The 45,718-nt window shown below is 66.7% G+C and carries 43 protein-coding genes; 20 read left to right on the plus strand and 23 right to left on the minus strand.

The features are described 5' to 3' along the window. Positions 1 to 1,358, minus strand: a 1,358-nt coding sequence (locus tag PI86_RS06255; protein WP_039319944.1) for an aldehyde dehydrogenase family protein, incomplete at its 3' end; no start/stop codon positions are given. Between the two features lie 28 nt (positions 1,359 to 1,386). After that, on the minus strand, positions 1,387 to 3,027 hold the full coding sequence (locus PI86_RS06260; RefSeq protein WP_039319947.1) for an acetolactate synthase large subunit: 1,641 nt from the start codon (positions 3,025 to 3,027) through the stop codon (positions 1,387 to 1,389). 376 nt (positions 3,028 to 3,403) lie between these two features. Between PI86_RS06260 and PI86_RS06265 the strand changes: the two genes are divergently transcribed. After that, the gene (locus PI86_RS06265) at positions 3,404 to 3,721 is read left to right on the plus strand and encodes a type II toxin-antitoxin system RelE/ParE family toxin (RefSeq protein WP_162835533.1); all 318 of its coding nucleotides are present in this window, start codon (positions 3,404 to 3,406) and stop codon (positions 3,719 to 3,721) included. Positions 3,722 to 3,724: 3 nt separating this feature from the next. Continuing rightward, the gene (locus PI86_RS06270) at positions 3,725 to 4,024 is read left to right on the plus strand and encodes an addiction module antidote protein (protein WP_006750245.1); all 300 of its coding nucleotides are present in this window, start codon (positions 3,725 to 3,727) and stop codon (positions 4,022 to 4,024) included. Positions 4,025 to 4,072: 48 nt separating this feature from the next. On the opposite strand, the gene PI86_RS06275 is transcribed toward PI86_RS06270, so the two are convergent. The 5 genes from PI86_RS06275 to andAc all read right to left on the minus strand — a co-directional run bounded on the left by PI86_RS06275 (position 4,073) and on the right by andAc (position 8,837). Further along, positions 4,073 to 5,359: a DUF445 domain-containing protein gene (locus tag PI86_RS06275; RefSeq protein WP_039319955.1), complete on the minus strand. Its 1,287-nt coding sequence runs from the start codon at positions 5,357 to 5,359 to the stop codon at positions 4,073 to 4,075. Between the two features lie 162 nt (positions 5,360 to 5,521). After that, complete coding sequence (andAa, locus tag PI86_RS06280; protein WP_039319958.1) at positions 5,522 to 6,742, minus strand: anthranilate 1,2-dioxygenase system ferredoxin--NAD(+) reductase; 1,221 nt, start codon at positions 6,740 to 6,742, stop codon at positions 5,522 to 5,524. Beyond that, entirely contained in the window at positions 6,732 to 7,058 is a 327-nt protein-coding gene (gene andAb, locus PI86_RS06285; protein WP_039319960.1) for an anthranilate 1,2-dioxygenase ferredoxin subunit AndAb, read from the minus strand. The genes andAa and andAb overlap by 11 nt, the downstream gene beginning before the upstream one ends. Positions 7,059 to 7,074: 16 nt before the next feature. Next, positions 7,075 to 7,551, minus strand: a complete 477-nt coding sequence (gene andAd / locus PI86_RS06290) for an anthranilate 1,2-dioxygenase small subunit AndAd (protein WP_014900133.1) — start codon at positions 7,549 to 7,551, stop codon at positions 7,075 to 7,077. Between the two features lie 14 nt (positions 7,552 to 7,565). After that, positions 7,566 to 8,837: an anthranilate 1,2-dioxygenase large subunit AndAc gene (andAc, locus tag PI86_RS06295; RefSeq protein ID WP_039319964.1), complete on the minus strand. Its 1,272-nt coding sequence runs from the start codon at positions 8,835 to 8,837 to the stop codon at positions 7,566 to 7,568. A 213-nt stretch (positions 8,838 to 9,050) separates the two neighbouring features. Here andAc and andR point away from each other — a divergent pair, with 213 nt between their 5' ends. Beyond that, a complete protein-coding gene (andR, locus tag PI86_RS06305) occupies positions 9,051 to 10,010 on the plus strand; it encodes an anthranilate 1,2-dioxygenase regulatory protein AndR (RefSeq protein WP_039319968.1) in 960 nt (319 codons plus the stop codon). A gap of 132 nt (positions 10,011 to 10,142) precedes the next feature. Here the strand turns inward: andR and PI86_RS06310 are convergent, their stop codons facing one another. Continuing rightward, positions 10,143 to 11,039 (minus strand): LysR family transcriptional regulator, encoded by an 897-nt coding sequence (locus PI86_RS06310; RefSeq protein WP_039319972.1) that lies wholly within the window; start codon positions 11,037 to 11,039, stop codon positions 10,143 to 10,145. Between the two features lie 91 nt (positions 11,040 to 11,130). Here PI86_RS06310 and PI86_RS06315 point away from each other — a divergent pair, with 91 nt between their 5' ends. From PI86_RS06315 to catC, 3 genes are read left to right on the plus strand one after another with little or no spacing between them, the layout of a single operon-like run. After that, positions 11,131 to 12,264 carry a muconate/chloromuconate family cycloisomerase gene (locus PI86_RS06315; RefSeq protein WP_039319974.1) on the plus strand — a complete coding sequence of 378 codons (1,134 nt, stop codon included), beginning with the start codon at positions 11,131 to 11,133 and terminating at the stop codon, positions 12,262 to 12,264. A gap of 31 nt (positions 12,265 to 12,295) precedes the next feature. Then, on the plus strand, positions 12,296 to 13,198 hold the full coding sequence (gene catA, locus PI86_RS06320) for a catechol 1,2-dioxygenase (RefSeq protein WP_039319977.1): 903 nt from the start codon (positions 12,296 to 12,298) through the stop codon (positions 13,196 to 13,198). A gap of 43 nt (positions 13,199 to 13,241) precedes the next feature. Then, the gene (gene catC, locus PI86_RS06325) at positions 13,242 to 13,532 is read left to right on the plus strand and encodes a muconolactone Delta-isomerase (RefSeq protein ID WP_021157297.1); all 291 of its coding nucleotides are present in this window, start codon (positions 13,242 to 13,244) and stop codon (positions 13,530 to 13,532) included. A gap of 139 nt (positions 13,533 to 13,671) precedes the next feature. On the opposite strand, the gene PI86_RS06330 is transcribed toward catC, so the two are convergent. Then, the gene (locus tag PI86_RS06330; RefSeq protein ID WP_014900140.1) at positions 13,672 to 14,457 is read right to left on the minus strand and encodes an NAD(P)H-dependent oxidoreductase; all 786 of its coding nucleotides are present in this window, start codon (positions 14,455 to 14,457) and stop codon (positions 13,672 to 13,674) included. 86 nt (positions 14,458 to 14,543) lie between these two features. Here PI86_RS06330 and PI86_RS06335 point away from each other — a divergent pair, with 86 nt between their 5' ends. Together PI86_RS06335 and PI86_RS06340 are read left to right on the plus strand one after the other, a co-directional pair. After that, the gene (locus PI86_RS06335) at positions 14,544 to 15,437 is read left to right on the plus strand and encodes a LysR family transcriptional regulator (protein WP_039319983.1); all 894 of its coding nucleotides are present in this window, start codon (positions 14,544 to 14,546) and stop codon (positions 15,435 to 15,437) included. 187 nt (positions 15,438 to 15,624) lie between these two features. Beyond that, positions 15,625 to 16,029, plus strand: a complete 405-nt coding sequence (locus PI86_RS06340; protein WP_039319986.1) for a DUF2471 family protein — start codon at positions 15,625 to 15,627, stop codon at positions 16,027 to 16,029. A gap of 192 nt (positions 16,030 to 16,221) precedes the next feature. Here PI86_RS06340 and PI86_RS06345 read toward each other — a convergent pair whose 3' ends face one another. Beyond that, a complete protein-coding gene (locus PI86_RS06345) occupies positions 16,222 to 18,255 on the minus strand; it encodes an NADPH-dependent 2,4-dienoyl-CoA reductase (protein WP_039319988.1) in 2,034 nt (677 codons plus the stop codon). A 76-nt stretch (positions 18,256 to 18,331) separates the two neighbouring features. Between PI86_RS06345 and PI86_RS06350 the strand changes: the two genes are divergently transcribed. The 3 genes from PI86_RS06350 (at position 18,332) to PI86_RS17530 (ending at position 20,669) form a co-directional block, all read left to right on the plus strand. Then, positions 18,332 to 19,414, plus strand: a complete 1,083-nt coding sequence (locus tag PI86_RS06350; protein ID WP_039319991.1) for an AraC family transcriptional regulator — start codon at positions 18,332 to 18,334, stop codon at positions 19,412 to 19,414. A gap of 110 nt (positions 19,415 to 19,524) precedes the next feature. Continuing rightward, the gene (locus tag PI86_RS06355) at positions 19,525 to 20,070 is read left to right on the plus strand and encodes a hypothetical protein (RefSeq protein WP_052319387.1); all 546 of its coding nucleotides are present in this window, start codon (positions 19,525 to 19,527) and stop codon (positions 20,068 to 20,070) included. Continuing rightward, complete coding sequence (locus PI86_RS17530) at positions 20,067 to 20,669, plus strand: hypothetical protein (RefSeq protein WP_200885185.1); 603 nt, start codon at positions 20,067 to 20,069, stop codon at positions 20,667 to 20,669. The genes PI86_RS06355 and PI86_RS17530 overlap by 4 nt, the downstream gene beginning before the upstream one ends. 20 nt (positions 20,670 to 20,689) lie before the next feature. Here PI86_RS17530 and PI86_RS06365 read toward each other — a convergent pair whose 3' ends face one another. From PI86_RS06365 to PI86_RS06375, 3 genes are all read right to left on the minus strand, one after another. Then, the gene (locus PI86_RS06365; protein WP_039319996.1) at positions 20,690 to 21,139 is read right to left on the minus strand and encodes an aconitase X swivel domain-containing protein; all 450 of its coding nucleotides are present in this window, start codon (positions 21,137 to 21,139) and stop codon (positions 20,690 to 20,692) included. Beyond that, positions 21,132 to 22,379, minus strand: coding sequence for an aconitase X (locus PI86_RS06370; RefSeq protein WP_014900148.1), 1,248 nt, complete (start codon positions 22,377 to 22,379; stop codon positions 21,132 to 21,134). The genes PI86_RS06365 and PI86_RS06370 overlap by 8 nt, the downstream gene beginning before the upstream one ends. 67 nt (positions 22,380 to 22,446) lie before the next feature. Next, complete coding sequence (locus PI86_RS06375) at positions 22,447 to 22,875, minus strand: MarR family winged helix-turn-helix transcriptional regulator (protein WP_014900149.1); 429 nt, start codon at positions 22,873 to 22,875, stop codon at positions 22,447 to 22,449. A 111-nt stretch (positions 22,876 to 22,986) separates the two neighbouring features. Between PI86_RS06375 and PI86_RS06380 the strand changes: the two genes are divergently transcribed. From PI86_RS06380 to PI86_RS06400, 5 genes are all read left to right on the plus strand, one after another. Then, a complete protein-coding gene (locus PI86_RS06380) occupies positions 22,987 to 23,907 on the plus strand; it encodes a LysR family transcriptional regulator (protein WP_039319998.1) in 921 nt (306 codons plus the stop codon). 107 nt (positions 23,908 to 24,014) lie between these two features. Beyond that, positions 24,015 to 24,446: a MarR family winged helix-turn-helix transcriptional regulator gene (locus PI86_RS06385; protein WP_039320000.1), complete on the plus strand. Its 432-nt coding sequence runs from the start codon at positions 24,015 to 24,017 to the stop codon at positions 24,444 to 24,446. Positions 24,447 to 24,514: 68 nt separating this feature from the next. Continuing rightward, on the plus strand, positions 24,515 to 25,606 hold the full coding sequence (locus PI86_RS06390) for an HlyD family secretion protein (protein ID WP_039320003.1): 1,092 nt from the start codon (positions 24,515 to 24,517) through the stop codon (positions 25,604 to 25,606). Positions 25,607 to 25,619: 13 nt separating this feature from the next. After that, positions 25,620 to 27,194, plus strand: a complete 1,575-nt coding sequence (locus tag PI86_RS06395; RefSeq protein ID WP_039320005.1) for a DHA2 family efflux MFS transporter permease subunit — start codon at positions 25,620 to 25,622, stop codon at positions 27,192 to 27,194. 16 nt (positions 27,195 to 27,210) lie between these two features. Then, positions 27,211 to 28,665, plus strand: a complete 1,455-nt coding sequence (locus PI86_RS06400; RefSeq protein WP_039320007.1) for an efflux transporter outer membrane subunit — start codon at positions 27,211 to 27,213, stop codon at positions 28,663 to 28,665. Between the two features lie 108 nt (positions 28,666 to 28,773). Here PI86_RS06400 and yfcF read toward each other — a convergent pair whose 3' ends face one another. Both yfcF and PI86_RS06410 read right to left on the minus strand, forming a co-directional pair. Beyond that, entirely contained in the window at positions 28,774 to 29,406 is a 633-nt protein-coding gene (gene yfcF, locus PI86_RS06405; protein WP_039320009.1) for a glutathione transferase, read from the minus strand. Positions 29,407 to 29,519: 113 nt separating this feature from the next. Beyond that, positions 29,520 to 29,930, minus strand: a complete 411-nt coding sequence (locus PI86_RS06410; protein WP_039320032.1) for a TIGR02594 family protein — start codon at positions 29,928 to 29,930, stop codon at positions 29,520 to 29,522. A 202-nt stretch (positions 29,931 to 30,132) separates the two neighbouring features. Here PI86_RS06410 and PI86_RS06415 point away from each other — a divergent pair, with 202 nt between their 5' ends. From PI86_RS06415 to PI86_RS06425, 3 genes are all read left to right on the plus strand, one after another. Continuing rightward, the gene (locus PI86_RS06415) at positions 30,133 to 31,044 is read left to right on the plus strand and encodes a LysR substrate-binding domain-containing protein (protein ID WP_039320035.1); all 912 of its coding nucleotides are present in this window, start codon (positions 30,133 to 30,135) and stop codon (positions 31,042 to 31,044) included. Between the two features lie 123 nt (positions 31,045 to 31,167). Further along, the gene (locus tag PI86_RS06420) at positions 31,168 to 32,484 is read left to right on the plus strand and encodes an MFS transporter (RefSeq protein WP_039320012.1); all 1,317 of its coding nucleotides are present in this window, start codon (positions 31,168 to 31,170) and stop codon (positions 32,482 to 32,484) included. A 13-nt stretch (positions 32,485 to 32,497) separates the two neighbouring features. Next, positions 32,498 to 33,739 carry a metal-dependent hydrolase family protein gene (locus PI86_RS06425; RefSeq protein WP_039320016.1) on the plus strand — a complete coding sequence of 414 codons (1,242 nt, stop codon included), beginning with the start codon at positions 32,498 to 32,500 and terminating at the stop codon, positions 33,737 to 33,739. 64 nt (positions 33,740 to 33,803) lie between these two features. On the opposite strand, the gene glmS is transcribed toward PI86_RS06425, so the two are convergent. From glmS to PI86_RS17315, 3 genes are read right to left on the minus strand one after another with little or no spacing between them, the layout of a single operon-like run. Then, a complete protein-coding gene (gene glmS, locus PI86_RS06430; RefSeq protein ID WP_039320018.1) occupies positions 33,804 to 35,621 on the minus strand; it encodes a glutamine--fructose-6-phosphate transaminase (isomerizing) in 1,818 nt (605 codons plus the stop codon). A 47-nt stretch (positions 35,622 to 35,668) separates the two neighbouring features. Next, positions 35,669 to 36,757 carry a hypothetical protein gene (locus tag PI86_RS06435; RefSeq protein ID WP_039320037.1) on the minus strand — a complete coding sequence of 363 codons (1,089 nt, stop codon included), beginning with the start codon at positions 36,755 to 36,757 and terminating at the stop codon, positions 35,669 to 35,671. Next, complete coding sequence (locus PI86_RS17315; RefSeq protein ID WP_161792357.1) at positions 36,757 to 36,930, minus strand: hypothetical protein; 174 nt, start codon at positions 36,928 to 36,930, stop codon at positions 36,757 to 36,759. Before PI86_RS17315 ends, PI86_RS06435 begins: the two co-directional genes overlap by 1 nt. Positions 36,931 to 38,204: 1,274 nt before the next feature. Here PI86_RS17315 and wecB point away from each other — a divergent pair. After that, positions 38,205 to 39,422, plus strand: coding sequence for a non-hydrolyzing UDP-N-acetylglucosamine 2-epimerase (wecB, locus tag PI86_RS06440; protein WP_039320021.1), 1,218 nt, complete (start codon positions 38,205 to 38,207; stop codon positions 39,420 to 39,422). 121 nt (positions 39,423 to 39,543) lie between these two features. Here the strand turns inward: wecB and PI86_RS06445 are convergent, their stop codons facing one another. The 5 genes from PI86_RS06445 to PI86_RS06465 all read right to left on the minus strand — a co-directional run bounded on the left by PI86_RS06445 (position 39,544) and on the right by PI86_RS06465 (position 45,172). Next, the gene (locus PI86_RS06445; protein ID WP_039320023.1) at positions 39,544 to 40,332 is read right to left on the minus strand and encodes a hypothetical protein; all 789 of its coding nucleotides are present in this window, start codon (positions 40,330 to 40,332) and stop codon (positions 39,544 to 39,546) included. 102 nt (positions 40,333 to 40,434) lie between these two features. After that, on the minus strand, positions 40,435 to 42,297 hold the full coding sequence (locus PI86_RS06450; protein ID WP_039320025.1) for a methyl-accepting chemotaxis protein: 1,863 nt from the start codon (positions 42,295 to 42,297) through the stop codon (positions 40,435 to 40,437). 149 nt (positions 42,298 to 42,446) lie between these two features. After that, positions 42,447 to 43,127, minus strand: coding sequence for an OmpA/MotB family protein (locus PI86_RS06455; RefSeq protein WP_039320028.1), 681 nt, complete (start codon positions 43,125 to 43,127; stop codon positions 42,447 to 42,449). Between the two features lie 18 nt (positions 43,128 to 43,145). After that, complete coding sequence (locus PI86_RS06460) at positions 43,146 to 43,910, minus strand: flagellar motor protein (protein ID WP_014900167.1); 765 nt, start codon at positions 43,908 to 43,910, stop codon at positions 43,146 to 43,148. A gap of 23 nt (positions 43,911 to 43,933) precedes the next feature. Continuing rightward, positions 43,934 to 45,172, minus strand: a complete 1,239-nt coding sequence (locus PI86_RS06465) for a Crp/Fnr family transcriptional regulator (protein WP_039320040.1) — start codon at positions 45,170 to 45,172, stop codon at positions 43,934 to 43,936. Positions 45,173 to 45,718 lie beyond the last annotated feature (546 nt).

The following is a 45,718-nucleotide window of genomic DNA, read 5'->3' on the forward strand; positions in this document are numbered from 1 at the left end:
CCCGAATCCTTCACGCCGCCATACGGCATGTTGTCGACACGGAACGACGGCACGTCGTTGATCACGACGCCGCCCACCTCCAGTTCGTCCCACGCGCGCTGCGCATGCGCGAGCGAATCGGTGAACACGCCGGCCTGCAGCCCGAAGTCGCTGTCGTTCACGCGCGCGAGCGCATCGTCGAAGCGGTCGAATTTCTCGAGGATCGCGACCGGGCCGAACGCCTCCTTGCGGTACAAGTCCTGTTCACGGCCGACGTTCTCCAGCAGCGTCGCCTCGAACATCGCGCCGTCGACCTTGCCGCCCGCGACGATCTTCGCGCCCGCCGCGACGGCCGCGTCCATCCAGCCCGACAGCCGGCGCGATTCGGATTCGGAGATCATCGGGCCGACGAACGTCGACGGATCCTTCGGATCGCCCATCTTCAGCGAACGCGTCTTCGCGACCAGCTTGTCGCGCAGCACGTCGTACAGGTCCGCATGCACGAGGATCCGCTGCACGCCGATACAGCTCTGCCCCGACTGGTAGTACGCGCCGAACGCGAGACGGTCGACCACGTAGTCGAGCTGCGCGCGCTGGTCCGCGTCGACGATCGCCGCCGCGTTGCCGCCGAGTTCCAGCACGACCTTCTTCTTGCCGGCCTTCTCCTTCAGCGCCCAGCCCACGGCCGGCGAGCCCGTGAACGACAGCAGCTTGAAACGCTCGTCGGTCGTGAACAGGTCCGCACCGTCGCGATGCGCGGGCAGCACCGAGAACGCCCCCTTCGGCAGATCGGTTTCCGCAAGCACCTCGCCGATGATCAGCGCGCCGATCGGCGTGCGGCTCGCGGGCTTCAGCACGAACGGACAGCCGGCGGCCAGCGCGGGCGCGACCTTGTGCGCGGCGAGGTTCAGCGGGAAGTTGAACGGCGAGATGAACGAGCACGGGCCGATCGGCACGCGCTTCGTGTAGCCCGTATAGCCTTGCGCACGCGCGGAGATCTCGAGGTTGATGATCTCGCCGTCGATGCGCACCGATTCGTCGGACGCGACGCGGAACGTATCGATCAGCCGCGTCACTTCGCCCTTCGAATCGTTGATCGGCTTGCCGGCCTCGATGCACAGCGCCTCGGCCAGCTCGTCGAAACGCTCGCGAAAGCGCGCGACGCAATGGTCGAGCACGGCCTGCCGCTTGTAGGCCGGCATCTCGCGCATCGGCTTCGCGGCGTCGACCGCCGCGGCAATCGCCGCGTCGATCGCCTTCGCGTCGGCCAGCGCGACGCGCGTCGCGACCTTGCCGCTGAACTTGTCCGTCACGTCCAGATCGGTATTCGCGTAGACGGCTTCGTTGGCGAGGTAGTACGGATAGGTATCCTTCAGCATGGGGTGCTCCTTCCGGTGAACGGCGGATTCAGAGTTGCGCCGACAGGCGCTTGATTTCGCGATTGAGCACGCGCTCGTTGTCCGAATAGTCGATCGGCACGTCGATCACATGCACGCCCGGCGTGGCGAAGCAGTCGCGCAGCAGCGGCTCGAGATCGTCGGCCGCTTCGACGCGATGCCCGTGCGCGCCGTAGCTCTGCGCATACGACACGAAATCGGGGTTCTTCAGCGTCATCGCGAAATCGGGGAAGTTCATGTTTTCCTGCTTCCAGCGGATCATCCCGAAAGCATCATCGCGCAGGATCATCACGACGATGTCGAGCTTCAGCCGCACGGCCGTTTCGAGTTCCTGCGAATTCATCATGAAACCGCCGTCGCCGCACACGGCGATCACCTTGCGCTGCGGATGCACGATCTTCGTCGCGATCGCCGACGGCAGGCCCGCGCCCATCGACGCGAGCGCGTTGTCGAGCAGCAGCGAGTTCGGCTCGTGCGCACGCCAGTAGCGCGCGAACCAGATCTTGTACATCCCGTTGTCGAGGCAGACGATCCCGTCGAGCGGCAGCGCGGTGTACAGGTCGTTGACGATCCGCACCGGATACATCGGGAAGCGCGGGTCGTGCTGGCCCTTCTGCAGGTGCGCGTCGAAATGCTCCTTGATCATCGCGAAGCGCGCGAAATCCCAGTGCGTCTGCGGCGTCACCGCTTCCTTCATCTGCCACACCGCGTTCGCGATGTCGCCGACCACCTCGATCTGCGGGAAGTAGACGGGATCGACCTGCGCGCCGAGGAAGTTCACGTGGATGACGGTCTTGTCGTCCGCGCGCATGAAGAACGGCGGCTTCTCGATCACGTCGTGCCCGACGTTGATGATGCAGTCCGCATGCTCGATCGCGCGGTGCACGAAGTCGCCGTCGGACAGCGTCGCGTTGCCGAGCCACAGCGGATGCGTCTCGTCGATCACGCCCTTGCCCATCTGCGTCGTGAAGAACGGGATGCCCGTCTTGTCGACGAATTCGAGCAGCATCTTGCAGGTCGTCTTGCGGTTGCCGCCCGCGCCGATCATCAACAGCGGATGGCGCGCGGCCTGGATCGCGTCGACCGCATGCGCGACCGCCTTCTCCTCGGCCACCGGCCGCCGGCTGTAGCTGCGCGGGATCGGCTTGCCGTCGCCTTCCTCGTGCGCGATGTCTTCCGGCAGTTCGAGATGCGCGGCGCCCGGACGCTCCTCCTCCGCGCGGCGGAACGCCTCGCGCACGGCCGACGGGATGTTGCCGATCGACACGATCTGCCGCGTGAACTTCGTGAGCGGTTGCATCATGTCGACCACGTCGACGATCTGGAAGTGGCCCTGCTTGCTCGACTTGATCGGCTTCTGCCCGGTGATCATCAGCATCGGCATGCCGCCGAGCTGCGCATACGCGGCGGCCGTCACGAAGTTGGTCGCGCCCGGCCCGAGCGTCGCGAGACACACACCGGTACGGCCCGTCAGGCGGCCGTAGGTGGCGGCCATGAACCCGGCCGCCTGTTCGTGCCGGGTCAGCACGAGCTTGATCTTCGATCGCCGCAGCGATTCGAGCAGATCGAGGTTTTCCTCGCCGGGAATGCCGAACACATACTCGACGCCTTCGGCTTCCAGCGCCTTCACGAACAGATCCGATGCTTTCATGGGGGACTCTCGGTTGATGCCGCCTGCCCGGCCTACGGACGCGCGGCGTTCAGAACGCGCGCCGGCCTACGGCGCGCGGACGCTTTACCTACTGGACACAGACCACGGCACTGCCCGCCGCGCGCAGCACGGCGGCGCCTCCCGATGAGGAGGACAAACGGATCCGCCCGTGCGCGGCATGCGCGCACGGACGGCAAAGACGTTTTTGATTGTAGACGGATTCGCGGAATTCCGGCTTCGACCGGATGACCGATCCCGCCTCGACAGGATCGGCCTGATGGCCAATTCGGCCCCAAACGGCGCGCGCCGCCCTACTGTTGGGGCAACCGAATTCCACTCATCGAACATGTGAACCATGGTTGACATATTGCAATCCATGCCCTACAGTGCGCCTACATTCAGCATCCGGACCACCGACGTCTTCGACGCGTGGTTTGCCGGCCTGCCGGATCGCGTCGCGCGGCGACGCATCCAGGCGCGCATCGATCGCCTGTCGATGGGCAATCCGGGCGACTGGAAATCCGCCGGCTCCCCCGTCGTCGAAATGCGGATCGACCACGGCCCCGGCTATCGCGTCTATTACGTCAGGCGCGGAACGATATGGGTGATCCTGCTCTGCGGCGGCGGCAAGTCGACGCAACAGGCGGACATCCGCGCCGCGCACGCGATGCTCGCGCGGCTCGACCTGGAGTGATCGATGGACAAGATCAAGACCCGGCCGTGGGATTCGGCCGAACACCTGAAAACCGACGACGACATGGCCGACTACTTCGAGGCCTGTCTGCAGGAAGCCGGCGACGACCCGGCCTTCATCGCGCATGCGCTCGGCGTGATCGCCCGCGCGCGCGGCATGTCGCAGGTCGCGCGCGACGCGGGCCTGTCGCGCGAAGGGCTGTACAAGGCACTGTCGCACGACGGCAATCCGAGCTTCGGCACGATCCTGAAGGTCATCAAGGCGCTCGGCCTGCAACTGCACGGCGCGAAGGCGCACGCATGATGCAGCGGCGCGCGGCGGCGTGCCACGTGCGCGACGGCGGCGGCCGCGTCAATGCAGCCAGCCGCCCACCCAGCGCGGCAGCAGCGAGACCAGATACAGCCCGAGCCCGATCAGCCCGCCGACCAGCGTGCCGTTGATGCGGATGTACTGCAGGTCCTTGCCGATGTTCAGCTCGATCTGCCGCGACATCTCGCGCGCATCCCAGTTGCGCACCGTGTCGCGAATGTGACGCATCAGGAAATCCGCGAAATCCGGCGCCATCTCGTGCACGGCTTTCTCGACGTGCTCGTTCAGCGATGCGCGCAGCGCCGGGCTCTCTGCGAGCCGCGCGCCGAGCCAGCCGCCGAGCGTCGCGGCCTGCCGGTGCAGCGCCGAATCGGCGCGCGCGAGATCAGCCTTCAGCCATGCACGCAACTGATCCCACAGATCGCGCGCGTACTCGTTGAACGCGTCGCCGTCGCGGATGTAGCGCTTGATCTCGTCACCCTTCGCGATGAACGCCGGATCATGCTTCAGCCGCTCGGTCAGGCGCACGACCGTGCGGTCGAAGCGCTGCCGCAACTCGTGCTCCGGATCCGCCGCCACGCCTTCGAGCACGCGGCTCACCGCGCTCGCCAGCATCCGCGCGCCGTTCTCGCCGAACCACTGCGTCGGCATCAGCTTCTCGACCTTCGGGTATTGCGTCTTCAGCCATTCGACGATGAAGTCCGCGATCACCTCGCGGTTCTCCTCCCTGTCGAGCACGTCGACCACCTGTTCGATCGCGTCGTCGAGCAGCGCCTGGTGGCGGCCGTCCTTCGTCAGCGTGTCGAGAATCGCGCCGGCCGACTGCGACAGGTCGACCCGGTCGATCACCGCGCGGAACGCATCGTGGACGAACGACTGGATCCTCGCGTCGTCGGTCATGTCGAGCGCGAAGCTCATCAGCTTCGTCACGTAGCTGCCGAGCGCGTCGGTGTTCGCCGGCTCGCCGAGCCACGCGGCGAGCTTCTGCGCGGGATCGTGCTGGCGAATCTGCGCGGCGAGCGCGTCGGGACCGAGGAATTTCTCGCGCACGAACACCGCGAGGTTGTCGGCGATCTTGTCCTTGTTCTTCGGAATGATTTCGGTGTGGCGCGACACGAACGGGATCGGCACGCGACGGAACAGCGCGACCACCGCGAACCAGTCGGCGAGCGCGCCGACCATCGCGGCCTCGGCCACCGCCTTGAAACCGTCGACCCACGGGCCGCGCGGCAGCATGATCATCGTGACGAACACCGCGACGGCGGCCAGCAGCAGCCATAACGCGCGGCGCTTGCTTTGTTTCAGTTCGAGGGCTTTGTCTGGCGTCATGGGCGACCGGTGAAACGGCAATGCCGCTAATATGCACCGATCGCCGCCTTGCGACAAACCCGCATGCGATGCGCGGGCCGGACATGCTGCCCGCGGCGGGCTTCCATCCCCCGCCGGGTACCGCCGCGAACGCGGCCACCTGATCCGCGTTCGCGCGCTGCCTCAGAGCAACGTCTTCAGGTTCACCGCCGGATCGGCGAGTTTCACCGGATCGGGCACCGCGCCTGCCGCGATCAACCGGCGCGATGCACCGATGTCGCGCCCCAGGTTCGCCGCGGCGACCGCCGCGATCTTCCCGTCGTCGTCCAGCCCGAACACCGTGAACGGCCCGCTCGCCGGATCGCCGCGCACGACCGTGGTCTGCTCGCTGCCGAACAGCCCGAGCATCTGCAGGTTGCAGTCGTACTGATCGGACCACAGCCACGGCAGCTCGGCATAGGTTTCGTCCGCGCCGAGCAGGTTCGCGGCCGCGACGGCCGGCTGGTTTTCCGCGACTTGCCACGACTCGATCCGCACGTGACGCCCGAGCAGCGGATTGAAGTGCATCGTCACCTCGCCCGCCGCGAAGATCGCCCGATCGCTGGTGCGGCACCCTGCATCGACACGGATCCCGTTGTCGACGTCGAGCCCGGCCGCCTGCGCGAGTTCGACATTGGGTACGACGCCGATGCCGACCACGACGATGTCGGCATGCACGTCGTCCCGATCGGTCTCGACGATCGCACCGCCGCCCGGTGCCTGACGAATCGCGCGCGGCAGCGTCGCCATCTGAAAGCTCACGCCGCGCGCGTCATGCAACTGACGCGCATACGCGCCGACGACTTCCGGCAACGCGCGCTGCAGCAAGCGCGCGGCCGGGTCGATCACCGTCACGTCGCAACCGAGCTGCCGCGCCGCAGCGGCCACTTCGAGGCCGATGAAGCCGCCGCCGAGCACCGCCACGCGACGGCCCGGCGCGAGCTGCGCGCGCAACGCCCGCGCGTCGGCAACGGTGCGCACGTAATGCGGAACGACGCCTGCGTCGACCGGTCCGCCGAACGCACGCACGCGCGAACCCGTCGCGAGCACGAGCCGCGCGTACGGCAACGTCGCGCCGTCATCGAGCCGCACACGCTGCGCATCGCGCTCGATCGCCTCGACGCGCGTGCCGAGCCGCAGCTCGATGCGTTGCGCGTCGTACCACGCGGCATCGCGCACGAACGCGCGCTGCTCGCCGCCGTCGTTCAGCAGCGCATCCTTCGACAGCGCGGGCCGGTCGTACGGCAGCTCGGGTTCGGCGCCGATCATCACGATGCGCGCATCGGTGTCGCGCGCACGCAGCGCTTCGGCCGTACGCCGCGCCGCGTGGCCGGCGCCGACGATCACGAACGGGTCAGCCGACATTGACTTCCACCTGCCCGTCGACGATCCGGACCGGATAGGTCCGCACCGGCTCGGTGATCGGCGCGCATTTCGGCGCCCCCGTGCGAATGTCGATCAGCCCCTGGTGCAGCGGGCACTCGACGCAACCGTCTTCCACATAGCCTTCGGACAAGCGCGCATGGCCATGCGAACACAGGTCGTGCATCGCGAACAGTTCTTCGCCGATCCGGAACACCACGATCGGCTTCTGGCCGGCGACGCGTGCCGCCGGTTCGTCTTCGGAGAATTCGTCGAATGCACCCAGCGGGTGCCATTCGGCGAGCGTTGCTTCGGTCATGTCGTTTCCTTGGCTGTCAGATCGGGGTCGCGAGCAGGGTCTGCACGCGCGACGTGTCGTAGATCACGCGCTTGGTCTTGTAGCGCAGCCCGTCGGGCGTACGCACGACCGTGTCGTAGTACTTGCCGGCCTGGTACACGTTCGATTCGCCGTTGCTGCGGGTCTGCACGACCACGTAGTTGCTCTCGGTGTCGATCTCGCCGTCACGCTCCGCGACGATCGTCAGGCCCGACGTCATGTGCCGGTACGTGTGCTCTTCAAAGATGTTCGCGTGCCGCAGCGACACCACGCGGTCGCGCAGCATCCGCTGGTTCGTGCAGTGGACGATCCCGACCGGCAGCCCGAGATCGGCGTTCTCCTTCGGCACGATCTCGTACGTGCAGTCCTCGGTGAACATTTCCGGCCAGTGTTCGAGCCGGTCGTTGTCGAGGTGGCCGATGTAGCGGTTCTGGAGCATGTAAATCTCGAACCACGTCTTCATGTCTTCCGTCATTTCGCGCTCCCGCGTCAATAGCCCATCAGCTTCTGGTAGCCGACCCAGAACTTGCGGATCAGGCTTTCGGTGATCACCGTGTCCTGCTGGTCAGGATTGCCGCGCGACATCTCGATCACCGACGTCGCGTCGGCGTCGCGCACCGTGCCGCGCTGCACCAGCTCGGTCGCCTCCGTGTCTTCCATCGAGATATAGCCGGCCGGCCCGACCAGGTTCGCCTGCTTGATGCGCAGCGCGCGCAGCTCGGGCGTGTCGTCCGCGTAGCCGAAGAAGTGGAAGATCAGCTCGAAGTTGTCCGGCCCCTTCGGCAGGATCTGCCGCGCGACCAGCGTGTTGTGGATCTGCTGGATCACGAGTTGCGGGAAGATCGGCTGGATATGGTTGGTGCAGTCCTCGTCGTATTCCGACACGAGATCGAGGATCGACTCGTCTTCCAGATGGAAACCCTCGTCGAACGACCGGATGTTCTGCTGCTTGTACGCGGCCGACGTATCGTCGCCCGTTTTCGTCACCGTGATGATGCTGTGCAGCCCGTGGTTCGCATCCGGAATCGAGCGCGCCTTCATCCCGACGCGGAAGATATTGAAGGTCGTATGGAACAGGTGCAGCATGCTCGCGTGATACGGGTCCTTCACGTTCTCCATGTACAGCTTCCAGTTCGACTTCGAATACTGGCGCGTGCAGCCGAGATACTCGATCGGCTTGTGGAAGATCCGGTCGATCCACGGACGCATCTGCTCGCCGAGATAGTCGGGCAGCGGCGCCACTTCGTCGCTGAAGCTCGCGAACACGAGCCCGCGATAGCTGTCGACGCGCAGCTTGCGCAGCCCGTGCTGCTTCGGGTCGAAGTCGGCCGGCATCCCGGTCATCCCCTTCTGGCCGCGCCGGAACGGCACGCCGAGCAGGTTGCCCTGGTTGTCGAAGCTCCACTGGTGATAGACGCACGTGTGCGAGCTCGCGTTGCCGCGCGACTTGCGGCAGACCTGCGCGCCGCGGTGCGCGCAGCGGTTCACCCATGCGGACAGCGTACCGTCCTCGGTGCGCGTGACGACCACCGGCGTGTCGCCGACGAACGTGCTCTTGAAGTCACCGGCGTTCGGAATTTCCGCTTCCAGCGCAACGAAGTTCCACGTCGGGCCGCGAAAGATGCGTTCCTGCTCGCGTTCGTAGACGGCCTGCGAGCTGAACACCTTGTACGGCACGCGCGAGCCGTCGTCGTGCGGAAAGCGCACGGCGGACGCGTCGTCGCGCGAGGCGAACACGACGGGCGATTCTGTCTGCTCCATGTCGGACTCCTTGTGGTTCCGTTTCATTAACAAGATGGAGTCCATTTTTGAAAGGCTAATATTCGCCGTCTATCCGGAAAGTGCGATTGCGGCGGCGCAATATCCACTTTCGGCGGATTTCTGCGCTAGCATGGCGACACACGCGACCCAGCGCACGATCGCGACCCATTCGTCGGATTGAAGCGCGCGTCGCTCATACAAAGGCTGAGGCCCATGTCCCCAACGTCGTTCGAGCCGCTCGCGCTGCGCGCGCACCGGCTGTTCGAATCCCGCGATCTCGACGAGACGCGCGAGCGGATCTCGCGCGTGATGCAGCCGCATGCGCTGTTGCCGAACGGCCGTACGCATGGTGCGTCGCACATGGATTTCGTCAGGCTCGGCGGGCTCGGGATCGGCACGATCGCATTCGGCGACGCGATGCGCGTGCAAGTCGACGCGGTCGACGGCTACTACCTGCTGATGTTCTGCCTGTCCGGCCAGGCCGAGGTACGCGCGATGGGGCGGCAGCTCGGCGTCGACGGCCAGACCGGCGTGCTGTGCGCACCCGGGGAGCCCTTCGACGCAGTGCTGTCGGCCGATTGCGAGCAGTTCGTGCTGCGCATCGACGCGGCCACGGTCGGTTCGCTGACGGGCGACCCGCGCGCGACGCTCGATCCCGTGCTGCACGTCAGCGACGCCGCACTCGCCGCATGGCGCCAGCAGCTGATGCTCGTCGCACGCTCGCCCGAGCTGCTCGAACGCGCGAACTCGAACCCTCGCGTTGCGTCGCAGCTCGAGCACCTGCTGATCGACCTGCTGATCGAGGGCCACCCACCGTCGGTACTGCACGCGTCACACCGCGATCCGGCGCCGGGCTTCGTGCGGCGCGCGCAGGAGTTCGTGAACGCGCACTACGCGCAGCCGCTGCAACTCGCCGATATCGTCCAGGCCGCCAACGTGCCGGAACGGACGCTGCGCGACGCCTTCCTGCAGTTCCGCGGTACAAGCCCGATGCAATACCTGCGCGCGACGCGACTCGACCACGCGCGGGAATTGCTGCGCGAGTCGGTGTCCGAGCGACGGATCGCCGATATCGCGCTCGATTGCGGGTTCACGCACCTCGGGCGGTTCGCGATCGCGTATCGGGAGAAGTTCGGCGAATCGCCGTCGGAGACGCTCGACGGGAAGCGATAGCGGTAGCCTGCGCTGACTTGCCGGCTGGTCGCCGGTTACGTCAGCTGCGAATGACATCGCATCGCGATGTCCTCTCCGAATTGGGCCGGGCGCCTCAAAATTGACCGTTAGTTGCGGTTAATGCGTGAACGGTCAATCCTGTGCCGCCGGCACGATCATCTCCCGCGCGATTGCACAGAACGCGGTCGTCGCGGCGCTTTCGCCGTGCAGCCGGCGGCTCATGATGATCGGCGACGTCGCCGTGGGTTCCGGCAGCCGCCGGTAGACGACCCCCTTCACGCGCACGCCTTCGACACTTTCCGGCACCAGCGACACGCCCACCTGCGCGGCGACGAGCCCGAGCGCCGTCTGCAGTTCGCGCACCTCGTGCACGGCCGCCGGCACGAGCGCGCCGTCGCGCAGCGCCGACAGTTGCTGATCCGCGAAGCTCGGCCGCGGCGTGCTCGGATAGACGATCAGCGTCTCGTTCGCGATGTCCGCAAGCGTCAGCGGCCGGTCCGGAGCGGCGAGCGGATGCCCGACCGGCAGCGCCGCGATCAGCTTTTCCTCGATCAGCGCCTCGCGCACGAGCTGGTCGTCGTCGAAGCGCAGGCGGCCGAACCCGACGTCGATCCGCCCACCCTTCAGTGCGCCGAGCTGTTCGAGCGTGAACATTTCGATCAGCGACAGCTCGACGTCCGGCTGCGCCTCGCGAAACGCGCGAATCACGTCCGGCAGCGCGCCATAGAGCGTCGACGGCACGAAGCCGATCACGATCCGTTTCGACAACTGCGCGAGCCGCCGCGTCAGCGGGCCGAGCTCGTCGGCCTGTTCGACGACGCGCGTCGCCTGCGCATAGAACACGCGGCCCGCGTCGGTCAGTTTCAGCGGCCGTGCGCCGCGCTCGAACAACGGCAACCCGACCTCGTCCTCGATCGCCTGGAGCTGGCGGCTCAGCGGCGGCTGCGTCATGTGCAGCCGCTCCGCGGCCCGCGTGATGTTCATTTCCTCCGCGACGGCGATGAAGTACCGGAGCTGGCGCAATTCCATTTCATGCCTCAAAGGTATGGAAGTAGTCGGAAAGAGTGTTGGACGACGCCGGGCGGGAATTCCTACCATGTGCACCAACAGGAGGAATCGCATGATAGCAACTGCCGCCACCATCGAACGCATCGAGACGCTGCTCGTCGACGTGCCGACGATCAGGCCCCACAAACTGTCGGTCGCGACGATGAATTGCCAGACCCTCGTGCTGGTCCGCGTTCGATGCACGGACGGTATCGAAGGCGTCGGCGAAGCGACCACGATCGGCGGTCTCGCGTACGGCGAGGAGAGCCCCGAGAGCATCAAGGTCAACATCGACACCTACTTCGCGCCGCTGCTGCAAGGCATGGACGCAACCCGCCCCGGCGCCGCGATGGCCCGTGCGCGCAAGCTGTTCCAGGGCAACCGGTTCGCGAAGTGCGCGCTCGAGACCGCGCTGTTCGACGCGCAGGCGCGCCGCCTCGGCGTGCCGCTGTCCGAACTGTTCGGCGGTCGCACGACCGACGCGGTCGACGTCGCATGGACGCTCGCGAGCGGCGACACGCAGCGCGACATCGCGGAGGCCGAGGCGATGCTCGAAGCACGCCGCCATCGCGCATTCAAGCTGAAGATCGGATCGAACGCGGTCGACGACGACGTCGCACACGTGATCGCGATCAAGCGCGCGCTCGGCGAGCGCGGCGACGTGCGCGTCGACGTGAACCAGGCATGGACCGAAACCGAGGCGATCCGGGCCGGCGCCCGACTCGCGGATGCCGGCGTGAGCCTCGTCGAGCAGCCGATCGCCGCGACCAACCGCGCGGGGCTCAAACGTCTCACGCAGCTCGCACAGATTCCGATCATGGCCGACGAAGCGCTGCACGGCCCCGTCGATGCGTTCGCGCTCGCGCAGGACCGCGCGGCCGACGTGTTCGCGGTGAAGATCGCGCAGTCGGGCGGCCTGCTCGGCGCGGCGAGCGTCGCATCGATCGCGTCGGCAGCCGGCATCGACCTGTACGGCGGCACGATGCTCGAAGGCGCGGCCGGCACGATGGCGTCCGCGCAACTGTTCAGCACGTTCGGCTCGCTGAAATGGGGCACCGAGCTGTTCGGCCCGCTGCTGCTCACCGAGGAAATCCTCGTCGAGCCGCTGCGCTACCAGGATTTCAAGCTGCACCTGCCGGCGACGCCCGGCCTCGGCATCACCTTCGACTGGGCCCGCATCGAACGGATGCGACGCGACGCCCGCTGACCCCACACGACAACCGAAACCGGAGACACAGATGAACAAGCAAGCCATCGACGCACTGCTGAAGACCTTCGACGATGCCGCGGAACAGCCCGGCAACCCGCGCGTGCGCGCGATCGTCAACCGGATCGTGAAGGACATCTGCTACACGATCGAGGACTTCGACGTGCAGCCGAGCGAGTTCTGGACCGCGCTCAACTACCTGAACGAAGCCGGCCGGGAATTCGGGCTGATCGCCGCGGGCCTCGGCCTCGAGCGCTTCCTCGACGTACGGATGGACGAGGCCGAGGAGAAGGCCGGCTTCCAGGGCGGCACGCCGCGCACGATCGAAGGGCCGCTGTATGTCGCGGGCGCGCCGGAATCGGTCGGCCATGCGCGTCTCGACGACGGCACCGATCCGGGCCAGACGTTGATCATGCGCGGCCAGGTGCTCGGGCAGGACGGCGCGCCGATCGCGAATGCGCTCGTCGAGGTGTGGCACGCGAACCATCTGGGTAACTACTCGTACTTCGATCAATCGCAGCCGGCGTTCAACCTGCGCCGCTCGATCCGCACCGATGCCGACGGCCGCTACAGCTTCCGCAGCGTGCTGCCGGTGGGCTACAGCGTGCCGCCGGGCAGCAAGACCGAGCAGCTGCTCGACCAGCTCGGCCGCCATGGCCACCGTCCGGCGCACATCCACTTCTTCGTCTCCGCGGACGGATATCGTAAGCTGACGACGCAGATCAACATCGAAGGCGATCCGCACATCTGGGACGACTTCGCATTCGCGACCCGCGAAGGGCTGATCCCGAAGGTCAAGCAGGCCGAGGGCGCGCAAGGCAAGCCGTATGGCGTCGACGGGCAGTTCGCGCTGATCGACTTCGATTTCTCGCTGCTCAAGGAGAAACAGGACGTGCCGGCGAGCGAAGTCGAGCGGGCGCGTGCGCAGGCCTGAGCGGCCCTCCCGTTCGACGAATCGATAACGCAAGGAGCGCAGGATGCTGTTTCATGTGGAAATGACCGTCCGTCTGCCGACGGACATGGATCCGGTCAAGGCGGCCACGCTGAAGGCCGAAGAGAAGGCGATGTGCCAGCGCCTGATGAACGAAGGGATCTGGCGGCATCTGTGGCGGATCGCGGGGCAGTATGCGAACGTCAGCATCTTCGACGTCGAGAGCGTGCAGCAGCTGCATGACCTGTTGAGTCAGCTGCCGTTGTTTCCGTATATGGAGATGGAGGTGCGGGCGCTGTGCCGGCATCCTTCTTCGGTGCGGGAGGATGATCGGTAAGTGGGTGTGAAGCGCGCCGTTACCGAACGGCCGCGCGAAGCCCGACACGGGCGGCCGGCGATGTTCTCGCCGGTCGCCCGTGTTGCTTTGCAGCCCCTGGCTTCAGGTATCGCCACGCATCATGATGATGTCGCGGCGATCACCGCTCGCGCGCCAGATGCGCCGCAAACCCCACCTGCTCCGGTGCGATCTCCGCCTTCAGCGTCAGCGCCGGAATGTCGTAGTCGCCCGCGTTCTGCCGGCGGAACGGAATCGGCTGCGCGGTCGACAGTTCGTCCAGACGCTTGCCGAGCGCCGCACGCGTTTCATCGAAACGCGCGTCGTCCATCCGGTGCGTCCGATAGATCACGAACGGCGGCAGCACATCGAACCCCGGGTAATACAGAATCCCGTGCTGGATCGGGAACAGCACGTCGTCGATCGGCCCGTTGATGCCGCGCGCGCTGTAGTGCGACTCCCATCCGCCGGTCGTGACGATCACCATCGCGCGCTTGCCCGCGAACGAGCCTTCGCCGTAACGGTCGCCCCAGTGCTGGTCGGAATGCTCGCCGACGCCGTACGCAAAACCATACGCATACACACGCTCGACCCAGCCCTTCATGATCGCCGGCATCGAGAACCACCACAGCGGAAACTGCAGGATCACCGCATCGGCCCACTTCAGCTTTTCCTGTTCGCGCGCGATGTCGTCGCGCTGCGTGCCCGTCTCGAACGCATGCTTCGAATCGAGCGCGGGATCGAAGCGCGCATCGGGGGCGCGACCGGTTACATCGCTCGCATCGAACGCGGCCTTCCAGTTCATCGCATACAGATCGGTCACCTGCACGGCATGACCTGCCGCTTCGAGATGCTCGACCGCGAAGTCCCGCAGCGCACCGTTCAGCGAGCGCGGCTCGGGATGGGCATAGACGATCAGCACATTCATGTTCATTGCTCCGGTGATTGAATGACTGCAGGATGCCGTCGCCGAAGGTATATTGGAAATGAATTGCCGATATTCCAGGTATAGCGATGAACAATCTCAGGCGACTGGATCTGAACCTGCTGGTCACGCTCGACGTGCTGCTCGCCGAGCACAACGTCACGCGGGCAGCGGAAAAGCTGAACCTGTCGCAACCGTCGGTCAGCGTGCAGTTGCAGAAACTGCGCGACCTGTTCGGCGATCCGCTGCTGCTGCCCGGGCCGCGCGGGATGCGGCCGACCGCGCGCGCGGAAACGCTGCGCGAGCCGCTGCGGGACGCACTCGAAGCGGTCGAACGCGCGGTGCTGACGGCCACGCCGTTCGATCCGGCGACCGCGACGAATACGTGGCGCGTGGCCGCGACCGACTATGGCGAATCGACGATCGTCCTGCCCGCGCTGAACGCGCTGCGCTCGGCCGCCCCCGCTACGCGGCTCGCCGTCGTCGAACTCGTGCCGCCGCGCATCGAGCAGGACGCGGAGCGAAACGACATCGACCTGGCGTTCCATACGACCGAAGGTTCGCCGGAAGGCATGCGGCGCCTGCCGCTGTTCGTCGAGCGCTACGTGCTGGTCGGTCGCGCCGGTCATCCGAAGCTGAAGCGGCGCCCCACGCTCGCGCAGTTCGGCGCGCTGGAACACGTGATCGTGTCGCCGGACGGCGGCGGCTTCTTCGGCGTGACGGACGAAGCGCTCGCAAAAGCGGGCGCCGCGCGGCGCGTCGTGCTGTCCGTGCCACATTTCCTGTTCGTGATGTCGGCCGTCGCCAGTACCGACCTCGTCGCGATGCTGCCCGAGCGTCTGGTGCGCGGCACGCCCGCGTTGCGCGTCGTGGAAGCGCCGGTCGACGTGCCGGGCTACGAGATGTCGATGCTGTGGCACGAACGCGTGCATCGCGATCCGGCGCATCGATGGTTGCGCGAGACGATCGCGGCGTCGGTGTAGAACGCTTGCCGCACGGGTACGGCTGCACGCTGCGCCCCTCGCCTCCGACCATTCCGGACCGGTCTCGACGTACGCGCGTTCACTCAGGACTTGAAACCGCCTCGAACACTGTATATATTTACAGTGCTTTTGCACCATTTGACCCGAATTCCGTCACCCATGACGGACGGACTTTTGTGAGGCGACCATGTTCCAGTCATCCGCATTCGATACCGAGCAACCCGGCTTCAACCCCGCCCACTTCGAGCGTGCCGCGCAGCGGGCGGTCGTCGATCTGCAGCGTGTCGTCGGCGGCCCCGCGCAGCGCGCGCTCGGCCTGCGACGCCGCACCCATCCGGCCGCCGTCCGCACGATGAGCTGGCAGGCGCTGCTGAACGTCGAGGAGCTCGCATTCTCGAATACCGGTTTCCTGAGCCGCAACGATCCGACGGTCGTCGACGCGTTCATCCGCCTGCGCGACAGCCGGCTGGTCGCCGCTGACGTCGAAGAACCGGTCGACTGGCGTCGCGACGACGACGACCTGCCGGCCGTCTACCTGATCGTCAAGGCCATGCTCGAAGCGGAAGAGGAAGAACGGGCCGAAGCGGCCTGACGCACGCCGGCCGGTTGCGGATCGCGGTCTGCCGGGATGCGCGTCGCCCCATCGCGTGGCGACGCGGTACGTGCGCTCCGCTGGTATCCCGTGCCAGCGAACCGGGGCATCGGACGAAACGTCGCGAGCCGTCGCGCAGGCAAGCCACCGCCGCGCGACGAACGCCGCACCGAAGCCCGCAACGGCGGCCTGTTACAACCGCGCGGCGAGCCGCGAGCCCTGATCGATCGCACGCTTCGCGTCGAGCTCGGCGGCCAGTTCCGCGCCGCCGATCAGGTGCACCGAGCGGCCGGCCGCCTGCAGCGGCGCAAGCAACGCGCGCTGCGGCTCCTGCCCCGTGCACAACACGATCGTATCGGCCTCGATCAGTTCGTGATCAGTGCGCTGCTCGCCGTACGACACGTGCAGCCCGCGTGCATCGATCAGTTCGTAGTTCACGCCGCCGATCATCTTCACCTGCTTCATCTTCAGCGTCGCGCGGTGAATCCAGCCGGTCGTCTTGCCGAGCCCCTTGCCGAGCGGCGCGGCCTTGCGCTGCAGCAGCGTCACTTCGCGAGCGGGCGCCGTTACCTGTGCACGCGTCACGCCGCCGCGCGTCTCGGCCGGATCGGTCACGCCCCATTCGGCTTTCCACTCGGCCAGGTCGAGCGTCGGCGACTCGCCGTCCTGCACCAGATATTCGGCGACATCGAAGCCGATGCCGCCCGCGCCGACCACCACGACACGCCGGCCGACTGGCTGCCTGCCCGCGAGCACGTCGATGTAGCTGAGCACGTTCGGCCCGTCCTGGCCGGGAATCTTCGGGTCGCGCGGTGCCACGCCGGTCGCGAGCACGATTTCGTCGTAGCCGCCCGCGATCAGGTCGCTCGCGTCGACGCGGCGGTTCAGGTGCAGGTTCACGCCGGTCAGCTCGACCTGCCTGCCGAAATAGCGCAGCGCTTCATCGAACTCCTCCTTGCCCGGAATCCGCTTCGCCATGTTGAACTGGCCGCCGATCTCCGCCGCCGCATCGAACAGGTCGACCTGATGGCCGCGCTGCGCGAGCACGGTCGAGCACGCCAGCCCGGCCGGCCCCGCGCCGACCACCGCGATGCGTTTCGGCTGCTGCGCACGCGCGTAGATCAGCTCCGTCTCGTGACACGCGCGCGGATTCAGCAGGCATGACGCAATCTTGTTCTTGAACGCGTGGTCGAGGCACGCCTGGTTGCAGCCGATGCAGGTGTTGATCTCGTCGGCGCGGCCCTGCGCGGCCTTGACGACGAACTCGGCATCCGCGAGCAGCGGACGCGCCATCGATACCATGTCCGCGCAACCGTCCGCGAGAATCTGCTCGGCCACTTCGGGCCGGTTGATCCGGTTGGTCGTCACGAGCGGAATGCCGACCTCGCCCTTCATCTTCTTCGTCACCCATGCGAACGCACCGCGCGGCACCGACGTCGCGATCGTCGGCACGCGCGCCTCGTGCCAGCCGATCCCCGTGTTGATGATGGTCGCGCCCGCGCGCTCGACAGCCTTCGCGAGCTGCACGGTCTCGCTCCAGTCGCTGCCGTCCGGAATCAGGTCGAGCATCGACAGCCGGTAGATCAGGATGAAGTCGCGCCCGACCGCTTCGCGCGTACGCTCGATGATCTCGATCGGCAGGCGGATACGGTTCTCGTACGAACCGCCCCACTGGTCGGTGCGCTTGTTTGTATGCATCGAGATGAACTGGTTGATCAGGTAACCCTCGGAGCCCATGATCTCGACGCCGTCGTAGCCGCCCTCGCGCGCAAGCTGCGCGCAGCGGATGAACGCGCGGATTTGCCGCTCGACGCCGCGCGCACTGAGTTCATGCGGCGCGAACGGCGAGATCGGCGACTTGATCTTCGACGGCGCGACCGCGAACGGGTGGTAGCCGTAGCGGCCGGTATGCAGGATCTGCAGCGCGATCTTGCCGTCGTCCGCATGCACGGCATCGGTGATCACGCGATGCCGCCGCGCGCCGGCCGACGTCATCAGCGTGCCGCCGAACGGCTTGGTCCAGCCGGCCACGTTCGGCGCGAAGCCGCCGGTCACGATCAACCCGACGCCGCCGCGCGCGCGTTCGGCGAAATAGTCGGCGAGCCTGGGCAGCGTCTTGCGGCTGTCCTCGAGGCCCGTGTGCATCGAGCCCATCAGCACGCGGTTCTTCAGCGTCGTGAAGCCGAGATCGAGCGGCGCGAGCAGGTGGGGAAAAGGGGTCGTCATGATGATCCTGCCGATAGGCGATGGTTGTCATCGTAGGCCGCGCGCCGCCTTGAACGTGAGGGGGCAAACAGCCATAATGCTTGTCATTTTCGGCCAAAAAGACATGCCCCCCATGCCACGCAAGGACCACCTCGGGCTGCGCCGGCCGACGATTCCGGTCGCCTATACACGCCTGCTGCTGCAGGCGCTGGCCGCGCGCGGCGTCGATCTGGCCGCGGTGCGCGCGGGCACCGGGCTGCGCGACGCGGTGTTGGCCGAACCGGACGCGCGCGTCGCGCCGACGCAATGGGGTCGGCTCGTGCTCAACGCGATCGAGATCGGCGGCGATCCGGGCATCGGGCTCGCGTTCGGGTTGCTGCTGAAGCCGACCGTGCACGGCTTCCTCGGCTATGCAACGCTGACCGCCCGGGACATCCGCGACGCATTGGTCGTCACGCAGCGCTACTTCCGGATGCGCAACCGTCAATATCGGCTGACCTATGCGGAGGACGAACACGGCGCGACGCTCGAGTTGCACGGCGTGCAGGCGAGTCCCGTGCTGCAGCATCACGTGATGTTCGAGTTCGTGCTGACGGGGCTCGCACAAAACATCTCGCAGTGGTCCGGGCGCGCGTCGCCGCCGATCGCGCTGCGCTTCACGTGGCCGGAACCCGGTTATTTCGCGCGTTATCGCGATCAGCTGCCGCCGGTCGAATTCGGCTGCGCGGCAAATGCGCTTTGGATCGCGCGCGACGTGCTCGACTGGCCGCTGCCGCTCGCCGACGAAGTCGCGCACCGGCAGGCGCTCGTGCAGGTCGAGCGCGAGTACGCGCAGGTGCGCCAGGAGGAAGGCGACCTCGTCGAGCGCGTGCGCGCGGAACTGGCGAGAAAGGCCGGCGACTATCCAGGCCCGGAGGCGCTCGCGGACGCGCTACTCGTGTCAACGCGCACGTTGCGGCGCCGGCTGGAAGGAGCCGGGGCAAGCTATCGCCAACTGCTCGACGAAGCGCGGTTTCGCGACGCGAAGCAACTGCTGTCGGCATCGGACCTCGACCTGAAGACGATCGCCGAGCGACTGCAATTCACCGACCCGGCGAATTTCACGCGGGCGTTCCGAAGGTGGGCCGGGCAGACGCCGAGCGCGTATCGGGAGGCCGCGGCGGGAACCGCGCACGAATAACGGGAAAACGCGGGCGGCGCCATACCGCCATGCGCGTGGCCCGCATTTCATTTTCATCGGTATGATGAATGGCACGCCAACGCGATACGGGCCGACGCCCGCTTCCAGCCATGTCCAGTCACACCACCGTGATCGAGTCGACGATCGACCGTATCGATACGAACCTGGTCCGTATCGCGGTCGACAACAAGAAGGTGCCGATTTATCGCGTGACGATGCAGGACGCCTGCTACTTCCTTTGCGCCGACGATATCGACGCCGACGCGTTCAAGCAGGTCGATCTGTTGAAACCCGGGATGGCGGTGCGCGCGTGCGTTTTCGACGATCATGGTCGTCGCCGAATCGCGTGGATCGCCAGCAGCGATCTGACGATTCAGCCCTACGACGCGCTCGCGCAGAAGGAACGTAATCTGTCGCTGCTCACACGGGCGTCGTGTGTGTTCGTGCTGAGCCTGCTGATCGGTAGCGCCGCGTTCAAATCCGGCTGGGCGCTCGTCCTCGCCCTGACCGTGTTCGTCAGCATCATCAGCATGCTGGGCACGCTGCTCTCGATCGCCGGCTTGTCCGAACTGGTGTTCCGGCCGCAACGGCGCGAAGCCCAGGAAAAGTGGCAATGCCAGCCGCCCCGGCGCACATTCGAACGGAGCAACGTATGACCGATCGTTCCATGCGAATCGCGTCCGGCTGCGTGACGTCCGTCGGTCAGAAGACGATCAGTACGAAGGTCTGGAGCAACAACCTCGGCTGGACCACGCAAAGCATCGAGGAGATCGAGCTTCGACTCGACGCTTTCGATGCGCCGCTCACGCTCCGGACCGGCGGGACGCGCAACCTGTTCGTCGTTGCAGGCGACCGGCTGGATGTCGCGTATGCCGAGGGGCGCGATAATCTCGCAATCTGCGGCATCCGCAACGTGACTGACGGTTCGATCTATCTCGTTCGTCTCGCACGCGTCGCCAGCGCCCGAACCGATGTCATCGTGACGATCGGCGTTCTGATCGCCGTCGCGTTCGTCATCGGTATCATGTCCGCGCTGCAAGGCAGCACGGACGGCATGCTCGACATCTTTGCGTGGTTTGGCGGAACCGCGCTCGGCTTCCTCGCGCTGAGCACGATCCTGCGTTCGGTGTTCGGCGTGATTGCCTGGCCCGAAATCCGACGGCTCAATCAGCCCGGCGGCAAACGCGAGATGAATGCGGCAAAAAACGCGCTGTCGCTCACGGCGGCAGATGCGCCGCACATCCGCTTCCTCTGAGCCGACGAGCGCGCGATGCGTCAGCCGCCGACGTCGATCCGCGCGCCGCCGTCTCCATCACCCGCATCGATCCGCACTTCACCGTTCGCGGCGACGATCGCGTCGTACACGTCGTCCGTCACGCACACCACCGGCACCGCGATCGCATAGAGCTCGGCGGCGACGATCGCGCCAATCGAGATGATCAGGTCGCGCTCCTTCAGCACGATCCCGACCGGCCCGGTGCCGTTGCGCACCGCTTCCGCGAGCACGCTGCTGCTCGAACTCGAACCCTTCGCATGCGGCATCACCATGATCCGGCCGGCCAGGCTCGCGCCCGCCTGCGGATGCCCGCGATCGACGATCCGCCCCGCGCCCGAGTCGTAGCCGCCCCAGAAGCTGAGCGGCTTGTCGAGCACGATCGTCTTTGCGCATGCGCTGCCCGGCACGAGCGTGTCGCCCGTCAGTTTCCCGATCGTTGCGTCAGTCATCGAATCGCACCTTTCCTTCGAACGCGGAACGCACGCACTCGCGCATGCTGCCGTATGCCACCGTGACGCCGATGTTCGCGGGCGCATACGACGCCCACTTCCCCGAGTTGGTCATCACCAGGCCCGACAGCTGCTTCATCACCGGCGTGATGTACGTGCAGGTGTCGACGACGATCTGGACGCCGCGCGCATCGAATTTCGAAGCGAGCCCGAGCTCGCCCAGCTCCCACAGGATGAAGCGGCTCGTGTTCACGTAGAAATCGCACTTCGGCTTGCCGTCGAACTGATCGAGCAGCGCGTCGAGCGTGCGGAATTCGGCCAGCGAGAAATGCGGCGTGCCGAGCGCGACCGCGACGAGCGCATCGCCAGCCGCGCCATGGTTCAGCGTGCGGCGGATTTCGTCGAGATCGGCCATCGCGACCTCGATCGTCCGCTGCGCCGCCCGTCCGTGCAACGCCGCGTCGAGCGTCGGCGCCTCGGGCGTCACGCCCACCGCATGGAACAGCGCGACGGCCCCGCTCGATGCCGCGGCCGCGCCGAGCGCCTTGAGTTCGTCTTCGGTGGTGTCCGCGGGCAGCCCGACGATCGCCGGCACGATCGCGCCCGCGATCTTGCCGATCAGCAGCCCGAGCGCCGCGAAATAGATGTCGCGCGACGGCCGGTTGCCGAAATCCGGTGCATTGAACACGATCCGCGCGGCACGATTCGATTCGACATGCAGCCCCGCGTATGGCGCGCGTCCGGTGATCGCGGCGGCGAGATCGAGAAAGTCGCCATAGCGGCTGGTGCGCGCGCCGAGCACCGAGTTGGCGAACACGATCGCATTGGATTCCGCCCATGCGATCTGCTCGCCGAGGCGCGGCCGATTCTTCAGCTGATACGGCGCGCACGTGAAGCTCGATTCGCAACCGAGCTGCAGGTGCGCATCCATCAGCCGCTGCGCATCGCGCTGGATCGTGCGGTCGCCGTGATAGAGCTCGGGATGGATCAGGTCGAGCGACCCGACGTTCAGCGTGGTCGGCACAGCAACTTGCGCGCCCGCATCGACGAAATACTCGACGAAGTCGAGGCTGGTCTGGCCGTGGTAAAGACAGCCGTCGATATGCGCGGACGTAATGTCGATCAGGTGCGGCGCCGACATCACTTCGGCCGTGCGTGCAACGATCCGCATCGCGCGCGCGACGCCGGCGCCGAATGCGCCGCGCAACATCGCGTCGTCGCGCTCGCTCAACTGCAGCATGGGGGGCTCCTCGTGTCTCGTCCGGTGGATCCGGATCGCTTTTGTAATACTACCGCGCGCGATGCACCTATCGGAGCGCCGTCAGGCTGAACAACTCGTCGCGCAACGCCTTGGCCCGGCTGCGGCCGAACTGCGTCTCGAACTCGTCCTGCGCGGCCTGCCACGCGACCTTTGCCTGCGCGTAGGTACGCTCGCCGTGCTTCGTCAGGCTGAGCGCATGCGCGCGCGCGTCATGCTCGGATGCGGCCGCGGCGACGAATCCGTCACGCTGCAGCGGCTTCAGCGCGCGCAACAGCGTCGTACGATCCATCACCAGCCGGTCGGCGAGTTCGCTCATCACCAGGCCGGGCCGGTGCGACAGGTTCGCCATGATCGAGAACTGCGCGGGCGTCACACCGACCGGGGCCAGATGACGCTCGTAAAGTTGCGTGACGAAGCGCGCCGCCTGACGCAGCGCGAGGCAATTGCAGGCCTGGGCCATCTGGATATCGTTCATGATCGGCAATTTATATGTGCATATGCATAAAGTCAATGTACACTCCGCCGTAACAGGGCCGGGGCCGGCCGCGTGGATCGGGCGCCCCGCCATCGCCTCGAGGAGACGGACATGGACTACATCGACAAGCTGCGGATCTTCCGGTCGGTGGTCGAGATGCGCAGCTTCACGCGCGCCGCCGACATACATGGCCTCGCGCGGCCGGTCGTCTCGCGGGCGGTCGCTGATCTGGAGGCGCGCTTCGGCAGCCGCCTGCTGCACCGGACCACGCGCCAGGTCTCGCTGACCGAAACCGCCGAGCGCATCTACGAGCGCTGCGCGGCCGTGCTCGACGAACTCGATTCGCTGGAAGCGCAGGCGCAGTCGCACACCCGCGAGCCCGAGGGCCTGCTGCGCCTCGTCGCGCATACGACGGCCGCGCTGAACCGGCTCGTGCCGCTGATCGCCGGCTTCAAGGCCGCGCATCCGAAGGTGCGCCTCGACGTCACGCTGACCGAACGCCCCGTCGACCTGGTCGGCGAAGGCTATGACATCGGCATCGTCGTGCCGTACATGCTGACGAGCGAGACGACCGTCGTGCGGCTGGTCGAACGCATTCCGGTGGTGATCGTCGCGACCCCCGCGTATCTGCGCACGCATCCGCGCCCGGAAACGCCGGCCGAGCTCGCCGATCATCCGTTCGTGCCGCTGTCGCCGTCGCTGCGCCGCCCGGCGCTGTCGTTCCGCGTCGACGGCGACACGCTGACCGTGCCGTTCCGCTTCGACATCTCGTCGAACAGCCCCGTCTTCAACCGCGAGATGGTGATGCACGACTTCGGTATCGGCGTCGTGCCGAAAACGCTCGTCGAAGCCCAACTCGCGTCCGGCGCGCTCGTGCAGTTGCTGGAAGGCGCCGATCTCGTCGATGCGTTCGTGGAAATCAAGCTCGCTTACGCGAACCGTGCGCTGCTGCCCGCGAAGGTCAAGGCGTTCATCGACTACACGGCCGCGTACTGCGATCGCGAAGGCTGGATCGTTCCGGCGGCGGCCTGATCCGGCGCGCGGCCGCGCGTGCCTGCCGCCGATTGGTACAGCCACGACACCAATCTGATCCTGCGCCGCCCCTCGCTTCCGGCCATCTCGCCACCTAATATGTGCACATGCACAAGACCACGCTCACCGATGACGATTGCTTCGCGGTCCGGCAAGCCGCCCGGCGAATCTCGCAGTTCTACGAGCGCTACTTGTCGCGGGCGGGCGTCACGCCGTCGCAGTACAGCATTCTCGCGCTGCTGCGGGAGCGTCCGGGCCTGACGATGGCGACGCTGTCGACCGTGCTGGTGATCGAGCGCACCGCGCTCTTGCGCGCGCTCAAGCCGCTGATCGGTGCGGCGCTGGTAACGGGCCTGATCGAGCCGCGTTGCCGCCGCCAGACGTTCGCGCTGACCGCGCACGGCGAGACGAAGATCGCCGACGCACATGTGCACTGGCTCGCCGCGCAGGAAGCGTTCGAGCAGCGGTTCGGGCCGACCCAGGCGGCCCGCCTCAGAGACGAATTGTTCCGGATCACGCACAACCTGCCGGAACGCTGACCAACGACTTCCCCGATCGACGCTGCGTCGTCGATCGCTTCAATCAGTGCATATACATAGGTGAATCGATGGAAACGACCCAAGCCGCTGCCTCCCGCGAGGCAGCCACAATCGACCGGCCCGCGAAGCAGCGCCGCCGCGTGCCGTGGATGCGGATCGCGGTGGCCGCCGTCGTCGTCGCGGTCACGGCCGCGGCGCTCGACTGGCTGTTCGTGTTGCGCTTCCAGGAAAGCACCGACGATGCATATGTCGGCGGCGACGTCACGGTGCTCGCGCCGAAGGTGAGCGGCTTCGTCGACCGGATTCTCGTGACCGACAACCAGCGCGTGAAGGCCGGCGACGTGCTCGTGCAGCTCGATGCGCGCGACTACGATGCGAAACTCGCGCAGGCCACCGCAGAGGTCGACAGCGCGCGCTCCGCGGTGACCGAACTCGAAGCGAAGCAGCAGCTGCAATACGCGGTGATCGGCCAGCACGCGGCGGACAAGAACGCGTCGTCGGCCGAGCTCACCCGCGCCGCATCCGATCGCGTGCGCTACCGCGAACTCGTGAAATCCGATGCGGTGTCGAACCAGATCGTCGAACGCGCGGACGCCGACTATTCGAAGGCGGGCGCAGCCGTCGAACGCAGCGACGCCGCGCTGCTCGCGTCGAAGCGGCAGCTCGACGTGCTCGGCGCGCAGCTCGCCGATGCGCGGGCCCGCGTGAACACCGCGCTGGCCGCGCAGCGCGTCGCGACGCTCAACGTCGAATACACGACGATCCGCTCGCCGGTCGACGGCACCGTCGGCAACCGCACGGGCCGCGTCGGGATGCTCGCGAACGTCGGCGTGCCGCTGCTGACGGTCGTGCCCGCGGCGGGACTGTGGATCGATGCGAACTTCAAGGAGGACCAGCTGCGCAAGATGCGCGCGGGCGATCGCGTCGACGTGGTGCTCGATGCGTCGAGCACGCGCCTGCACGGCCGCGTCGACAGCCTGGCGCCGGCGACCGGCGCGACCTTCAGCGTGCTGCCGCCTGAGAACGCGACCGGCAACTTCACGAAGATCGTCCAGCGCGTACCCGTGCGCGTGCATCTCGACGCGCAGCCGGGAATCGAACAGGTGCTGCGCGCCGGCCTGTCCGCGGTCGTGACCGTGCATACCGACCACGCGAACTGAACGGGAGCCGACGATGACCACCGCGTTTTCCGGCGACCCCGCGTCGCAACCGACGAAGCAGCGCGTCTTCGCGTTCGCGCTGATGTGCGTCGGCTTCTTCATGGCGACGCTCGACATCCAGATCGTCGCGTCGTCGCTGCGCGACATCGGCGGCGGCCTGTCGGCCAGCCAGGACGAGCTGTCGTGGGTGCAGACGGCCTACCTGATCGCCGAGATCATCGTGATCCCGATGTCGGGCTGGCTGTCGAAGGTGATGTCGACGCGCTGGCTGTTCGTCGCCTCGGCCATCGGCTTCACGATCACGAGCATGCTGTGCGGGCTCGCGTGGGACATCAACTCGATGATCCTGTTTCGCGGGCTGCAGGGCGCGCTCGGCGCCGCGATGATCCCGACCGTGTTCACGACCGCGTTCGTGCTGTTCCCGGGCAAGCAACGGCTGATCGCATCGACGACGATCGGCGCGCTCGCGTCGCTCGCACCGGCGATCGGGCCGGTGATCGGCGGCTGGATCACCGATCAATGGTCGTGGCACTGGCTGTTCTACCTGAACCTCGTGCCGGGCATCGCCGTGGCCGCGCTGGTGCCGCGCTACGTGCATATCGACGAACCCGACCTGAGCCTCATCAAGCGCGGCGACTATCTCGGCATCGTGCTGATGTCGGGCTTCCTCGGCTGCCTCGAATACGTGCTGGAGGAAGGCCCGCGCAAGAACTGGTTCAGCGACGATGCGATCGTCATCTGCGCGTGGATCTCCGGTATCTGCGGCTTCCTGTTCATCGTGCACGCGCTGACCGCCGACGATCCGATCGTCGACCTGCGCGCGCTCGCCGTACGCAACTTCGGGATCGGCAGCCTGCTGTCGTTCGTGACGGGCATCGGCATCTTCGTGACCGTGTTCCTCACGCCGCTGTTTCTGGCGCAGGTGCGCGCGTTCAGTTCGCTGCAGATCGGCATCGCGCTGCTGTCGGTCGGTGCGTTCCAGTTGCTCGCGCTCTGCGTGTATGCGTTCGCTGCACGCTACTTCAGCATGCGCGCGCTGCTCGTATTCGGGCTCGTGTGCTTCGGCCTCGGCTGCTACCTCTATACGCCGATCACGCACGACTGGGGCTGGCGGGAGCTGCTGCTGCCGCAGGCGCTGCGCGGCATCGGTCAGCAGTTCAGCGTGCCGCCGATCGTGACGATGGCGCTCGGCTCGCTGCCGCAGTCGCGGCTCAAATCGGCGAGCGGCCTGTTCAACCTGATGCGCAATCTCGGCGGTGCGATCGGCATCGCGGTGAGCGCGACGATGCTCAACGACCGGTTGAACTTCCACTACCTGCGCCTGAACGAGCACGTGAGCGCCGGCGAGCCGCAGGTCGCGTCGCTGCTCGATCGCCAGGCCGCGTACTGGACCTCGGTGGCGGGCAATACGCTGAATACCGCACAGGCGGGCCTCGCGAACCTGCATCGCCTGATCTATCGCGAAGCGCTGACGCTCACCTACGCGGATGCGTACTACGCGCTGTCGCTGTGCTTCGTCGTCGCGCTGGTTGCCGTCGCGTTTTCGCGTCCCATCACCCTGAACGCGCCGCCGCCGGACGCGCACTGAAGCCGAGGTCATCATCATGAAAAAACTACTCGTCGCCCTCGCCGTCAGCGCGTTCGCCGCCGGCTGCGCGGTGCAGCCCGCGCAGCATCCCGCGCTGCACGATTCCGTTCAATCGCTCGCACCCGCCGCGTGGGATACCGACGTGCCGCGCACGGACGCCGACGCCACCGCGTGGTGGGCGCAATTCCACGACCCGGTGCTCGACCGGCTGATCGCGACCGTGCTCGACGGCAACCTCGACCTGCAGGCCGCCGCCGAACGCGTGAAGCAGGCGCAGGCGTTGACCGTGCAGAAGCGTGCGGTGCTGCTGCCCGAACTTGACGCGACCGCACATGCGGCCGACGCGCGCCAGAACACCCCGCCACCGCTCGGCTATGTGCGGCAGGCCGGCGCGGGGCTCGCGCTGAGCTGGTCGCCGGACGTGTTCGGCGGCGAACGGCTCGACCTGCTGGCCGCGCAGGCGGAGCTGGTCGGGCAAAAGCATGCGGAAGACGCAATGCGGCTCGCGCTCGCGGCCGATGCGGCCGCCGCGTATGTCGACCTGCGCTGGGCGCAGCAGGAGCTGAAGATCCTGCAGGACAACGCGAAGATCCGTCAGCATGCGCTCGAACTCACCCGCAAGCGGCAGGCGTTTGGACTGTCGACGGAACTCGACGTCACGCGCGCGCAGAACCAGCTCGATGCGCTCGAAGCGCGGATTCCGCCGACGCAGGCGCAGATCGCGCACCAGCTCAACCTGATCGCCGTGTATTCGGGACGCACGCCCGAATCGGTCGATCGGCTCGTGCTCGCACAGGGCGGCGAGATTCCCGCGCCGCCGGCCGGGTCGCCCGGTACGTTGCCCTCGCAGGCGCTGCTGCGCCGGCCGGACGTGCTCGCCGCTTACGCGCAGGTCGAACAGCGCGCGGCGCAAGTGGGCGTCGCGAAGGCCGAGCGGTATCCGAAGTTCTCGCTGAACCTGACGGACGGGATTCTCGCGGCGTCGTATCTCGGCTTGCCGACGCTGACCGACAACCTGTTCAGCGCGGCACTGAGCGCGACGAGCCCGATCTTCAACGCGGGGCGCATCACGGCCGACATCACGCAAAGCGAAAGCCGGATGCGCGAGTCGGAACTCGGGTTGCGGCAGACGATGCTGCAGGCGCTGAGGGAAGTCGAGGATGCGCGCGCGAACCTCGTCAGCAACGATCAGGCGACGCAGCGGCTCGACAGCGCGCTGGCGGCCTCGGACAAGGCGCTCGGCCTGGCGAACCAGCTCTACAAGGGCGGCGCGACGGATTTTCTGGATGTGCTGTCCGCGCAGGAGGTGTACCTGCGGGACTCGGATGCGCTCAATCAGGTCAAGCGCGAGCATGCGCTGGCGGCGGTCGCGCTGTATCGGTCGCTCGGCGGTGGATGGAGCAGGAATGATGCGGCGGGTGGGCCGGAGACGGCGGCCGTGGCCGTGACTGCCGCTGTCGCGAAGAACTGACCGCGACCGCCATCCGACGCCGGCCTCGCCCCCTCCAAGCCGGCTTCGGTGCGGGCGGGCCGTCGGCCGAGGCACGCGGCCGCCGCAACGTCCGGCCGCCACCCGGCATTACAACGGCGGCCGCTTCAGCTTCACCCAGCGCTGCACCGACGGCCGTTCCCACTGCGCGCGCGCATAGTCGGCGAGGCGCTGCGGCACCGCATCGTCATTCAGCACCAGACGATTCAGCATCACCGCGAGGTCGACATCGGCGATGCTCCAGTCGCCGAACAGGTGCGCGGCGCCCGGCGCGAGCAGCTTGTCAGCCGCCGCGAACAGCTTCTGCGCGGCGGCCTGCGCGAGACTCGACAGCGGCTCGCTCGACGGGCCGTAGAACAGCACTTCGGTCGACCGTTCCGAGCGGATCGGCATCAGGTCGCTGCGCAGCCACGCCTGCACCTGGCGCGCCCGTGCGCGCGGGCGCGGCTCGGCCGGATAGAGCCGCGCGCCCGGGAAGGTCTCGTCGAGATACTCGGCAATCGCCGACGATTCCGACAGCGCGAAGTCGTCGTGCACCAGCGTCGGCACGCGTTGCGTCAGCGACGTCGCCGCATAGTCGGGCGCGAAATGCGCGCGGTTGCCGAGATCGACGGTCACGAGTTCGTACGGCAGCGATTTTTCCTCGAGCGCGACGAACACGGACATCGCGTACGGGCTGGTGTAGTGCGCATCCGCGTACAGGCGGAGATTACCGTTTTGCACTGCAGGCTCCTTGTGGGTTCGAAGCTCGGGCAGCGCGGGTTGGCGCGCCGGCGAACTCCGGGTGGGTCAATGCGGCGTGTGCGACCGCCTCGCCGCGGGACAAGCCGGCACGGTCAGCCGGCGACGGGCCACCGGTATCCGATCACCTCGCTCACCGGGTACGCAAGTTCCCGCACTTCCTCGAGCTGGTTGCCGCCGAACAGATACACGCGCTCGTCGTCGTGACGCAGGTAGAACCCGACGTGGCCCTTCCAGCTCGCGGGATCGTCGCGCGTCAGGATCGCGATGCAGCCGTATGCCGGACGCTCCAGCGGCCGCCCCCATTCGAGCCACGAACGCGCGAGCGCGGAACCCGTGCCGCGGATGCCGGCATGCGTCATGCACCAGTTGACGAACGACGAGCACCACGAAATCTTGTCGTCGTAGCCGACGAGGTTCGTGTGGTTGTTGTATTCGACGATGCGCGGATTGATGCTGCCGGGCGGGAAGCGGCGGATGCCCAGCTCGGCCAGCGCGACCGGCATCCACGGCGGATGGCCGGCTTGCGGGTTGCCCTCGGGGTTCGATCGGGTCACGACGGTCTCGATGGAATGCGAGTGGAATGCGGGTGGAATGTCGCTCAATCTTCGCACGAATACGGTCAGCCGGCAGCGCCTTTTCCCTCACGCGATTTCCGGCCCGTACGCCCGTATCATGTCGGCAGCGACCTCGACCCTCACGCCCGCCATGCGCATCACGCCCCTGCCGCCCCTTCAGTGCCTCGTCGCGTTCGAAGCCGCCGTGCGGCACGCGAGCTTCACGAAGGCCGCGGTCGAACTGCACCTGACGCAAAGCGCGATCAGCCGCCAGATCCAGCAGCTCGAGGAATTCCTCGGCCGCTCGCTGTTCGTCCGCGAACACCGCTCGCTGCGGCTGACGATCGCCGGCGAGCAATACGCGACGCAGGTTCATCATCTGCTCACGCAATGCGCGGACGCCACGCACGACGTGATGAAGCCGTACGGCGATCTCGAACTGACGATCGCCTGCTCGTCCGGCGTCGCGCTGCTGTGGCTCACGCCGCGCCTGCCCGAATTCCGCGCCGCGTATCCGAACATCAAGCTGCGCCTGATCGTGCGCGACGGCCTGGCGTCGATGTCGCCCGCGGAATTCGACGTCGGCGTCTACTACGTGCGCCAGCAGGCGCCGGCCGAGTACACCGCGCGCCGCCTGTTCGACGAGGAAGTCTTCCCCGTCTGCGCGCCTGGCTACCTGGCCGGCCGCACGCTGACCGCGGCCGACCTCGCGAGCGAGACGCTGCTGCGCCTCGAGGACGGACAACGCCAATGGATGTCGTGGTCCGAATGGTTCGGCATGAACGACGTCGACCGGCAGAAGGCGCAGCCGCAGGACATCACGATCAATTCGTATCCGCAGATCGTGCAGATGACCATCCTCGGCCAGGGCGTCTCGCTCGGCTGGCGCTACATGATCGACGCGTGCATCGAGGCCGGCCTGCTCGTGCGCGTGACGGAGGCGTCCGCGAGCCACGGCGGCGGCTACTACGTGATCTCGCCGAACGACCGCGCACAAAACCAGGCGGCGCGGCTGTTTTCACGCTGGTTGTTCGAACAGGCGGACCAGCAGGCCGCGCCGTGACCGCGATGCATGCGCTGCGCGCATGCGTGCATGCAAATCTTTCGTTTCAGAAAATAATCCTGCTGTCCTTAGCATGGGGTTCACGCGGGACACCCGTCCCGTCTTCTGACAAAGGAAGAGACCATGCAAGGAACGCTTTCCCCGCGCGCCGCGCGTTCCGTCGATGCGGCCACCCAGCAACGCCGCCGCGCCATCGTCGCGACCGTGATCGGCAACGGCCTCGAATGGTTCGATTTCACCGTCTACAGCTTCTTCGCGGTGATCATCGCGAAGCTGTTCTTCCCGACCGGCAATGAACTGACCTCGGTGCTGCTCACCGTCGCGACGTTCGGGGTGGGCTTCTTCATGCGGCCGGTGGGCGGCATCGTGCTCGGCGTCTACGCGGACAAGGTCGGGCGCAAGGCCGCGCTGTCGCTGACGATCCTGATGATGGCGCTCAGCACCGCGCTGATCGGGCTCGCGCCGACCTACGAGCAGGCCGGCATCGCCGCGCCGCTGCTGATCGTCGTCGCGCGCCTGCTGCAGGGCTTCTCCGCCGGCGGCGAGATGGGCGGCGCCACCGCGTTCCTCACCGAATACGCGCCGCCGGAGAAGCGCGCGTACTACTCGAGCTGGATCCAGTCGAGCATCGGCTTCGCGGTGCTGCTCGGCGCCGCGACCGGTACGTTCGTCACGACGTCGCTCGATGCGCAGGCGCTGCATAGCTGGGGCTGGCGGGTGCCGTTCCTGCTCGGGATCGTGGTCGGGCCGGTCGGCTATTTCATCCGCAGCCATCTCGACGAAACGCCCGCGTTCAGTGCCGTCGAAGCGCAGGCGAAGGAAAGCTCGCCGCTGAAGGACGTGCTGTCCACCTACCCGCGCGAGACGTTCGCAAGCTTCTCGATGGTGATCCTGTGGACGGTCTGCACGTACGTGCTGCTGTTCTACATGCCGACCTATTCGGTGCGCACGCTGCACCTGCCGCAGTCGACCGGCTTCGCGGCCGGCATGGTCGGCGGGCTGATGATCATGTGCTGCTCGCCGATCGTCGGCAAGCTCGCCGACGCGTGGGGCCGGCGCGTGTTCCTGTCCGGCTCGGCGCTCGCGATCCTGGCGCTCGCGTGGCCGATGTTCGCGTGGATCAACCATGCGCCCGGCTTCGGGTCGCTGATCGTGTTCCAGGCAGTGTTCGGCGTGCTGATCGCCACCTATACGGGGCCGATTCTCGCGGCGTTCGCCGAGCTGTTTCCGACCAAGGTGCTGTCGACCGGGTTGTCGGTCGCGTACAACTTCGCGGTGACGATCTTCGGCGGGTTCGCACCGTTCCTCATGACGTGGCTGATCGCCCGCACGGGCAGCAACATGGCGCCCGCGCTCTACGTGACCGTCGCGGCCGCGGTCAGCCTCGTCGGCACGCGCTTCGTGAAGGACACGCGGCGCAACGCGTCAACGACTCGATAAGGATCTTTCCCCCATGACCATTACCGTGCTTCAGGGCGGCAACGTGCTCGACCTCGAACGGGGCGTGTTGCTCGAACATCATCACGTCGTGATCGACGGCGAGCGCATCGTCGAAGTCACCGATCGACCCGTCGATTTGCCGAATGCGCTGGTGATCGACGTGCGCGGCAAGACCGTGATGCCGGGGTTCATCGATTGCCACGTGCACGTGCTCGCGTCAAATGCGAACCTGGGCGCCAATGCGACGCAGCCGAACATTCTCGCGGCGATTCGGTCGCTGCCGATTCTCGATGCGATGCTGGCGCGCGGGTTTACCAGCGTGCGGGACGCGGGCGGCGCGGACTGGAGCCTGATGCAGGCAGTCGAGACGGGGCTGGTGTCGGGGCCACGCATCTTTCCGTCCGGCAAGGCATTGTCGCAAACCGGCGGGCACGGCGATTTCCGGCCACGCGGGGATCTGCTGGAACCGTGTTCGTGCTGCTTTCGCACCGGGGCGATTGCCCGGGTCGTCGACGGCGTCGACGGCGTGCGGCTCGCGGTGCGCGAAGAGATTCAGAAAGGCGCGACGCAGATCAAGATCATGGCCTCGGGCGGGGTTGCTTCGCCGACCGACCCGATCGCGAACACGCAGTACTCGGAAGACGAGATCCGCGCGATCGTCGATGAAGCCGACGCCGCGAATACCTACGTGATGGCCCATGCGTACACGGGGCGAGCGATCGCGCGAGCGGTGCGGTGCGGCGTGCGGACGATCGAGCACGGCAATCTCGTCGACGAGGCGGCCGCGAAGCTCATGCACGAGCGCGGCGCGTTCGTCGTGCCTACGCTCGTCACGTATGACGCGCTCGCCAGACACGGTGCGCAGTTCGGGATGCCGGCGGAGTCGGTGGCCAAGGTGGCCTCCGTGCAGCAGAAAGGACGCGAGTCGCTGGAAATTTATGCGAACGCCGGCGTGAAGATGGGCTTCGGCTCCGACCTGCTCGGCGAAATGCACGCGTTTCAGTGCGGGGAGTTCCGGATCCGGGCCGACGTGCTGGGCAATCTCGAGGCGCTCAGGTCGGCGACGACGGTGGCGGCCGAGATCGTCAATATGCCGGGGCAACTGGGTGTGATCGCCGCAGGCGCGATCGCGGACGTCGTCGTGCTCGACGGGAATCCACTCGACGATATCGGCATCGTCGCGGGGGATGGCGAGAGCGTCGCGTACGTGTTGCAGCGAGGCAAAATCGCGAAGGCCCGGCCGGCTTTGCGTTGACCGCTTGCGCGGGCCGGCCGGCAACCCGGGACCGGCCGCCCCGAGGCGGCCGGCGCCCTTCCCGTCACTCCACCGTCACCGATTTCGCGAGGTTCCGCGGCTTGTCGATATCCGCGCCGCGCAGGCACGCGGCGTGATACGCGAGCAACTGCAGCGGCACGACGTGCAGGATCGGCGACAACAGCCCGTAGTAATCCGGCATCCGCAGCACCGACACGCCTTCGCCGTTGTCGATCCGCGTATCGGCATCGGCGAATACATACAGCTGCCCGCCCCGCGCGCGCACTTCCTGCATGTTCGATTTCAGCTTTTCGAGCAGCGCATCGTTCGGCGCGATCGTCGCGACCGGCATCGCGTCGGTCACGAGCGCGAGCGGCCCGTGCTTCAGCTCGCCCGCCGGATACGCTTCCGCGTGGATATACGAAATCTCCTTCAGCTTCAGTGCCCCTTCGAGCGCGATCGGGTAATGCAGCCCGCGCCCGAGAAACAGTGCATTCTCGCGCCGCGAGAATTCCGCCGCCCAGCGCTCGATCTGCGGCTCCAGCGCGAGCACGTCCTCGAGCGCGGCCGGCAGCCGCCGCAGCTGCGTCGTATAGCGCGCGAGCTGCGCGTCGTCGACGTAGCCGCGCAGGCGCCCGAGCGTCACGGCGAGGATGAACAGCGCGACGAGCTGCGTCGTGAACGCCTTGGTCGACGCAACGCCGATTTCCGGGCCGGCCCGCGTCAGGAACCGCAGGCCGGTCTGACGCATCATCGCACTGGTCGGCACGTTGCAGATCGCCAGCGTATCGATATGACCGAGCGCCTGCGCATACTTGAGCGCGGCGAGCGTGTCGGCGGTCTCGCCCGATTGCGACACGCTGACCACCAGCGTATTCGGCAGCGCGAGCGCATCGCTGTAGCGGTATTCGCTCGCGATCTCGACCTGCGCGGGCACGCGCGCGATCGTTTCGAGCCAGCGGCGGGCGGTCAGGCCGGAATAGTGACTCGTGCCGCACGCGAGGATCAGCACGTTGTCGATCTGCTCGAACGCCCGCGCAGCGTCCGGGCCGAACGCCGCCGGATCGAACAGCCCCGCATCAGGGATCGTCGCGGCCACGGCCTGTGGTTGCTCGAAAATTTCCTTCTGCATGAAATGCCGGTACGGGCCGAGCTCGACCACGCCCTGCGTCGAGGCAACGGTCTGGATCGGACGATCGACCGGCTTGCCGCCGCGATCGAGGACCCGCACGCCGCCCGTCGTCAGCTCGACGATGTCGCCTTCCTCGAGAAAGATGAAGCGATCGGTGACGCCGGCGAGCGCGAGCGCGTCGGACGCGAGAAAGCATTCGTCGTCCTTCAGGCCGACGACGAGCGGCGAGCCGGCTCGCGCGCCGATCAACCGCTGCGGCTCGTGTTTGCTGAACACCGCGATCGCATAGGCGCCGTGCAGCTGCGACGTCGCATCGCGCACGGCGGCGAGCAGGTCGCCGCGATACTTGCTGTGGATCAGGTGGGCGACGACCTCGGTGTCGGTCTGGCCATCGAACTGGTAATTCTCGTCAGCAAGTTGCCTGCGCAACGTTTCGTGATTCTCGATGATGCCGTTGTGCACGAGCGCGATTTCGTCGCGCGAGAAAATCGGATGCGCGTTGCAGGTAGCGGGCGCGCCATGCGTCGCCCAGCGGGTGTGCGCGATACCGGTGCTGCCGGCCAGGCCGGCGCTGCGCACGTGCGCGTCCAGATCGGCGACGCGCGACACGCTGCGCTCCCGGCGCGCCTGGCCGTCGACGACCGTCGCGACCCCGCACGAATCGTAGCCGCGATATTCGAGGCGGCGCAAACCTTCAATCAGAATCGGAACGATGTTCCGTTGCGCGACCGCGCCGACAATGCCACACATGACACGCCTCCATCCGTTTGTTCAGTCATGAACCGTGCGCCGTTGCGTCAGCGCGATCCGGACGCCGCTGCCGACGCCGTCGTGAAGCCGCATTGAGCGGGTGCGAGCGGATCGGCCATCCGGCTTTCAAATGCCAGGTAAAGCGACTCCTCCAGCACGTTCCAGTGCGTGCCGTGTCGATACGGAGCCGAGCGCGCATACCAGCAGGCGACGGTGCTCCAGTCATTCATCTTGTACGCGACCAGCGCGATCAGCCCCCACGGAAAATCGGAGCCGGCGAGCTGCATCCAGGTCTTGCCGTACTTCTGCATCCACTGCGCATAGATCGTCTCGCTCGACCGGTCGGGAACCTGAATGCCGGACAGGATCGGGAAGATCTGCGCGACTTTCGCCGGATAGAAGCTCGTGTCGCTGATCCGTTCCGTGCTTGCGCGAAAGCCCGATTGCGTGCCGCGCCAGAACACCTTGAGGATCGACGCCGCGAGCCGGTCGGCGCGCTGGCTCCATGGGCCCGCGCGCGCGTACCCGGCGCGGCGCACGTAATACGCGGCGAGCGCCTGGAACGCGCTGTGTACCTCCACGTTGTCCATCAGCAGCGCAACGTGCAGCGACGACGAGATCTCGTAGACGCCGCTCGTCTTGTCGAGCAGCGCGTCCAGGTGCGCACTCGCGCGGGTCAGGCTGAGCTCCCACGCGGCAGGCATCCCGTCGGGCGGCGCAAAACGCGACAGCAGTTCGATCCAGGTCGCCATCATCGCGTCGTCCGCGTCGGCTTCCGCACACGGGTTGGTCTGGCCGTCCTTCACGCAGTAGCGATCGAAACCGCCGTCCGGACGCTGACGTGGCAACACCCATGCGATCCATGCAAGTGCCGCGTGACGGGCGTCCATCTGGGTGTCGGCAGCGGCAAGCAGGGCCTTCGCCGCAAAATAAGGATCGATGCCGGCGCCGTTCAGGCGCACGGTGATCGCGCCGTCCGGGCGTTGATACAGCCCGTCGAGCTGGAGTTCGGCGGCACCCGCGTGCAGCACGGGGCAGCACGCGGCGACGCAACAGGCGGCGCGCCCCAAACGGCACAGCCTGACGGTGGCAGCCACGCACGCGCGTGCGACCGAGAAAAGCGCGGGCCGGTTCATCATCGGGGGCTCCTGCGCGGCAGTCCTGTGAAATCATCGCCGGGCGCGGCGTTGGCCGCGTCGCGCCCGGCGAACGTGTCGACGGTGTGGCTCAGTTCACGGCGATACGGGTGAACCTGAATCAGAATTGGAACAATGTCCCGTTGCGCGACCGCGCCGACGATGCCACACATGACACGTCTCCTACCCTTTGTCCGTTCACGAACCGTGCGCGGTCGTGTCTGCGCGATCGCGTCACCGTTAACTCCGCCGTCGTGAACCCTCGTTTGGCGGGCGCGAGCGCATCGGCATCGGCGTAGTGGCCGGCACGCTCCACCACGTCGGCAACCAGCCGCGATGTCCGGTCACGCACAGCCTGCACGCTGACCAACCCGGCGCGTGTCGCCGCGCCTTCCGGACTCGTTGTCCTGGCGTCCCCGTCGTTCCGTCGTCGCTCAACCGCGTGGGGACACGCCCGTCCTCCTGAAACAAGCAAGTGATGAGCCATGGATCGCCCTGCCCCGTGCGGCAAGAGCCTGCGCGTGCAAGATCGACTCGCTCCGGGCACGGAGCGCGGGAATTTGATTCACCCGCGAATCATGGTTCCCCCCCAAGCGGTGGATCTTGTGCCCGCAGAGCGCGGACATCCTGCGCAACACCATTTCTGGAAGCCATCCGCTGAGGGCAGTCGTTGCATTGCATGGCCCCGGTTCGGCACGGACGCGCCGATCTCTGCGCACATCGACTGGCCGCCGTGCGGATTCGACCAGCCAGTTCCGGCCTTACGTTACAGATGCGTAACGTTTCATGCCCGCCGACCCCGACGATGTGCGCAACGCTGTGCATGAGGTAAATCCTCCCCCCGGGATCGTGACCGGAGAATCGACGACGTCCCGTTCATTGCCCAGACAAAATTCGCACATCGAAGCGATTCAAGACGACTGGTACGGCTCGTGCAACTCAATCGGCAGCGAGCGCGCGACACGAGTCGACGTTCTTCGAATGACGTGACCAAATCGACGGTGCGAGTGGTCAGACGTATATCTGCGTCGCGGCAGCCCGCCGCTATCGCGCTCGTCGCAATTGTGAAACGTTCCGTAGCGATCCGCAGGTGCGAAGCGAACCGGGCCCGGTCGCAGCGCCGCTGGTTTGAATATTGCTCTATCTGGAACTGGAACACGTGCGGGTGCGCCGCGATGCGGCGACGTACGCAGCTTGACCGACAGGCGACGCCGACGACACAGCGAGGAACGCTCATGACGTGATTGACGAGGTGCAAGGGGGCGACCGTAGTCCGGCGATTGCGTGGCGGAGATCGCGCGGACAAGCACTGTGCGCTCGCCCTGCAACACCGCTGCATGTCGCGGGACCGGCGTAACCGCTTGCGGGGACAAGACGCGCTGTCTGCATACGTGCTTGGTGCCAGGAGCCGGATCTTCCGGCGCAAAGAAGCTCAACGAGGATCACAATGAAAAAGATCTTGCTTGTGTTCGGGACTCGGCCGGAAGCCATCAAGATGGCACCGCTGGTCCGCGCGTTGCAAGCACGCAAGGATGTCGACGCCAGGGTATGCGTCACCGCCCAGCATCGCGAAATGCTGGATCAGGTGCTGACGCTATTCGACATCAAGCCCGACTACGATCTCAACCTGATGCGCCAGAGCCAGACGCTGACCGACGTGACGACCAGCATTCTTCACGCGATCGGCGTGGTCTTCGAAGACTTGCATCCGGATGTCGTACTGGTGCACGGCGACACGACCACGACGCTCGCGGTCAGCCTCGCGGCGTTCTATCGCTATCTGCCGGTCGGACACGTGGAAGCGGGTTTGCGCAGCGGCGACATCTGGTCGCCGTGGCCGGAGGAATTGAATCGCCGTGTGACCGACGCGGTTTCGTCATGGCATTTCGCGCCGACCGACCGGGCGCGAAGGAACCTGTTCAGCGAAGGCGTGCCGGTGGGGGCGGTCGTGATGACCGGCAATACCGTGATCGATGCGCTGCACGACGTCAAGCGCATGCTTGACCACGATACCGCGCTCAACGACAAGGTCGCCGCTCATTTCCCGTTCCTCACCCCGTCGCGGCGCGTCGTGCTGATCACGGGCCATCGCCGCGAGAGCTTCGGCGAGCCGTTCCAGCACTTCTGCGAGGCGCTTTGCACGCTCGCGAACCGCTATCGCGACGCGCAGTTCGTCTATCCGCTGCACATGAATCCGAACGTGCGCGAGCCGGCGCGCGCGCTGCTCGGCAACGTGCCGAACATCTACCTGATCGAACCGCAGGAATATCTTTCGTTCGTGTTCCTGATGTCGCGCGCGCATTTCATCATCACCGATTCGGGCGGTATCCAGGAAGAAGGGCCGGCGCTCGGCAAGCCGGTGCTCGTCACGCGCGACACGACCGAGCGGCCCGAGGCGATCCAGGCAGGCACCGCCCGGCTCGTCGGTACGGATCAGGAGCGCATCGTCTGCGAGGCGTCGCGCCTGTTCGACAGCGAGAGCGCTTATGCGGAAATGTCGCACGCGAGCAATCCGTATGGCGACGGTCATGCCAGCGAGCGGATCGTTCATGCGCTGATGCATACGCCGGGGGCGGGAGCGAGAACGACGAGCTTCTCGATGGGCGCCGCGGAGATGCCGTTCAACGCGCTCACGCTCGGGTTGCAGGCGCTGCGCACGCCCTGAAGACCCGCATCGGGCGCCGGGCCAAACGCCGGCGGGCGGCGACGCATGCTGTCGCCGTCCGACGCAACCGTCGACGCGCGCCGTTGGGCCGCGCTACGCGATCGCCGACCGCTGCCGCCGGCTACCGGACCACGGCATCGGCCATCGACTGCGCCTGCGCGGTGAGCCGCGGGTAACTCCGCTGCGCAACCACCTGTTTCGCGAAACACGCCTGCCGCGCCGCCTCGGGAACCCGCGCCGGACTGCATGCGGCGATCGGCCGAAGCGTCAGGTCCTTCCACAGGATATAAACCCGCTCGCCTTGCCTGACCGACACGGCCAACGAGCCCGGCCCGTCCGGCACTCCATCCTGGCTTTCGCCCAGCAGCAGCGCCTTCACGACCCCATCGGCCGGCTGCCGCTTGACGGGCAACTCGGCGAAGCGAAACGCCGTGGCGTCGTCGCCGAATACGTCCGTATAAAGCGTTTCATTGACGAGAATGGCGGCGACGTCGTCCGTCGGCTTGATGCCCGCATCGACCGAACGCGCCCAGGCCTTCAACAGCGGAACGGTCGTCACGAACAGATTCATCTTCCCGTCGGCCGACCTGAACGACAAGCCGTCCGGCCCCGGCGGCATCCCGTCGTCGGCGACGACGCTTTGTACGGTGCTCCCCGCCTTCGCGGCAAACCCTTTCGCCCTGACCGGGCCGATCAGCTTTGCCAGCCGCGCATTCACGTCGGCCGTGTACTGCTTGTCGAGATCCGCCCGATCCTCCATCCGGGCCGCGGCCACTGCGTCCGTCGCCTTCTTGCGGTAGGCAAGATACGAATCCGCCGGCGATGCGATCACCTTCGCTCCGACTGCGGCGATCACCGCCGCGAGCACCACCGCCCCCACCCCGATCTTCAATCTTGAATTGCGCTTCATTTTTATGACGTCACCGAATCCCGCGCCGACAAGCAAAACGGCTGCCGCAAGCCCACGCCAGCCGTCCCCTCCGATACGCGTCATTCTAACGTCGCGCGTACCTCATTCGTCCACCTTGAATGCCGATACCAGTCGCGTCAGGTCCGCCGCCTGCTGCTTCAGGCTCTCCGCCGCTGCCGCGCTTTCCTCGACCAGCGCCGCATTCTGTTGCGTCATCTGATCGAGCGACTGCACCGCGTCGCCGATCTGGTCGATGCCGGCGCTCTGCTCCAGGCTCGCCTCGGCGATCTCGCTCATCATCGCGCTCACGCCCTGCACCTGCGACACGACATCGCGCATCACCTTCCCGGCCTCGCTGACGAGCCGCGATCCGGTACTCACCGTCCCCGCGCTATGCTCGATCAGCGCCTTGATCTCCTTCGCCGCCTGCGCGCTGCGCTGCGCGAGATTGCGCACTTCCGACGCGACGACCGCGAATCCGCGCCCCTGCTCCCCGGCCCGCGCGGCTTCAACTGCCGCATTCAGCGCGAGAATGTTCGTCTGGAACGAGATGCTGTCGATCATCACGATGATCTCGGAGATCCGCTGCGATGCGTCGCTGATCTGCTGCATCGTGCTCACCACCTCGCCGACGACCTGCCCGCCGCGTGCCGCCGTGTCCGACGCGCCGGTGATCAGCTTCGCGGCCGTGGTCGCGGTCTCGGTGTTGTTCCTGACGACCGCCGTGATTTCCTCCATCGACGAAGCCGTGCGCTCGAGGTTGCTCGACTGCCCTTCGGTCCGTTCGCTGAGATCCGCGTTGCCCGACGCGATCTGCGCCGACCCGGTCGCGATCGACGCGGAAGCCGCGCGAATCCGGTGCACGAGCGTCGACAACGACGACACGAAGCGGTTGAACGCGTCCGACAATTGCCCGATCTCGTCCTGGCTCTCGACCGTCATCCGGCGCGTCAGGTCGCCCTGGCCGCTCGCAATCTGCGCCAGCAGTGTCGCCGCGCGCCGGATCGGCGCGGCGATCGCGCGCCCGACCAGCCAGATCACGATCAGCGCGACACCGAGGCCCACCACCGCGGCAACCAGCGCCGCACTGCGAATCGCGCGCGTCACCGGGCCGAGCAGTTCCGCCTGCGGCACCTCGACCACGACATAGGCATTCAGCTCCGGAATGAACGACGTCGCGATGAAACGCGCGCCGCCGTCGCCGGCGTAGCCCAGGTACGCATACGGCTTGCCGGCGAGCAGCGTCGACGACGCATCGTCAGGCAGGCCCGGCTCGTCCTTCAGGAAATGCTTGCCGTCGATCAGCGACGTCTCGCGATGCATCATGATCGCGCCGTCCGGCCGCACGAGATACGCGAACCCGCTAGCGCCGATCCGGTACGCGGCAATGCCCTTCGCGAGCGCATCGACGGACAGGCTCATGCCGGCCGCACCGATCGGCGCGCCGTCGAGTTCCACACGGCTGTTGATGAACATCATGTAGCCGCCGAGCGTGACCTCGCGATCCATGTTCACGTCGTACGTCTTGCCCGACGCGAGGAAGCGCGTCAGCCACTGATCCCGGTCGCTGACCTTCCGCTGCAGGCCGGCTTCGTTGTAGTAGTTGCCGCTCTTCACCGACACCCACTGCACCGACGCCGCCTTCTGCTCGTCCTTCACGTTCTTCGCGAGCTGGATCCAGTTGCGCGTGCCGGCATCGGGTTCGCCGTCGGCTTCCCACTGCAGCAGGAACGCATCGCGCGCGAGGATGCGCGACGCGGCGATCGGTCCGGCCAGCTGCCGCTGCACGTCGGCGCGGATGCCGTTGACGGCCGTCGGCAACTCCTCGCCGACGACGCGATCGCGCACCGCCGTACCGATCAGCCGGACGCTCAACCCGCTTGAAATCGCGACGAACACGAGCAGGCAACTCGTCATGCTGAGAATCAGCTTGTTCTGAATGGAAAGCTTGCGCCAGAAATGCATGGGGAACCCTCGATAACCGCTCGGTCTGAGCCAGTTTGGGTTATCGGCATGCCCGCGCGGAATCGCATCGCGGGTTTCACATGTCCCGCATGTGGGATCGGATATATCGCTGACGGGCGGGCGTCGCCAGCCCGTCGAGGGGCGCGCGATCAATACGCGACGAAGATCGTCACCCGCCGGTTGCGCGCCCGGGCGGCCGCATCGTCGCCCGCGACGAGCGGCTGCGTATCGGCCCGGCCGATCGCCGCGAGCCGGTGCGGCGCGACGCCGCGATCGGCCAGGTAGCGCACGACGCTGCCCGCGCGCGCGGACGAAAGCTCCCAGTTCGATTCGTATTTCGCGTTCGCGATCGGCACGCTGTCGGTATGCCCTTCGACGAGGATGTCGCCGGTTGCATGCGCGCTCAGCGCCTGCGCGATCTGGCTCAGCACGGGCGCCGCGTCGGGCAGCAGCCGTGCATCGCCGACGTTGAACAGGATCTTCGCGTCAATGCCGATCTCGATGCCGTGCGGCGCCCGCACGAGCGAGATGCGGCCGTTCGTCTTCAGCGCATCGAGCGACGCGAGCCAGGCGGGCGCGCGGTCAGGCACGGCGGAATCCGCTGCGCCTGCCGCGCCGCTGTCGTGCCGGGCGAGCGTCTGATAGCGCGCATCGAGCGCGTTGTATTTCGCGAGCTGAAGCACGTACAGCGCGAGAAACAGCACCATCAGCGTCGTGATGAGGTCCGCGTAGGAAATCAGCCAGCGTCCGGACTGCGTGCCTTCGGCTTCATCGTCATCGCGATCGGTGGCGGCCGAGCCGGCACGCGCCGCGTCAGTTCGAGCCGTCATGTCGAAGCTCCCGTTGCGTCATGCGAGCGACTCCGCCGCGCGACCGCGCACGTCGCCGGTCAGACGCGTTTCGATCGTATGCGGCGATTCCTTGCGCGAGATCGCGAGCAGGCCGTCGAGGTACAGCTTGCGAAACCGCAGCTCGCTGTCGATCTGCGCGCGCAATTTGCCGTAGAGCGGCAGGAACACGAGGTTCGCGAACGCGAGGCCGTAGAGCGTCGCGATGAACGCGACCGCGATGCCCGGCCCGAGCTGCGCCGGCTCGAGAATGTGGCTCGTTACCTGCACCAGCCCGAGCACCGAGCCGAGGATGCCGAACGTCGGCGCATAACCGCCCGCCTGCTGCCACACGCGCGCGGCTGCCAGCCGGCTGCGCTCGTACGCGTCGAGATCGCGCTGCAGCGCATCCTCGAGCACCGCGGTCGACACCCCGTTCGCGAGCAGTTCGAGCCCGCGTCGCGCGAACGGATGAATGCCGCTGACATCCATCGATTCGAACGCGAGCAGCCCGTCGAGCTTCGCGCGATCGCCCCAGTCGAGCAGGTCGGTCAGGTGCTTGCGATCGACTTCCTGCGCGCGCACGAACGCGAGCCGCAGTTGCTTCACCGCATCGAAGAAGCGCGCCCACGTGTTCTGGATCATCACCGCGCCGAGCGTACCGCCGAGCACGATGACGAACGCCTCGAACTGGAACAGCGTCGAAAAATGTCCGCCTTCCAGCGCGAAGCCGAACACGATGGCCGCGCCGCCGAGCAACACGCCGGCCAGTGTCAACAGGTCCATATGCGTCTCCGTCGAATCGCGCGTTATGCGTCAGATGATGCCACCGGCGCGGCGGCCGCCGGCACCTTGGCCGCGCGAACTGCATCCAGCACGCGCCGCTCGATCTCCTCGAGCTCGATCGGATCGAGCTTCAGCTCGCGGCGCATCACCCACGACACCTCGTTGCGCCGCGCTTCCGTCATCACGGAGAACAGCTTGTCCGCCACCGCGCGATCGTCGAGGCTCGCGACCAGCTTCGCGAGATCGTACGTATCGAACGCGCTGATTACGTCGAACAGCGTGCGCTGGTCGATCCACACGAGATCCTCGAGCGCTTGCACGTCGCCGCCGGCGCGCGGGTTGCGCCGCGAGAAATACGCGACGCCCTGCTGCTCGACGTAACCGAGCACCTTCGACTTGCGGAACGCAAACATCTCTTCCGCGATCTCGCCGTGGGACAGCTTGTTGAGCAGCAGCTTCCGGTCGACGCCGATCAACGCTTCGAGATCGGCCAGCTCGATCAGCTCGAGCTCGCTGTTGATCGACAGGTCGAGATCGTGATCGGCGACCTGCTGCGCGCGATCGATCACGCGCGCGGCGTCGAACGTGACGACCTGGCGCGCATCCGACGAACCCGCATGATCGGCCGCGCCGCCGGCATGATCGGCCTGTGCCGCTTCGATCGTGACGAGATTGAGCTTTTCCATGCGACGCAGCATCGCGAGCACGTGCGGGCGCGAATGGCCGGCAATCGCGCGACAGCGGCGGATCACGTCGGCGAGCGGCACCGACGTCTCCGCTGCCTGCGCCTGCATCGGCCGCCGCGACCACGCATCGTCCGATCCGCGCGTCTCGGCGCCCGCCATCAGCAACAGCACATGCGCATACGACAGCACGCCCGGCATGAAGTCCGCGTGCGTGTAGGTCGCGAGCTGATCGTCCTTGCGCTTCACGCGCCGGATCATCGTGCGCACGATATGGCGGAGCAGCGCGGACACGTGCTCGATTTCCTCGTCGAGCAGCGCGGCCGGCACGACCGTGAGCTGACAGAACGACAGCGCCTTCGCGGTATGCGCGCGCGGCTCGGACGCGAGCAGCGCGGATTCGCCGAAGAATTCGCCGCGCCCGAGCGTCGCGACGACGACGCGCTTGTCGTCGCAGCGCGTCGACAGCTCGACCTTGCCGTCGGCGATCAGAAAGATGACGGGCTCGCCGGCGAAGCCCTCCGAGTAGATGATCTCGCCGGGCGCGGCCGTACGCGTCCACGATTGCTGACGATTCAAGTTGGTTCCCCTGCTGCGCTGGTTGTTGCAGACCGCGTCGCATGTCGCAGGCATGCGATCGACGGTCATCCCCGTGCCCGTTTAACGTCATCGGCACCGGCATCCTTTAGGGGATTCGTACTCGTTTCCAGCGAAAATCAAGGTGAAACGTTTGCGGCTCGCCCCGCATGGTCGAGAGATTCGATTCGATACGGCCACAGCCGAGCGCGACCCGAGCGAAAGCACGGGTTTATCCGGACCGCGCAATCGCCGCCGCCCCCTTCCCTGGCATCCCGGGACGAAACCGAGACGGTTCGCCGGCACGCTCGTCTCGATGCCGTTGTGATGAGAATGAGCCGAAACATCGGATCAACGAACGGCTGTCGCGAACGGTGCGGCCGATCGTGAACATGGCAGGGTTGCCGTGCCTTAGCCCGATCGCAACTCGCCTGCCCGATCGCCCGCCGGAAGCCGGAAGCCGGAAGCCGGAAGCCGGGCAATGACGGGGACCGCCGTTCGACCGTCCGACCAGCCCGACCGACGCCGTCGGGCATTTGTTTCGGGATG

It is taken from the genome of Burkholderia sp. A9, assembly GCF_000801975.1.

Coding starts and splice junctions, on each gene's coding strand:
- PI86_RS06260 (WP_039319947.1), bottom strand. CDS start 3,027: ATGAAAGCATCGGATCTGTTCGTGAAGGCGCTGGAAGCCGAAGGCGTC.
- PI86_RS06265 (WP_162835533.1), top strand. CDS start 3,404: ATGCCCTACAGTGCGCCTACATTCAGCATCCGGACCACCGACGTCTTC.
- PI86_RS06270 (WP_006750245.1), top strand. CDS start 3,725: ATGGACAAGATCAAGACCCGGCCGTGGGATTCGGCCGAACACCTGAAA.
- PI86_RS06275 (WP_039319955.1), bottom strand. CDS start 5,359: ATGACGCCAGACAAAGCCCTCGAACTGAAACAAAGCAAGCGCCGCGCG.
- andAa (WP_039319958.1), bottom strand. CDS start 6,742: ATGTCGGCTGACCCGTTCGTGATCGTCGGCGCCGGCCACGCGGCGCGG.
- andAb (WP_039319960.1), bottom strand. CDS start 7,058: ATGACCGAAGCAACGCTCGCCGAATGGCACCCGCTGGGTGCATTCGAC.
- andAd (WP_014900133.1), bottom strand. CDS start 7,551: ATGACGGAAGACATGAAGACGTGGTTCGAGATTTACATGCTCCAGAAC.
- andAc (WP_039319964.1), bottom strand. CDS start 8,837: ATGGAGCAGACAGAATCGCCCGTCGTGTTCGCCTCGCGCGACGACGCG.
- andR (WP_039319968.1), top strand. CDS start 9,051: ATGTCCCCAACGTCGTTCGAGCCGCTCGCGCTGCGCGCGCACCGGCTG.
- PI86_RS06310 (WP_039319972.1), bottom strand. CDS start 11,039: ATGGAATTGCGCCAGCTCCGGTACTTCATCGCCGTCGCGGAGGAAATG.
- PI86_RS06315 (WP_039319974.1), top strand. CDS start 11,131: ATGATAGCAACTGCCGCCACCATCGAACGCATCGAGACGCTGCTCGTC.
- catA (WP_039319977.1), top strand. CDS start 12,296: ATGAACAAGCAAGCCATCGACGCACTGCTGAAGACCTTCGACGATGCC.
- catC (WP_021157297.1), top strand. CDS start 13,242: ATGCTGTTTCATGTGGAAATGACCGTCCGTCTGCCGACGGACATGGAT.
- PI86_RS06330 (WP_014900140.1), bottom strand. CDS start 14,457: ATGAATGTGCTGATCGTCTATGCCCATCCCGAGCCGCGCTCGCTGAAC.
- PI86_RS06335 (WP_039319983.1), top strand. CDS start 14,544: ATGAACAATCTCAGGCGACTGGATCTGAACCTGCTGGTCACGCTCGAC.
- PI86_RS06340 (WP_039319986.1), top strand. CDS start 15,625: ATGTTCCAGTCATCCGCATTCGATACCGAGCAACCCGGCTTCAACCCC.
- PI86_RS06345 (WP_039319988.1), bottom strand. CDS start 18,255: ATGACGACCCCTTTTCCCCACCTGCTCGCGCCGCTCGATCTCGGCTTC.
- PI86_RS06350 (WP_039319991.1), top strand. CDS start 18,332: ATGCTTGTCATTTTCGGCCAAAAAGACATGCCCCCCATGCCACGCAAG.
- PI86_RS06355 (WP_052319387.1), top strand. CDS start 19,525: ATGTCCAGTCACACCACCGTGATCGAGTCGACGATCGACCGTATCGAT.
- PI86_RS17530 (WP_200885185.1), top strand. CDS start 20,067: ATGACCGATCGTTCCATGCGAATCGCGTCCGGCTGCGTGACGTCCGTC.
- PI86_RS06365 (WP_039319996.1), bottom strand. CDS start 21,139: ATGACTGACGCAACGATCGGGAAACTGACGGGCGACACGCTCGTGCCG.
- PI86_RS06370 (WP_014900148.1), bottom strand. CDS start 22,379: ATGCTGCAGTTGAGCGAGCGCGACGACGCGATGTTGCGCGGCGCATTC.
- PI86_RS06375 (WP_014900149.1), bottom strand. CDS start 22,875: ATGAACGATATCCAGATGGCCCAGGCCTGCAATTGCCTCGCGCTGCGT.
- PI86_RS06380 (WP_039319998.1), top strand. CDS start 22,987: ATGGACTACATCGACAAGCTGCGGATCTTCCGGTCGGTGGTCGAGATG.
- PI86_RS06385 (WP_039320000.1), top strand. CDS start 24,015: ATGCACAAGACCACGCTCACCGATGACGATTGCTTCGCGGTCCGGCAA.
- PI86_RS06390 (WP_039320003.1), top strand. CDS start 24,515: ATGGAAACGACCCAAGCCGCTGCCTCCCGCGAGGCAGCCACAATCGAC.
- PI86_RS06395 (WP_039320005.1), top strand. CDS start 25,620: ATGACCACCGCGTTTTCCGGCGACCCCGCGTCGCAACCGACGAAGCAG.
- PI86_RS06400 (WP_039320007.1), top strand. CDS start 27,211: ATGAAAAAACTACTCGTCGCCCTCGCCGTCAGCGCGTTCGCCGCCGGC.
- PI86_RS06410 (WP_039320032.1), bottom strand. CDS start 29,930: ATGCCGGTCGCGCTGGCCGAGCTGGGCATCCGCCGCTTCCCGCCCGGC.
- PI86_RS06415 (WP_039320035.1), top strand. CDS start 30,133: ATGCGCATCACGCCCCTGCCGCCCCTTCAGTGCCTCGTCGCGTTCGAA.
- PI86_RS06420 (WP_039320012.1), top strand. CDS start 31,168: ATGCAAGGAACGCTTTCCCCGCGCGCCGCGCGTTCCGTCGATGCGGCC.
- PI86_RS06425 (WP_039320016.1), top strand. CDS start 32,498: ATGACCATTACCGTGCTTCAGGGCGGCAACGTGCTCGACCTCGAACGG.
- glmS (WP_039320018.1), bottom strand. CDS start 35,621: ATGTGTGGCATTGTCGGCGCGGTCGCGCAACGGAACATCGTTCCGATT.
- PI86_RS06435 (WP_039320037.1), bottom strand. CDS start 36,757: ATGAACCGGCCCGCGCTTTTCTCGGTCGCACGCGCGTGCGTGGCTGCC.
- PI86_RS17315 (WP_161792357.1), bottom strand. CDS start 36,930: ATGTGTGGCATCGTCGGCGCGGTCGCGCAACGGGACATTGTTCCAATT.
- wecB (WP_039320021.1), top strand. CDS start 38,205: ATGAAAAAGATCTTGCTTGTGTTCGGGACTCGGCCGGAAGCCATCAAG.
- PI86_RS06445 (WP_039320023.1), bottom strand. CDS start 40,332: ATGAAGCGCAATTCAAGATTGAAGATCGGGGTGGGGGCGGTGGTGCTC.
- PI86_RS06450 (WP_039320025.1), bottom strand. CDS start 42,297: ATGCATTTCTGGCGCAAGCTTTCCATTCAGAACAAGCTGATTCTCAGC.
- PI86_RS06455 (WP_039320028.1), bottom strand. CDS start 43,127: ATGACGGCTCGAACTGACGCGGCGCGTGCCGGCTCGGCCGCCACCGAT.
- PI86_RS06460 (WP_014900167.1), bottom strand. CDS start 43,910: ATGGACCTGTTGACACTGGCCGGCGTGTTGCTCGGCGGCGCGGCCATC.